General features: G+C 68.8%; 50 protein-coding genes (2 of these 50 cut by a window edge). 26 read left to right on the top strand and 24 right to left on the bottom strand.

Translation table 11 applies throughout. The features are described from left to right. The 5 genes from CJ010_RS18115 to amt all read left to right on the top strand — a co-directional run. Positions 1-713: the 3' portion of an ABC transporter ATP-binding protein gene (locus CJ010_RS18115; protein ID WP_141019349.1), read on the top strand. Its footprint begins 280 nt before the window's first position; 713 of the gene's 993 nt are visible here — the last part of the coding sequence; its start codon lies off the left edge, out of view; the stop codon is at positions 711-713. Between the two features lie 51 nt (positions 714-764). Then, positions 765-2,057, top strand: a complete 1,293-nt coding sequence (locus tag CJ010_RS18110) for a PotD/PotF family extracellular solute-binding protein (RefSeq protein WP_141019348.1) — start codon at positions 765-767, stop codon at positions 2,055-2,057. Between the two features lie 208 nt (positions 2,058-2,265). Continuing rightward, a complete protein-coding gene (locus tag CJ010_RS18105) occupies positions 2,266-3,201 on the top strand; it encodes an ABC transporter permease (protein WP_141019347.1) in 936 nt (311 codons plus the stop codon). A gap of 2 nt (positions 3,202-3,203) precedes the next feature. Continuing rightward, positions 3,204-4,091 carry an ABC transporter permease gene (locus tag CJ010_RS18100; RefSeq protein WP_141019346.1) on the top strand — a complete coding sequence of 296 codons (888 nt, stop codon included), beginning with the start codon at positions 3,204-3,206 and terminating at the stop codon, positions 4,089-4,091. A 176-nt stretch (positions 4,092-4,267) separates the two neighbouring features. Then, positions 4,268-7,657, top strand: coding sequence for an ammonium transporter (gene amt / locus CJ010_RS18095; protein ID WP_141019345.1), 3,390 nt, complete (start codon positions 4,268-4,270; stop codon positions 7,655-7,657). A 12-nt stretch (positions 7,658-7,669) separates the two neighbouring features. On the opposite strand, the gene CJ010_RS18090 is transcribed toward amt, so the two are convergent. The 10 genes from CJ010_RS18090 to CJ010_RS18045 all read right to left on the bottom strand — a co-directional run bounded on the left by CJ010_RS18090 (position 7,670) and on the right by CJ010_RS18045 (position 17,715). Then, complete coding sequence (locus CJ010_RS18090; RefSeq protein WP_141019344.1) at positions 7,670-8,152, bottom strand: glutaredoxin family protein; 483 nt, start codon at positions 8,150-8,152, stop codon at positions 7,670-7,672. Continuing rightward, complete coding sequence (locus CJ010_RS18085) at positions 8,149-10,215, bottom strand: M3 family metallopeptidase (protein ID WP_141019343.1); 2,067 nt, start codon at positions 10,213-10,215, stop codon at positions 8,149-8,151. The genes CJ010_RS18090 and CJ010_RS18085 overlap by 4 nt, the downstream gene beginning before the upstream one ends. Before the next feature lie 120 nt (positions 10,216-10,335). Next, complete coding sequence (locus CJ010_RS18080; protein WP_141019342.1) at positions 10,336-11,109, bottom strand: DUF2189 domain-containing protein; 774 nt, start codon at positions 11,107-11,109, stop codon at positions 10,336-10,338. Positions 11,110-11,252: 143 nt separating this feature from the next. Continuing rightward, a complete protein-coding gene (locus tag CJ010_RS18075) occupies positions 11,253-12,533 on the bottom strand; it encodes an MFS transporter (protein ID WP_141019341.1) in 1,281 nt (426 codons plus the stop codon). A 104-nt stretch (positions 12,534-12,637) separates the two neighbouring features. After that, positions 12,638-13,573, bottom strand: coding sequence for a phosphoribosylaminoimidazolesuccinocarboxamide synthase (locus CJ010_RS18070; RefSeq protein WP_141019340.1), 936 nt, complete (start codon positions 13,571-13,573; stop codon positions 12,638-12,640). 66 nt (positions 13,574-13,639) lie between these two features. Further along, the gene (locus CJ010_RS18065) at positions 13,640-14,935 is read right to left on the bottom strand and encodes a DUF3422 family protein (RefSeq protein ID WP_141019339.1); all 1,296 of its coding nucleotides are present in this window, start codon (positions 14,933-14,935) and stop codon (positions 13,640-13,642) included. A gap of 150 nt (positions 14,936-15,085) precedes the next feature. Then, positions 15,086-15,664, bottom strand: coding sequence for a YceI family protein (locus CJ010_RS18060; RefSeq protein WP_141019338.1), 579 nt, complete (start codon positions 15,662-15,664; stop codon positions 15,086-15,088). A gap of 55 nt (positions 15,665-15,719) precedes the next feature. Next, positions 15,720-16,292, bottom strand: a complete 573-nt coding sequence (locus CJ010_RS18055) for a YceI family protein (RefSeq protein WP_141019337.1) — start codon at positions 16,290-16,292, stop codon at positions 15,720-15,722. Between the two features lie 46 nt (positions 16,293-16,338). After that, a complete protein-coding gene (locus CJ010_RS18050) occupies positions 16,339-16,890 on the bottom strand; it encodes a cytochrome b (protein WP_141019336.1) in 552 nt (183 codons plus the stop codon). A gap of 18 nt (positions 16,891-16,908) precedes the next feature. Further along, positions 16,909-17,715, bottom strand: coding sequence for a class III extradiol ring-cleavage dioxygenase (locus CJ010_RS18045; protein ID WP_141019335.1), 807 nt, complete (start codon positions 17,713-17,715; stop codon positions 16,909-16,911). A 124-nt stretch (positions 17,716-17,839) separates the two neighbouring features. On the opposite strand from CJ010_RS18045, the gene CJ010_RS18040 reads away from it, so the two are divergent. After that, the gene (locus CJ010_RS18040; protein ID WP_141019334.1) at positions 17,840-18,784 is read left to right on the top strand and encodes a LysR family transcriptional regulator; all 945 of its coding nucleotides are present in this window, start codon (positions 17,840-17,842) and stop codon (positions 18,782-18,784) included. 17 nt (positions 18,785-18,801) lie between these two features. Here CJ010_RS18040 and CJ010_RS18035 read toward each other — a convergent pair whose 3' ends face one another. Both CJ010_RS18035 and CJ010_RS18030 read right to left on the bottom strand, forming a co-directional pair. After that, positions 18,802-19,836, bottom strand: a complete 1,035-nt coding sequence (locus tag CJ010_RS18035) for a diguanylate cyclase (RefSeq protein ID WP_141019333.1) — start codon at positions 19,834-19,836, stop codon at positions 18,802-18,804. Positions 19,837-19,930: 94 nt separating this feature from the next. Continuing rightward, positions 19,931-20,236 carry a monooxygenase gene (locus tag CJ010_RS18030; RefSeq protein WP_141019332.1) on the bottom strand — a complete coding sequence of 102 codons (306 nt, stop codon included), beginning with the start codon at positions 20,234-20,236 and terminating at the stop codon, positions 19,931-19,933. 126 nt (positions 20,237-20,362) lie between these two features. On the opposite strand from CJ010_RS18030, the gene CJ010_RS18025 reads away from it, so the two are divergent. Then, positions 20,363-21,277 (top strand): LysR family transcriptional regulator, encoded by a 915-nt coding sequence (locus tag CJ010_RS18025; protein WP_141019331.1) that lies wholly within the window; start codon positions 20,363-20,365, stop codon positions 21,275-21,277. 77 nt (positions 21,278-21,354) lie between these two features. On the opposite strand, the gene CJ010_RS18020 is transcribed toward CJ010_RS18025, so the two are convergent. Together CJ010_RS18020 and CJ010_RS18015 are read right to left on the bottom strand one after the other, a co-directional pair. Further along, entirely contained in the window at positions 21,355-22,710 is a 1,356-nt protein-coding gene (locus CJ010_RS18020) for a dicarboxylate/amino acid:cation symporter (RefSeq protein ID WP_141019330.1), read from the bottom strand. Positions 22,711-22,859: 149 nt separating this feature from the next. Beyond that, positions 22,860-23,897 (bottom strand): VWA domain-containing protein, encoded by a 1,038-nt coding sequence (locus CJ010_RS18015; RefSeq protein ID WP_141019329.1) that lies wholly within the window; start codon positions 23,895-23,897, stop codon positions 22,860-22,862. Positions 23,898-24,171: 274 nt separating this feature from the next. On the opposite strand from CJ010_RS18015, the gene CJ010_RS18010 reads away from it, so the two are divergent. The 4 genes from CJ010_RS18010 (at position 24,172) to CJ010_RS17995 (ending at position 28,207) form a co-directional block, all read left to right on the top strand. Continuing rightward, positions 24,172-25,209, top strand: a complete 1,038-nt coding sequence (locus CJ010_RS18010; RefSeq protein WP_240794401.1) for a S1C family serine protease — start codon at positions 24,172-24,174, stop codon at positions 25,207-25,209. Positions 25,210-25,291: 82 nt separating this feature from the next. Continuing rightward, positions 25,292-26,266, top strand: coding sequence for a MoxR family ATPase (locus CJ010_RS18005; protein WP_205754998.1), 975 nt, complete (start codon positions 25,292-25,294; stop codon positions 26,264-26,266). Continuing rightward, entirely contained in the window at positions 26,241-27,188 is a 948-nt protein-coding gene (locus CJ010_RS18000; protein ID WP_141019327.1) for a DUF58 domain-containing protein, read from the top strand. Before CJ010_RS18005 ends, CJ010_RS18000 begins: the two co-directional genes overlap by 26 nt. Continuing rightward, positions 27,185-28,207, top strand: a complete 1,023-nt coding sequence (locus CJ010_RS17995; RefSeq protein ID WP_141019326.1) for a VWA domain-containing protein — start codon at positions 27,185-27,187, stop codon at positions 28,205-28,207. The genes CJ010_RS18000 and CJ010_RS17995 overlap by 4 nt, the downstream gene beginning before the upstream one ends. A gap of 43 nt (positions 28,208-28,250) precedes the next feature. On the opposite strand, the gene CJ010_RS17990 is transcribed toward CJ010_RS17995, so the two are convergent. Further along, positions 28,251-28,943 carry an alpha/beta hydrolase gene (locus CJ010_RS17990; protein WP_141019325.1) on the bottom strand — a complete coding sequence of 231 codons (693 nt, stop codon included), beginning with the start codon at positions 28,941-28,943 and terminating at the stop codon, positions 28,251-28,253. Positions 28,944-29,393: 450 nt separating this feature from the next. On the opposite strand from CJ010_RS17990, the gene CJ010_RS17985 reads away from it, so the two are divergent. From CJ010_RS17985 to CJ010_RS17950, 8 genes are all read left to right on the top strand, one after another. Next, positions 29,394-30,653, top strand: a complete 1,260-nt coding sequence (locus tag CJ010_RS17985; protein ID WP_141019324.1) for an MFS transporter — start codon at positions 29,394-29,396, stop codon at positions 30,651-30,653. Between the two features lie 78 nt (positions 30,654-30,731). After that, positions 30,732-31,919 carry an isochorismate synthase DhbC gene (gene dhbC / locus CJ010_RS17980; RefSeq protein ID WP_141019323.1) on the top strand — a complete coding sequence of 396 codons (1,188 nt, stop codon included), beginning with the start codon at positions 30,732-30,734 and terminating at the stop codon, positions 31,917-31,919. Beyond that, positions 31,919-33,538: a (2,3-dihydroxybenzoyl)adenylate synthase gene (locus CJ010_RS17975; protein ID WP_141019322.1), complete on the top strand. Its 1,620-nt coding sequence runs from the start codon at positions 31,919-31,921 to the stop codon at positions 33,536-33,538. The genes dhbC and CJ010_RS17975 overlap by 1 nt, the downstream gene beginning before the upstream one ends. A 31-nt stretch (positions 33,539-33,569) precedes the next feature. Further along, entirely contained in the window at positions 33,570-34,445 is an 876-nt protein-coding gene (locus CJ010_RS17970; RefSeq protein ID WP_141019321.1) for an isochorismatase family protein, read from the top strand. Then, a complete protein-coding gene (locus CJ010_RS17965; RefSeq protein WP_205754813.1) occupies positions 34,436-35,479 on the top strand; it encodes an alpha/beta hydrolase in 1,044 nt (347 codons plus the stop codon). The genes CJ010_RS17970 and CJ010_RS17965 overlap by 10 nt, the downstream gene beginning before the upstream one ends. Positions 35,480-35,533: 54 nt before the next feature. Further along, a complete protein-coding gene (locus CJ010_RS17960; RefSeq protein WP_141019319.1) occupies positions 35,534-39,445 on the top strand; it encodes a non-ribosomal peptide synthetase in 3,912 nt (1,303 codons plus the stop codon). A 4-nt stretch (positions 39,446-39,449) separates the two neighbouring features. Next, positions 39,450-40,211, top strand: a complete 762-nt coding sequence (locus CJ010_RS17955; protein ID WP_141019318.1) for a 2,3-dihydro-2,3-dihydroxybenzoate dehydrogenase — start codon at positions 39,450-39,452, stop codon at positions 40,209-40,211. A gap of 15 nt (positions 40,212-40,226) precedes the next feature. Continuing rightward, the gene (locus CJ010_RS17950) at positions 40,227-40,949 is read left to right on the top strand and encodes a 4'-phosphopantetheinyl transferase superfamily protein (RefSeq protein ID WP_141019317.1); all 723 of its coding nucleotides are present in this window, start codon (positions 40,227-40,229) and stop codon (positions 40,947-40,949) included. On the opposite strand, the gene CJ010_RS17945 is transcribed toward CJ010_RS17950, so the two are convergent. After that, complete coding sequence (locus CJ010_RS17945; protein ID WP_168224980.1) at positions 40,890-41,921, bottom strand: AraC family transcriptional regulator; 1,032 nt, start codon at positions 41,919-41,921, stop codon at positions 40,890-40,892. The two genes, CJ010_RS17950 and CJ010_RS17945, sit on opposite strands and share 60 nt — an antisense overlap. Before the next feature lie 116 nt (positions 41,922-42,037). Between CJ010_RS17945 and CJ010_RS17940 the strand changes: the two genes are divergently transcribed. Genes CJ010_RS17940 through CJ010_RS17920 form a run of 5 tightly spaced genes read left to right on the top strand, consistent with a single transcriptional unit; the run spans position 42,038 to position 47,630 of the window. Further along, complete coding sequence (locus tag CJ010_RS17940; protein WP_141019315.1) at positions 42,038-44,275, top strand: TonB-dependent siderophore receptor; 2,238 nt, start codon at positions 42,038-42,040, stop codon at positions 44,273-44,275. 59 nt (positions 44,276-44,334) lie between these two features. Further along, a complete protein-coding gene (locus CJ010_RS17935; RefSeq protein WP_141019314.1) occupies positions 44,335-45,483 on the top strand; it encodes an ABC transporter substrate-binding protein in 1,149 nt (382 codons plus the stop codon). Further along, positions 45,480-46,541, top strand: a complete 1,062-nt coding sequence (locus tag CJ010_RS17930) for an iron ABC transporter permease (RefSeq protein WP_141019313.1) — start codon at positions 45,480-45,482, stop codon at positions 46,539-46,541. The genes CJ010_RS17935 and CJ010_RS17930 overlap by 4 nt, the downstream gene beginning before the upstream one ends. Next, complete coding sequence (locus tag CJ010_RS17925; protein ID WP_141019312.1) at positions 46,538-47,317, top strand: ABC transporter ATP-binding protein; 780 nt, start codon at positions 46,538-46,540, stop codon at positions 47,315-47,317. Before CJ010_RS17930 ends, CJ010_RS17925 begins: the two co-directional genes overlap by 4 nt. Before the next feature lie 19 nt (positions 47,318-47,336). Then, entirely contained in the window at positions 47,337-47,630 is a 294-nt protein-coding gene (locus CJ010_RS17920; protein WP_141019311.1) for a DUF2218 domain-containing protein, read from the top strand. Positions 47,631-47,658: 28 nt separating this feature from the next. Here the strand turns inward: CJ010_RS17920 and CJ010_RS17915 are convergent, their stop codons facing one another. From CJ010_RS17915 to dksA, 4 genes are all read right to left on the bottom strand, one after another. After that, positions 47,659-47,850 carry a zf-HC2 domain-containing protein gene (locus CJ010_RS17915; RefSeq protein WP_141019310.1) on the bottom strand — a complete coding sequence of 64 codons (192 nt, stop codon included), beginning with the start codon at positions 47,848-47,850 and terminating at the stop codon, positions 47,659-47,661. Then, complete coding sequence (locus CJ010_RS17910; protein WP_141019309.1) at positions 47,844-48,434, bottom strand: sigma-70 family RNA polymerase sigma factor; 591 nt, start codon at positions 48,432-48,434, stop codon at positions 47,844-47,846. Before CJ010_RS17910 ends, CJ010_RS17915 begins: the two co-directional genes overlap by 7 nt. Positions 48,435-48,626: 192 nt before the next feature. Then, positions 48,627-49,358 carry a serine protease gene (locus tag CJ010_RS17905; RefSeq protein WP_141019308.1) on the bottom strand — a complete coding sequence of 244 codons (732 nt, stop codon included), beginning with the start codon at positions 49,356-49,358 and terminating at the stop codon, positions 48,627-48,629. A 15-nt stretch (positions 49,359-49,373) separates the two neighbouring features. Beyond that, positions 49,374-49,808 (bottom strand): RNA polymerase-binding protein DksA, encoded by a 435-nt coding sequence (gene dksA, locus CJ010_RS17900; RefSeq protein ID WP_141019307.1) that lies wholly within the window; start codon positions 49,806-49,808, stop codon positions 49,374-49,376. 198 nt (positions 49,809-50,006) lie between these two features. Between dksA and CJ010_RS17895 the strand changes: the two genes are divergently transcribed. Next, complete coding sequence (locus CJ010_RS17895; RefSeq protein ID WP_141019306.1) at positions 50,007-51,440, top strand: aldehyde dehydrogenase family protein; 1,434 nt, start codon at positions 50,007-50,009, stop codon at positions 51,438-51,440. A 40-nt stretch (positions 51,441-51,480) separates the two neighbouring features. Here CJ010_RS17895 and CJ010_RS17890 read toward each other — a convergent pair whose 3' ends face one another. Beyond that, positions 51,481-52,764: a glycerophosphodiester phosphodiesterase family protein gene (locus tag CJ010_RS17890; protein WP_240794400.1), complete on the bottom strand. Its 1,284-nt coding sequence runs from the start codon at positions 52,762-52,764 to the stop codon at positions 51,481-51,483. A gap of 228 nt (positions 52,765-52,992) precedes the next feature. On the opposite strand from CJ010_RS17890, the gene CJ010_RS17885 reads away from it, so the two are divergent. Beyond that, positions 52,993-54,594, top strand: coding sequence for an MFS transporter (locus CJ010_RS17885; RefSeq protein WP_141019305.1), 1,602 nt, complete (start codon positions 52,993-52,995; stop codon positions 54,592-54,594). A gap of 22 nt (positions 54,595-54,616) precedes the next feature. Here the strand turns inward: CJ010_RS17885 and CJ010_RS17880 are convergent, their stop codons facing one another. The 3 genes from CJ010_RS17880 to fba all read right to left on the bottom strand — a co-directional run. Next, the gene (locus CJ010_RS17880) at positions 54,617-55,033 is read right to left on the bottom strand and encodes a gamma-glutamylcyclotransferase family protein (protein ID WP_141019304.1); all 417 of its coding nucleotides are present in this window, start codon (positions 55,031-55,033) and stop codon (positions 54,617-54,619) included. Positions 55,034-55,035: 2 nt separating this feature from the next. Then, entirely contained in the window at positions 55,036-55,710 is a 675-nt protein-coding gene (locus CJ010_RS17875) for a hypothetical protein (RefSeq protein WP_141019303.1), read from the bottom strand. Between the two features lie 129 nt (positions 55,711-55,839). Further along, positions 55,840-56,742, bottom strand: the 3' portion of a protein-coding gene (gene fba, locus CJ010_RS17870; protein WP_141019302.1) for a class II fructose-bisphosphate aldolase. The gene runs 162 nt beyond the window's last position; the window shows 903 of its 1,065 coding nt (coding positions 163-1,065); its start codon lies off the right edge, out of view; it ends in the stop codon at positions 55,840-55,842.

Raw genomic sequence — 56,742 nt, 5'->3', positions numbered from 1 at the left:
TCCCGCACCTGTCGGTGCTCGACAACGTCGCCTTCAGCCTCAAGATGAAGGGCGTGGACAAGGCCACCCGCCACCGCCGCGCCCACGAACTGCTCGAACTGGTGGCGATGGGCAGCTATGCCGCACGCCTGCCCAGCCAGCTCTCCGGCGGCCAGCAGCAGCGCGTCGCGCTGGCGCGCGCGCTGATCACCGAGCCCCGCGCGCTGCTGCTCGACGAGCCGCTGTCGGCGCTCGACCCCTTCCTGCGGGTGCGCATGCGCGCCGAACTCAAGCGCTGGCAGAAGGAGCTGGGCTTCACCTTCGTGCATGTCACCCATTCGCAGGAAGAGGCGATGGGTCTGGCCGACCTCGCGGTGGTGATGAACCACGGCCGCATCGAGCAGGCCGCCTCGCCGCGCGAGATCTTCGAGGCGCCGCGCACCGAGTTCGTCGCACGCTTCATCGGCAACCACAACGTCATCGCCACCCCGGCCGGCAAGATCGCGGTGCGCAGCGACCGCATCACGCTGGCCGCGGACGGCGACGGCGTACCCGTCACGGTGCAGGCCTGTGAATACCAGGGCACCTTCGTGCAGGTCGCGCTCGCCAACGCCGCCGGCGAGGAATGGGCCGCCACCGTGCCCGACCGCGACTTCTTCGCCGCCCCCATCGAACCCGGTGCCAGCCTGCGCGCCAGCTGGCCCGCCGCCGCCGCGCACGCGCTGCAGGCCTGAACCCCTTTCCTTCCGCTGTCTCCCTTCGCCCCGTCCTACAGGAGCCGCTCCATGTCCGACCGCAAGCCGACCGACGTTTCCGCCGCCACCGACACCCCCGCCGACCCCACCCGCCGCCTGCTGCTCAAGGGCGCCGCGGCCGGCGCCGGCGTGCTCGCCTTTCCCTTCGTGCATGCCTCGGAAAAGCCGGTGCTGCGCTACCTCGGCACCGCGGTGAACCAGAGCAAGGAGATCGCCGACCAGTTCTTCAAGGACACCGGCATCCGCATCGAATACATTCCGGTGACCACCGACGACGTCACCAAGCGCGCCGTCACCGCGCCGCACTCTTTCGACATCATCGACACCGAGTACTTCTCGCTGAAGAAGATCATCCCTACCGGCAACCTGATGGGCATCGACGCCCGCCGGGTGAAGAACGCCGACAAGATCACGCCGCTGTTCACCCGTGGCGAGATCGACGGCAAGGCGGTGGGCGACCAGGGCACCGCGCCGAAGAAGGTGATGTTCCTCGAAGGCGCCAATTCCAAGGTCTTCGCCAAGGCGCCGACCCAGTTCATGACGCTGATCCCCACGGTCTACAACGCCGACACCCTGGGCATCCGTCCCGACCTGATCGGCCGTCCGATCGAGTCCTGGGCCGAGCTGCTCAACCCGCAGTTCAAGGGCAAGGCCGCCATCCTCAACATTCCGTCGATCGGCATCATGGATGCGGCGATGGCGGTGGAAGCGGCCGGCATCTACAAGTACCCGGACAAGGGCAACATGAGCAAGGCCGAGATCGACCTCACCATCAAGGCGCTGATCGAAGCCAAGAAGCGCGGCCAGTTCCGCGCGTTGTGGAAGGACTTCAACGAGTCCGTCAGCCTGATGGCCTCGGGCGAGGTGGTGATCCAGTCGATGTGGTCGCCCGCGGTCACCAAGGTGCGCTCGATGGGCGTGCCCTGCACCTTCCAGCCGCTCAAGGAAGGCTATCGTGCCTGGGCCGCCGGCTTCGGCCTGCCGAAGACGCTCAGCGGCGCCAAGCTCGACGCCGCCTACGAGTTCATCAACTGGTTCCTCGACGGCTGGGCCGGCGCCTTCCTCAACCGCCAGGGCTATTACTCGGCGGTGCTGGAAACCGCCAAGGCCAAGATGGAGGCCTACGAATGGGCTTACTGGATGGAAGGCAAGCCGGCCGAGAAGGACATCAAGGGCCCGGACGGCACCGTGCTGGAGAAGGCCGGCAAGGTGCGCGACGGCGGCTCCTACGCCCAGCGCATGGGCGGCATCGCCTGCTGGAACTCGGTGATGGACGAGAACAATTACATGGTCCAGAAGTGGAACGAGTTCGTCGCCGCGTAAGGGTGGGCTCTTCGGTTGCTCCCTCCCCTTGAAGGGGAGGGGACGAAAATCGGAGGCCAAACACATGCCTCGCCGCTCCACGGGCCGCAAGCCGCCTGGCGAAACCCGCCTGCCGAAAACCCGCTGCACCACCCGCTGGATCGTGCGTGATGTGCGCTGAGGTCCCGACATCGAAGTCTTTTCTCTTTCTTCCATTGGAGCCACGCCGATGCCTTCCGTAGCCGCGACGCTTCCCGACACGCCAACGGCGGCCTCCGCCTCACCGGCCCGGCCCGCCGGCCGCAGCCTGCCGGCCTGGCTGCAGGCCATGCCGCTGTCGGCCGCCTTCGCCGTCTTCTTCATCGTCCCGCTGCTGCTGGTGCTGATGATCAGCTTCTGGGACTACAACGAATACGAGATCATCCCGGCCTTCACGCTGCGCAATTACATCGACATCTTCGCCGGCTGCGTCGGTGGCGAAGACCTGTGCGTGACGGCCAAGACCTATCTGTCCACCTTCAAGTTCAGCTTCCTGGTGTGGGCGATCACCCTGGTGCTCGGCTTCGCGGTGGCCTACTTCCTCGCCTTCCATGTGCGGGGCACCGGCACCCAGACCCTGCTCTTCATCCTGTGCACCGTGCCGTTCTGGACCTCCAACGTCATCCGCATGATTTCCTGGGTGCCGCTGCTCGGCCGCCACGGGCTGGTGAACCAGAGCCTGATGTCCGTCGGCCTGATCGACGAGCCGATCGAGTGGCTGCTGTTCTCCGACTTCTCGGTGGTGCTGGCCTTCGTGCACCTGTACACCCTGTTCATGATCGTGCCCATCTTCAACTCGATGATGCGCATCGACCGCAGCCTGCTCGAAGCCGCGTCGGACGCCGGCGCCTCGGCCTGGCAGACGCTGTGGAACGTGGTGGTGCCGCTGTCGCGCACCGGCATCATCATCGGCTCCATCTTCGTCATCACCATCGTGATGGGCGACTTCGTCACCGTGGGCGTGATGGGCGGCCAGCAGATCGCCTCCATCGGCAAGACCATCCAGGTGCAGACCTCCTACCTGCAGTTCCCCATCGCCGCTGCCAACGCGGTGATCCTGCTCGCCATCGTGCTGATGATCATCTGGTCGCTGACCCGGCTGGTCGACATCCGCAAGGAGCTGTGACCATGAATCGTGAACGCCGCACGCCCGGCTTCTACCTGCTCGGCGCCGTCTTCGTCGCTTTCGTGCTGTTCCTGTACGGGCCGATGTTCGGCATCTTCGTGCTCAGCTTCCAGGGCCCGGAAGGCGGGCTCACCTTCCCGCTGCGCGGCCTGTCGCTGCACTGGTTCGCCAAGCTCTTCGAAGGCATCGGCGTGATCGACATCGGCGCCGCCTTCCGCCGTTCGCTGGCGCTGGGCGCGGTGGTGATGGTGCTCACCATGCTGCTGTCGCTGCTTGCCGGGCTGGCTTTCCGCAAGCGCTTCAAGGGCAGCACGCTGGTGTTCTACGTCAGCATCGCCAGCCTCATCATGCCGTCCATCATCGTCTCGCTCGGCATCGGCCTGCAGTTCCGGCTGATCGATACCGGCATCAAGGCGTTGGCCGAATCGTTGGGCTGGACCAGCCTGCTGGAGAGCTACACCACCGCGATGGGGCTCTACAGCTCCGGCCTCGGCGCCCACCTCACCTGGACGCTGCCTTTTGGCCTGCTGATCATGTTCGCGGTGTTCAACCGCTTCAACCCGGCCTACGAGGAAGCCGCCGCCGACCTTGGCGCCACGCCCTGGCAGCGCTTCCGCCATGTGGTGCTGCCGATGATCGCGCCCAGCCTGGTCGGTGTCGGCATGTTCGGCTTCACGCTCAGCTGGGACGAGATTGCACGTTCGTCGCAGGCCATCGGCGACGTCAACACGCTGCCGCTGGAACTGCAGGGGCTGACGACCACCGTGACCACGCCGGTGATCTATGCGCTGGGCACCCTCACCACGTTGGTGTCCTTCCTGGTGATAGGTATCACGCTCGCCGCACTGGCCCTGCTGCGACGCCGTGCCGCGCGGCGGGCAAGCGCGTGAAGAATGACCCGCCCGGGCACTTGGGTCGGCCTGGGCTTTCTTCTTGCTTAAACGATCTGTTGTAAGCGTATGAAACCGAATCCGCGCCGGTAAGGCACGGTGTTGGTGCGCGTCCCGGCGTTTGCTTCTCCGCCTTGGGGCGGGCCACCCGTCTTGCCGCATCAACAGGTAAGCGTATGCACGCAAGCGATATCGACATCCTCTGGGTGGTGTTCTGTTCCGGTCTGGTCTTCCTCATGCAGGCCGGCTTCCTGTGCCTGGAGTCGGGGCTCACGCGCAGCAAGAACGCGGTGAACGTCGCGCTCAAGAATCTGGTCGATTTCGCGGTGGCCGTGGCCCTCTACTGGCTGTTCGGTTTCGGGCTGATGTTCGGTGCATCGGCCGCCGGGCTGATCGGCGGCGACCGCTTCATGGTGGCGGTGGGCCATGGCGCCGCTGCTTCGCTGGCGGCTTTCTTCTTTTTCCAGGCGATGTTCTGTTCCACCGCGGCGACCATCGTGTCCGGCGCGGTGGCGGAGCGCATGCGCTTTTCCGCCTATCTCGCGGTGGCGGCCATCATCGGCGGCGTGATCTACCCGGTGTTCGGCCACTGGGCCTGGGGTGGGGCGCTCGGCGGCGAACGTGGCTGGCTGGCGGAGCTCGGCTTCGTCGATTTCGCCGGTTCCACTGTGGTGCACAGCGTCGGCGGCTGGGTGTCGCTGGCGGCGGTGCTGCTGATCGGCCCGCGGCGCGGCCGCTTCGATGGCGGCGGCGTGCAGGCCATTTCCGGCGGCAACCTGCCGCTGTCCATGCTGGGCGTGATGTTGCTGCTGTTCGGCTGGTTCGGCTTCAACGGCGGCAGCACGCTGGCGCTGGACGCCCGGGTGCCGGGCATCCTGGTCAATACCGTGCTTGGTGCGGTTGCCGGCGTGCTGATGGCCCTGGGCGTTAGCTGGTGGATGCGCGGCTATGCCGATGTGGTGCAGACCCTGAACGGTGCCATCGCCGGGCTGGTGGCGGTGACTGCCGGCGCCCATGTGCTCGATGCCGGCAGCGCGCTGCTGGTCGGCGGCGTGGGCGCGTTGGCGATGATCGTCTGCCACGAATGCCTGCTGCAGCGGCGCATCGACGACGCGGTCGGCGCCATTCCGGCGCACCTGGCCGCCGGGGTCTGGGGCACGCTGGCAGTGGCGCTCTTCGGCGACCTCGCCGCGCTTGGCACCGGCCTGGGTCGGGGCGATCAGCTCTTCGTCCAGGCGCTGGGGATCGTGGTCTGCGGCGCGTGGGCCTTCGGTGCGGCCTGGCTGCTGCTGAAGGGCCTCAACCGGCTGATGCCGCTGCGGGTGTCGCCCGAGCACGAGCATGTCGGCCTCAACGTCTCCGAGCATGGGGCGCGCACCGAGCTGCTCGATCTGCTGCAGGCGATGGAGGTGCAGGAGCGCACGGGTCAGTTGGCGGTGCGGGTGCCGGTCGAGCCCTTCACCGAGGTCGGCCAGATCGCCGCCAGCTACAACCGGGTGATGGACGCCTTGGAGCGCGCGGTGGCGCAGACCCGTGCCGTCATCCGCGACGTGCGCGACGGCATCATCACCTTCAATCGCGACGGCCTGCTGCGCAGCCTCAACCCGGGTGCGGAAAAACTCTTCGGCATGCCGGCCGTGCAGGCCATCGGCATGCCGGTCGTGCGCCTTTTCGGCGACGGCCACTTGATGCCGGAGCACCAGCTGCGCCGCCTGATGGTGCCGGGCGACAAGACCGAGCTGCGCCTGCACCGGCGCGGCCTGCCACCGCGGGTGCTGGAGGTGTCGGTGAGCGAGAGCGCGCTCGAAGGAGAGCTCCTGTTCACCGGCCTGGTGCGCGACGTTACCGACCGCCGCTCGATGGAAGACCAGCTGCAGCGCGAGCGCGACCTTGCCCAGGTGACGCTGGCCTCGATCGGCGACGGCGTCATCACCACCGACGAAGCGGGGCTGATCCAGTACCTCAACCCGACCGCCGAGCAGCTCACCGGCTGGACCACGGCGGAGGCGCGCGGGCGCAACATCGCGACCGTCTACCGTCTGCAAGACGAGGCCAGCGGCGCGGCGCTGGAAAATCCGGTTAAGTCGGTGCTCGCCCACGGTCGCGATACCCGCAGCACCGAGCATGCGCTGCTGCGTAGACGCGACGGCGAGCTGATCCCGGTGCAGGACACTGCGGCCCCCATCCGCAGCCGGCTCGGTTACCTGATGGGCGTGGTGCTGGTGTTCCACGACGTCACCGTCACCCTCAACCTCACCCGCGAACTCACCCGCCAGGCCAGTCAGGATGCGCTTACCGGCATCCCCAACCGGCGCGAGTTCGAGCGCCGCCTGGCCGACCTGATCAACCGGCCGCCGGCGCGCGGCGCTACGCATGTGCTGTGCTACCTCGATCTCGACCAGTTCAAGGTGGTGAACGACACCTGCGGTCACGTGGCCGGCGACGAGCTGCTGCGTCAGGTCACCGCGCTGCTGCGCGGTCGCATGCGGGCGGCCGACCTGCTGGCGCGGCTCGGCGGCGACGAGTTCGGCGTCATCTTCTTCAACTGCCCGGTGGAGAAGGCGCTGGATATGGCGGAGGGCTTCCGCGAGGCGATCCGCGACTTCCGCTTCGCCTGGGAGGGCAAGGGTTTTTCCATCGGCGTCAGCATCGGCCTGGTGCCGGTGACCGAGGCCGACCAGCACATGGGGCGCCTGCTGTCGGCTGCCGATACCGCCTGCTATGCCGCCAAGGAAGGCGGCCGCAACCGGGTGCACGTCTATCGTCCGGACGACGACCAGCTGATGGAGCGCCACGGCCAGATGCAGTGGGTGGCGCGGCTGCACGACGCGCTCGATAGCGACCGCCTGCGCCTTTATGCCCAGCCCATCGTGCCGCTGGTGGCGGGGCGCGACATCCACTACGAGATCCTCGTCCGCCTCGAGGAGGACGGCCGCATGATCAGCCCCGGCAGCTTCATCCCGGCGGCCGAACGCTACAACCTGATGCCGCGCATCGACGAGTGGGTGTTCCGCAACGTGATGGCCTGGGTCGGCGATACCTACCGCCAGCGCGGGCGGGTGGAGGGCACCTGGTGCATCAACCTGTCGGGCACCACGCTCAACGATGACCGCCTGCTGGCCGAGATCTGCGCCCGGCTGGAACAGGCTGCCTTGCCGGCCGGTTCGATCTGCTTCGAAATCACCGAAAGCTCGGCTGTGGCCAACCTGTCGCGGGTGGTGAGCTTCATCGGCGAAGTGAAGCGGCTGGGCTGCGCCTTCGCGCTCGACGACTTCGGCAGCGGGCTATCGTCCTTCACCTACCTGAAGACGCTGCCGGTGGATTACCTGAAGATAGACGGCAGCTTCATCCGCGACATTGCGCGCGACCCGGCCGACCGGGCGATGGTGGAGGCGATCAACACCATCGGCCACACCATGGGGCTGGCGACGGTGGCCGAGTTCGTCGAGGACGAGGCCATCCTGCAGGCCCTGAGCGAGATCGGCATCGACTACGCCCAGGGCTATCACGTCGGCATGCCGCGCCCGCTCGCCGAGATGGGCCAGGTGCGGATGATGCCGCGCTAGGTGCGAGCTGCCTCAGCGCTTGGGCTGGGCCGTGGACGGATAGCCGGCGTTGTCCAGCGCCCGGTTCCAGGCGGCGGCCTGGAAGCCCTTGAGCGGCAGCGTGCCGACGGTGAGCGCCGGTACTTCGTCGGGCGTGCCGAGGCGCTCGCGGTAGACCGCCAGATCCGCCTCGGTGGCGATCGGCATCTCGGTGAAGGGCACGCCGCGGCGGTTCAGCAGGTCGCGCGCCAGGCCGCAGGCGTCGCCGCAATTGGCCGAGCTGTAGAGCACGACAGGGAAGGCGGCTGCGGCCTGCCGCACCGCGTAGGAATCGACGGTGTCGGCCGGATCGCTGCGAAAGCGCTTCTCTTCCACCCGCCTGACGCCGGGCGGCGGCGGCTGGTCCGAATACTGCACCCGGCCGTGCTCGTCCACCCAGCGGTAGGTCGTCTGCGCCTGCGCGCCCGCTGCCGCCAGGACGGCAGCGAGCAGCACCGGCAGCGCGGCGGTCTTCATGCGCTCACCATGCCGTTGTGGCGCAGCAGCGCGTCGACCCGCGGCTCGCGGCCACGGAAGGCCTTGAAGGATTCGAGCGCCGGGCGGCTGCCGCCGACGGCGAGGATCTCGCGCCAGAAGCGCGCGCCGGTTTCCGGATCGAGCAGGCTGCCCTTGCCGGCGCCGGCTTCCTCGAAGGCTTCGAAGGCGTCGGCCGACAGCACTTCCGCCCACTTGTAGCTGTAGTAGCCCGCCGCGTAGCCGCCGGCGAAGATGTGCGAGAAGCTGTTGGGGAAGCGGTGCCAGGCCGGCGGGATCAGCACCGCCACCTCGCGACGGACTTCGCCGAGCAGGTCGAGTACGCGCTCCATGCTTACCGGCTGGCCCTGGGCCTCGACCTCGCCGTGCAGGCGCAGGTCGAACATCGAAAATTCCAGCTGGCGCACCATCTGCATGCCACTCTGGAAGTTCTTGGCAGCGATCATCTTGTCGTAGAGCGCGCGCGGCAGCGCCTCGCCGGTTTCGGCGTGCGCGGTCATGCCCTGCAGCACGTCCCATTCCCAGCAGAAGTTCTCCATGAACTGGCTGGGTAGTTCGACCGCATCCCATTCGACGCCGTGGATGCCCGACACCGCGAGTTCGTCTACCCGGGTGAGCAGGTGGTGCAGTCCGTGGCCGGTTTCGTGGAACAGGGTGAGGACGTCGTCGTGGCTGAAGGTGGCGGGTTTGCCGTTCACCGGGCCGGGGAAGTTGCACACCAGGTAGGCGACCGGCGTTTCGGTGCCGCTGACGGTGACGTGGCGGCTGCGCGCGGAATCCATCCAGGCGCCGCCGCGCTTGGTCTCGCGCGCGTGCAGGTCGAGGTAGAAGTGGCCGACGACGTCGCCTTCCTTCTCGATGCGGAAGAAGCGCACGTCCGGGTCCCAGCGCGGGGCCTCGTCGGGCAGGATGTCCACGCCGTAGAGCCGGCGCACCACGCCGAACAGGCCGTCGAGCACTTTGGGTTCGGGGAAGTACTGCTTCACCTCCTGGTCGGAGTAGTCGTAGCGCGCCTGGCGCAGCTTCTCGGAGGCGTAGCCGACATCCCAGGGTTGCAGCTCGGCCAGCCCCAGCTCCTTGGCGGCGAAGGCCTTGAGTTCTTCCAGGTCGCGCTCGGCGAAGGGCTTGGCCTTGGCGGCGAGTTCGCGCAGGAAGCCGAGCACCTGGGCCGGGGTATCGGCCATCTTGGGCACCAGCGAGACTTCGGCGAAGTTGTTGTAGCCGAGCAGGCGCGATTCTTCCTCGCGCAGCGCCAGGATCTTGCCGATCAGCGGGCCGTTGTCCCACTCTGGCTTGCCCTGCTCGGAGGCACGGGTGGCGTAGGCGCGGTACATGCGTTCGCGCAGCCCGCGGTTGTCGGCGTACTGCAGCACCGGCAGGTAGGAGGGCATGTGCAGGGTGAATTTCCAGCCCGGCTTGCCTTCCTTGTCGGCGGCGGCGCGTGCGGCGGCGCGGGAATCTTCCGGCAGGCCGGCGAGATCGGCTTCGTCGGCGATCCACTCGGCGTGGGCGTTGGTGGAATCGAGCAGGTTTTCGGAGAACTTGGCGCCGAGTTGCGATAGTTCTTCCTGGATGGCCTGGAAGCGCGGCTTCACTTCGTCCGGCAGTTCCGCGCCGGACAGGCGGAAGTCGCGCACCTCGTTGTCGAGGATGCGGCGGCGCGCCGGCGACAGAGTGGCGTACTCGGCGCTGTCGCGCAGGGCCTTGTACTTGTGGAAGAGGGCGAGGTTCTGGCCGACCTCTGCGTAGAAGCGCGAGACTTCCGGCAGCATCGCGTTGTAGGCCTCGCGCCACTCGGGCACGTCCATCACGCTGTGCAGGTGGCCGACCACGCCCCAGGCGCGGCCCAGGCGTTCGCCGGTTTCGGTCATCGGCGCGACGAAGCCGTCCCAGGTGGGCGCCGCGGGGTCGGCGGTGAGACGGTCGATCAGGGCGCGGTATTCATCGAGCAGGCTGCGCACCGCAGGGGCGACGTGCTCGGGGCGGACGGTGTCGAAACGGGGCAGGCCGGAGAAGTCCAGCAAGGGGTTGGTGGCGGTGTTCATGATGTCGGTATCGGGCCGGAGAATGACGGGTGATGGCCTTATTGTGCCCAAAAAGTAAGAAGGGCGCCGCTATGGGCGCCCTCGGGCAAAAGCAATCGTCGTCCGCTGCGGACGCGCCGCTTACTCGATCAGATCCTTGTAGGCATGCCAGGTGGCATGGCCGAGCAGCGGCAGCAGGACCACCATGCCTATCATCATGGTGGCGAAGCCGATCGCGACCAGTACCACGATCAGGCCGGCCCACAGGGCCATTGCCGGCAGGTTGACGCCGACCGCCTTGGCGCTGGTCATCGCGGCGGTGATCGCGTCGGCGTCGCGGTCCATCAGCATCGGGATCGAGATCGCCGACAGCGCGTACACCGCCGTGGCAAGGGCGCCGCCGATGACCACGTAGGCAACCACGAAGTGGGTGTAATCGCCCGACAGGAAGACGTCCCGGAAGAAGTTGGACAGATCGGGGACGTTGCCCTGGTAGAACAGCGCGAACAGGATGGCCGAGATCCGTTCCCAGCCGATCAGCGAGATCGCCAGGAAGAGACCGAAGTACATCAGTGAGTCGCTGTGGCGGGTGAGGCCCATCAGCGATTCACGGAAGGTCGCCTTTTCGCCCATGTCGTGCCGGCGCGATATCTCGTACAGGCCGGCGGCCGCAATCGGTCCGACCAGGAAGAAGCCGGAAATCGCCGCGGTGAAGAGGTAGGGCATGTCGGCCGCATAGGACAGGATCAGATAGCCGATCACCGCGAAGAACACCCCGTAGCTCAGGCTTGCCGCGAGGTTGTCGCGCATGTCGCTCCAACCCATGCGCAACCACTGGAATGGTCGAGATGCGCCGACTTCGCGGATGTGGGGCAGGTGAAAGTGGTGGTCCAGTGTCGGGTAGGACTTGTTCATGGCAACCTCCTTCGCGTGGTGAAGCTGTCTGCCGCCCTCTGCGGAGCGGTGGCTTTACTTCTTAGATTAGGACAGCAAGAGCGAGTTCGCGAACGGGAATTACCCGTATGCGTGTCTGCCGCGCCGTCCTGTTCCGCCAGCGCTCAGGCTTGCATCCTCGCCGCGGCCGGCGCCTGCCAGATGTTGCGGCAGCCGGTTTCGCGCAGGAAAAGGCTAGCGACCAGGCCGAGGGCGCTGAACGACGCGAGCAGCGCGATGCCGTAGCGGAAATCGTCGACGGTGTAGCGCCGCACTCCGTCCACGATGCTGCCGTCCCAGCCGAGGTCCATGACCAGTCCGACCGCCGGTTGCAGCAGGGCGCCGGCGAGAAAGCCTCCCATGTTGGCAACGCTGGTGCTCATCCCCGACAGGTGAGGCGGATTGACCTCCTTGGCGCAGGCCCAGGTCAGCGAGAAGCTCGCAGTGCTCAAGCCCATCAGCAGAAACAGCGCGTACGACAGCGTTATCGGCATGCGCACCGCCGACAGCCACACCAGCCATAGCGCGCAATACAGCGCGGCACCGGCGATCAGCACCGGCTTGCGCCGGCCCAGGCGGTCGGACAGCGAACCGATGGCCAGGCAGCCCACCGCGAAGCCGGCGAAATACAGCGAAAGATGGTTGGCCGCCTGCACCCGCGCAAGGCCATGCACCTGCACCAGATAGGGCATTGCCCACAACCCGGCGAAGGCGAAGAAACTGCCGCAGATGCCGAAGTTGGCCCACACCGCCGGCCAGGTCGCGCGGTTGGCGACGACACCGGCCAGGCCGCGCCAGATTGCACGGCGGTCCAGGGGCGGCGCGCCGGCATTGCGGGCCGCGCCCTCGTGGATGAAGAACCACGCGGCGATGCCGAGCGCTGCCGACACCAGCGCCGCCACGGCGTAGATGTTGCGCCAGGAGGTGAGTTCCGCGACCGCTGCCAGCGGCGTGCCGGCCAGGACCGACCCGAGGTTGCCGAGCAGCATCGCCAAGCCCACCAGGGTGGCGAAGCGGCGTTCGTCGAACCATACCGCGATCAGCTTGAGCATGGCGATGAATACCACCGACACGCCCAGGCCCACCAGGGTGCGGCCGACGAGCGCGGCGTCGAGGTCAGGTGCGAAGCCGAACAGCGCGCTGCCGCCGGCCGCGACCAGCCCGCCCAGCGTCAGGATGCGGCGCGGCCCCAGCGTGTCGACCAGGATGCCGGTCGGAATCTGCATCACCGTGTAGACGTAGAAATAGGTGGCGGCGAGCACGCCGAGCGAGGCGGCGCTGGTCTGGAAGGCGGCGGCCAGATCCTGGGCGATGCCGGCCGGCGCGAAGCGGTGGAAGAAGGACAGGATGTAGGCGGCGATGACGACGGCCATCGCCAGCCCGCGGCCGCTGGCGGGTGGGTGCATGCGTCTCTCCTCGGTGCGGCGCCGTCGTGGGCGCTCGCTTTATTTCTTGTTCTTGTGCTGCCTGTGCCGCGCCGCAACCCGTGGGGCTGCGGCGCGTAGCCGGATCAGGCCAGCGTCAGCCCGGTCAGCCGTTCGTAGGCTTCGCGGTACTTGGCGGCGGTGCGTTCGATCACGTCGGCCGGCAGGTTCGGGCCCGGCGCCTTCTTGTTCCAGTCCAGCGTTTCCAGGTAGTCGCGCACGTACTGCTTGTCGTAGGACGGCGGGCTGATGCCTTCCTGGTAGCTGTCGGCCGGCCAGAAGCGGGACGAATCCGGGGTCAGCGCCTCGTCGATCAGGTGCAGGGTGCCGGCCGCATCGACGCCGAACTCGAACTTGGTGTCGGCGATGATGATGCCGCGGCCGGCGGCGTAGTCGGCGGCCTGGCTGTAGAGCGCGATCGCCGCCTGGCGGGCTTCTTCGGCCAGTCCGGCGCCGGTCTTGCCGGTGCCGGCCAGCGCTTCGGCGAGCACCGCGTCGCAGTGCGCCTGGGCCTGGGCGAAGGAGATGTTCTCGTCGTGGTCGCCGACTTCGGCCTTGGAGGCCGGGGTGAAGATCGGCGCCGGCAGCTTGGCCGCCTGCTTGAGGCCGGCGGGCAGGGCGATGCCGCAGATCGCGCCGGTGTCCTGGTAGTCCTTCCAGCCCGAGCCGATCACGTAGCCGCGCACCACCGCCTCGATCGGCAGCGGCTTGAGGCGCTTGACCACCAGCGCGCGGCCGCGTACCTGTTCGCGCTCGTCGGCGGCGACCACGGATTCCGGATCGATGCCGGTGAGCTGGTTGGGGACGATGTGGCCGAGCTTGGCGAACCAGAAGTTGGCCATCGCCGTCAGCACGCGGCCCTTGTCCGGAATCGGGTTGGGCAGGATCACGTCGAAGGCGGACAGGCGGTCGCTGGTGACGATCAGCAGCTTGTCGGTGTCGACCGCATAGATGTCGCGGACCTTGCCGCGACCGAGCAGCGGCAGACTCTTGATGGAGGATTCGAAAAGCGGGGTGGCCACGGAAAGGGTCTCTTTGAGCAAAACGCGATTATAGGCCAGCGCGCGGGCGGCCCGGCAGGGCGGCGATCAATGCGCGCCGCCGCGGTCTTCGGCAGTCAGGGCCTTGCGCATCCGGCGCAGGCCGAGCGCCACCAGGCCGGCGATGACCGGGATCGATACCGCGGTGACGATCTCCGGCGTGGCCGGTTCGATCAGGTGCTTGGCGCCCTTGGCCATGTAATTGACCAGCTGCGACGCGTAGTAGGTGATCGCCACCACCGACAGGCCTTCCACCGTTTCCTGCAGGTGCAGCTGGATCTTGGCGCGCCGGTTCATCTGAGCCAGCAGCTCCTGGTTCTGGCGTTCCAGCTCGATGTCGACGCGGGTGCGCAGCAGCTGCGAGTTGCGCGCGATCCGGCCGGACAGGTCTTCCTGGCGGCGGGCGATCGAGGCGCAGGTGTTGATCGCCGGGGTCAGCCGGCGCTCCATGAATTCGCTCACCGTCGGGAAGCCGGGCAGGCGTTCCTCGCGCAGTTCGTCGATGCGCTGGCGCACCAACTGGTAGTAGGCCGCCGCGGCGCCGAAGCGGAAGGTGGTGCGCGCCACCGAGCGCTCGACCTCGGCGGCCAGCCGGGTCAGCCGGCCGAGCACGACGCGGTCGTCTTCCGGGTTGCGCGCGTCGCCCATGCGGTCCATCAGGTCGGCCAGTTCATCCTCGGCGCGCGACAGCAGGCGGCCGACCTCCTTGGCCACCGGGAAGGCGAGCAGCGCCATCACGCGGTAGGTCTCGATCTCCAGCAGGCGTTGCACGGTACGGCCGGCCTGGCGCGGGGTGAGACCGTCGTCAACGATGAGGAAGCGCGAAAAATCCTCGTGCAGGTGGAAGTCGGTGAACACCCAGCCGGCACCGTCGGCGATGCGCGACCCCACCACCGTCTTGCCGCGCGGCGAGACCTGCACCATCACGGTGTCGGGTGGCACGTCGGCGACACCGCGCAGTTCGACGTGGGTGGCGGCGATCAACTGGCCGGGGATGTCCTTGCGCCAGGCCGCCGGCACCGCCAGCAGGGCGTGCTCGTCGGCAACGTCGCCGGCTTCGATGTGACGGAAGAAGGTGTAGCTGGAGAATTCGTTGTGGCGTTCCCACTTCAGCCGGAAATCGCCGAAATCGAGCGACAGGTGGCCGCTGTCGGTGGCCGGCGCCGGCAGCCCGAACTGCTCGGCCAGCGCGCGGATGTGGCTGCCTTCGCGTTCGGCACTGCCTTCGTGGTGCAGGAAGGCGAGGTAGCTGATGAATTCCGGGGTGTCGAGCGGCACCTGCGGCCGCGCGTGGACTTCGTCGCTGAGCGTCTGGCGCAGCGGATGCTGAGTGAAGAAGGGCATTGTTGTTATGCAGGACGCGCCGCGGGTTTGGCGCAACGCGGCATTCTTGCCCACTGCCTTTGCCCCTGACAAGGCGCGACGGTGAATTGCCCGTCGCGCCCGCGGGCTTCCTGCCGGCCCTGTCGCAGGACCGGCAGGGGGCGGGCAGGTTTAGCCCTTGATCGCCTCGAGCGCGATGTCCAGGGTCACTTCGTCGCCGACATTGGGCGCGTACTTGCCGGCGTTGAATTCGCTGCGCTTGATCACCGCGGTGGCGTTGGCGCCGATGGCGTCCTTGTTCAGCATCGGGTGGGTGGTGGCGACGAAGGAGGTCACCTGCAGCGTCACCGGGCGGGTGACGCCCTTGATGGTGAGTTCGCCGTCCACCGCGACCGGCTTGTCGCCCTCGAAGCGCACCTTGGACGACTTGAAGGTTGCGGTCGGGTGGGCGGCGGTGTCGAGGAAGTCGGCGCCCTGGATGTGGCCGTCGAACACGCTGAAGCCGGTGTCGACCGACTTCATGTCGATGACGACGTCGACCGCGCCGGTCTTGGCCGCCTTGTCCAGCACCACGGTGCCGGTGGTCTTGTTGAAGCGCGACAGCTGCTTGGACAGGCCGAAGTGGCTGTAGGAGAAGCGCGGGAAGGTGTGGGTGGTATCGATCACATAGGATTCAGGCGCGCCCAAGGCAGCGCTGGAGAAGGCGGTGGCGAGGGCGAGGCCGGCGAGGGTCTTGAGGCTGGTTTTCATGTTGACTCCGTTGGGATGGATGGGGCGGGGTTGGGGATTACGGAATTACGCGGGATTACTTGCGGGCGGCGGCCTGCACGTGGAATTTCACGACGATCTCGTTGGCGACGAGGCTGGGGTCGGCCCATTCGCCTTCGCCGATGCCGAAGTCGTTGCGCCTGATGACGAAGTTGCCGTCGAAGACGCCGTCGGCACCCTGCTGGGCGAAGCTGAAAGGCGCGACCACGTCGCGGCTGCGGCCCTTGATCGTCAGCGTGCCGGCGGCCTCGAAGCGGTTGCCGCCGAGCGCCTTCACGCTGGTCGAGCGGAACACCGCCTTGGGATGGCGGGCGGTGTCGAACCAGGCCTTGCCGGCGACTTCGGCATTGGCTTCGGCAGAGCCGGTGTTGATGCTGACGAGATCGATCTCGATGCTGGCGCGGCCGGCTTCCGGCCTGGCCGGATCGAAGGCGAGCTGGATGTCGGACTTGCCGAAGCGGCCGTCCATGCCGACGCCCATCTGCTTGTAGCTGAAGTCGATGCGGCTGGCTGTGGCGGCCACTTGGCTATATTCGATGGCATGGGCGGCGGGCGCCAGCGGCAGGGCGAGTGCGGCCAGCAGGGCGGCGGCGGAACGATGGATCTGCATGGGGACTCCGGGGAAGGACTGTGTTTCGTGCTCTGGTGTTGCCGGATCAGGCTTTGCCGGCGCCGGGCAGCATGCGGGTCAGCACGTCGTCGCGGTCGAGAAAGTGGTGCTTGAGCGCAGCGCCGGCATGGCCGGCGACGATGGCCGCCAGCAGCATGTTGAGGGCGAAGTGCAGGCCCTGCAGGGCGTCGCCGAGCGCGGCATCCTTGCCGACCAGGTCGGGCAGCGGCAGCACGCCGAACCACACCGTCTGGAAACCCTTGGCCGAACTCATCAGCCAGCCGCTCAGCGGAATCGAGAACATCAGCAGGTAGAGCAGGCCGTGGGCCGCGCCCGCGGCCAGGCGCAGCGGTGCCGGCATGGTGGCGGGCAGGGCCGGCGCCGGATGGGCGAGCCGCCAGCCGAGCCGGATCGCCACCAGCACGAATACGGTGACGCCGGCCCATTTGTGCCAGGAATAGAGCTTGAGCTTGGCGGGTGACAGCGGCAGTTCGTGCATGTAGAGGCCGAGGCCGAAGATGGCGGCGAGCGCCAGTGCGATCAGCCAGTGCAGGGCAATGGCGGTGCGGTTGTAGCGGGCCGTTGGGGTGGCGTTCATCGGGTTTTCCTTGTGTGTTCAGGCCGTGGCCGCGTCGCCGAAGGCGAAGCTGTCCATCGCCAGGATGCCGTTGGTGACGTCGCCGGGCAGCCGGGTTGCCTGCGCCCAGTCGCCGCCGGCTGCGCCTATCGCGAAGTAGAGCGGCAGCAGGTGTTCGTCGGTCGGATGGGCGCGTTCGGCGTGCGGCGCACGGGCGCGGTAGTCCAGCAGGGCGTCGAGGTCGCCGGCGGCGATCGCCTGCCAGATCCAGTCGGTGAATTCGCTGGCGTAGCGGTCGGCCGGGTCGTGCGGCGCGCGGAACTCGTACAGGTTGTGGGTGATGCTGCCCGAGCCGATCACGAGGATGCCCTGCTCGCGCAGCGGCGCCAGCGCGCGGCCGAGTTCGAGCAGCATCCGCGGCGAACGCGTCGCCGGCTGCGATAGCTGGATCACCGGAATGTCGGCCGCCGGGTAGAGATGCATCAACGGCACCCAGGCGCCGTGATCGCGCCCGGCGATCTCGTTGGCCTGCGCCGGGATGCCTGTGGCCGCCAGCAGGGCGATCACTTCGGCGGCGACGCCGGGGGCGCCCGGCGCAGGGTAGGACAGGGTGTAGAGTTCGCGCGGGAAACCGCCGAAGTCGTGCACCGTGTCCGGCTGGCGGCCGGCGAGTACTTCCGGGCTGCGCGTCATCCAGTGCGGCGATACCACCAGGATGGCGCGCGGGCGCGGCAGGCGGCTGCCGAGCCGCGCCAGTTGCGCGCCGGCCTCTCCCGGCTGGAGCGCGAACATCGGCGAACCGTGCGAGATGAAGAGCGTCGGCAGGTGGGGCGTAGTGGCGTTCATGAGGGTGTCCGTTGCAAGCATGGGCAGTCTGCCCAATGCTGATGTCGGCACTTTATTGGAGCATCGCTACGTGATAAACAGGCTGTCTATCAACAGACTGTTGTTGTAATGGGAACAATCCAGGATGGATCGCTTTCGTGAATTGAGCGCCTTCGTAGCGGTGGTCGATGCCGGCAGCTTCGTCGGTGCCGGCGAGGCGCTGCGCATCTCCAAGGCGGCGGTGTCGCGCTGCGTGCAGGATCTGGAGACGCGGCTCGGTGCCCGCCTGCTGCAGCGAACCACCCGCCGGCTGTCGCTGACCGAGGCCGGCCGCGCCTATTACGAGCGTGCGCGCCAGTTGCTGGCCGATCTCGATGAGGCCGATGGCGCGGTCGGGGCGGTTACCGGGCAGCCGCTCGGCACGCTGCGCATCAACGCCCCGCTGTCCTTCGGGGTGCTCTACCTGGCGCCGCTGTGGGGCGAATTCCTGGCGCGTTATCCCGGGCTGGAGTTGGACATCAGCCTGTCGGACCGGCTGGTGGACCTGGTCGACGAAGGCTACGACCTGGCGGTACGCATCACCCGGCTGCAGGACTCCTCGCTGGTGTCGCGCCAGCTCGCCAGCACCCGCATCGTGATGTGCGCCTCGCCCGATTACCTTGCGCGCCACGGCACGCCGACGCGGCTGGCCGATATTGCCGACCATGCGGTGATCGCCTATAGCTATGCGCATGGCGGTGACGTCTGGCGTTTTGCCGGGCCGGACGGGGTCGATGAGGAAGTGGTGACGCGTCCGCGCATCCGCGCCAACAACGGCGATACCTGCCGGGCGGCGGCGCTGGCGGGACAGGGCATCGTGATGCAGCCGACCTTTCTGGTCGGCGACGATCTGGCCGCTGGCCGTCTGCAACGGGTGTTGCCGGACTATGCCGGGGTCAGCGTCGGCATCCACGCGGTCTACCCCTCGCGCAAACACCTGTCGCTCAAGGTGAGGGTGCTGCTGGACTACCTGGCGGAGGCCTTCGCCACCGTGCCGTGGGCGGAGTGCGAGGGGGTGGAGCGGGAAAGGGCCCGCACGCCCGGCCCATAGGGCGGGCAGGCGGCGATTCAGGCGGCGGAGGCGGTCGCGTCCTCGCCGGCGATGACCACGCGCCCCTTGCCGGCGCGTTTGGCGGCATACATCGCGCGGTCGGCGGCGGTCAGCAGCGCACGCCGGTTGCGGCCGTGCTGGGGCCCGAGGGCGACGCCGATGCTGGCGCCCAGGCCGCATTCGCGGCCGTTGTCGTCCATCACGATGGGCTCTGCCACCGCCTGGATCAGGCGTTCGCCGATGGCGCGCGCCGTGCCGGCGTCGGCCTGCGGCAGCACCGCGACGAATTCGTCACCGCCCAGCCGCCCGACGAAGCACTCGGCCGGCAAGGTTTCGCGCAGGCGATGGGCGATGGCGATCAGGGTGAGATCGCCGGCGTCGTGGCCGTGGGTGTCGTTGATCGGCTTGAAGCCGTCCAGATCGATGAACAGCACCGCAAAGGCCTGGCCGGGCAGGGCCAGCACCTCGTCGAGCACATGCCGCAACTGGGTGCGGTTGGGCAGGCCGGTGAGCGGATCGTGCAGGGCAAGGTGCTCGATGTGGGCGCGGCTGGCTTCGAGCTTGGTGACGGCATCGGTCAGCTCGCGGTTGCTCGTGGCCAGTTCGGCGGTGCGTTCGGCCACCAGGTGCTCGAGGTTGGCGTTGAGCAGTTGCAGGCGGTGTTCGCTGTCGCGCAGCCGGTCTATGGTCTGGTAGAGCGCGCTGACATCGGCCAGCGCGGTGACGATGCGGAAATCGCCTTCCGGCGATACCAGGGTGCGGAAGCTGGAGCGTACCGTAAGCACCGCGCCGCTGCGCGCCAGCACCTGCCATTCATTCGGGGCCTGCTGGTCGTTGTCGAGCGCCATCTGCAGGATCAACGGCTCGAGGTGCCGGTCTTCCGGGCGCAGGATGAGGCGGAAGCTCTGCCCCAGCAGTTCGTCGCGGCGATAGCCGAACATCGCGCAGTAGGCCGGGTTCACGTCCACGTAGTGGCCGCGCTCGTCCGCGATCGCGATCGCAACCGGGCTCACTTCGAAGACCGCCGCGAAGAAGGCGTCCTGACTGGTCATGGCCTTCCGGATCGAGTCCGGCACCCGCTTTGTATGAAGGATGACGCAATTGTAGTGGCATCCCGCGGTGGCCGGTAAGCGCCGAGCGCAGCGCTCAGAGCGGGGCGCGGGTCAGCGCCGACAAGGCGGGATTCACCGCGAACACCTGGGCGGCGATGTCGGTCACGCCGAAGCCGGCGAGACGGGCGCGGTGCTTGTCGAGATAGCGCAGACAGGCGGCTTCGTCGTCGAACAGGTAGATGCCGCCGGCGCGGCCGGCTTCCTGGTTCTCGGTCCACAGCTTCCAGCGCAGACCGGGTTCGGCGGCGATGTCGCGGGCAAGACCGTCGCAGGCGGCGGCAAGGTCTGCGCCCCAGGGGCCGGCAAAGGGGAAGTCGATCTGCAACAGGGTGGCGCTCATCGGGCGTCTCCGGGCAAGGGATGAGGTGTCAGTCCGATGGCATGTTAGGCGCATCGTCCCTCGCTTAGAATCGGCCTGCGGGGAAATGCATTCCTCACTGTGAAGAAATAATGCGAGGTCGCGGCGATGGCGCTGGATACGCTGGAGAGCATGCGGGCGTTTGCCCGCGTGGTGGAACTGGGCAGCTTTGCAGCGGCGGCGCGCCGGCTGGCGATCTCGCCGGCGATGGTCACCCGTCATGTCGTCAGCCTGGAGGAGAGACTGGGCGCGCGTCTTTTGCAGCGCACCACCCGGATGGTGCGGCCGACCGAGGCCGGCCAGCTCTATTACGAGCGCTGCATCGAGCTGCTGCAGGGGCTGGAGGAGGCGGACGCGGCGGTAAGTGCCGTCACCGTGCGGCCGCGCGGCACGCTGCGGGTCACCGCGCCGGTGGAGTTCGGCAACAGGCATCTGGTCGGCCCGGTGGTGGGCTTCATGCAGCAGCATCCCGAACTGGCGGTGATGCTGGACCTCTCCAACCGCCTGGTCGATGTGGTGGACGAAGGCTACGACCTCGCCATCCGAGTGACCAACGCACCCGATCCGGCGCTGGTCGCCCGCCGCCTGGCGGTGTCGCGCATGCACGTGGTGGCGAGTCCGGGCTATCTCGCCGGGCAGGGGCATCCGGCGGAGCCGGCGGCGCTGGCGGAGCGCGATTGCCTTTGCTTTGCCGTGCCGGCGGCGCGCGACGACTGGTGCTTCCGGCGCGACGGCAGCATGACGACGGTGAAGGTGAAGAGCCGCCTGCTGTCGACCAGCTCGGAGGCGCTGCTCGGCGGTGCCCGCGCCGGCGCCGGTATCAGCTGGCTGCCCACCTTCGTGTGTGGCGACGACCTGCGCAGCGGCGCACTGGTGTCCTTGTTCCCCGATCACGACGTCGGCGGGCTCGGCGTCCATGTTGTGTATCCGCACCGCCGTTTCCTGCCGGTAAAGCTGCGGCTCTTCATCGACCATCTGGTGGCGCATTTCGGTGGCGACAGTGCTGCCGATCCCTGGGCCTAGCGCGCGGCGTCTGGAATGAAAAAGCCCCGGCGGGTTGCGCCGGGGCTCTCGGTCGGACTGCTGCCGCGCGGGCAGGCTCAGGCGGTGGCCTTGGCCGCGACCACGGTGGCCGGGCGCACGTCCATGTGGGCTTCCTGTGCATCGAGCACGGCTTCCGGCTCGTCGGCCTCTTCCGCGGTCTCGTTGTTGAGGTGGGCGTGCAGTTGCTTCTCGTCGAGGTCATTGCACCATTTCGCAACCACGACGGTCGCCACGCTGTTGCCGATCAGGTTGGTGAGCGCGCGCGCTTCCGACATGAAGCGGTCGATGCCGAGGATGAGCGCGAGGCCGGCGACCGGGATGCCGCCCACCGCCGACAGCGTCGCCGCCAGCACGATGAAGCCGCTGCCGGTGATGCCGGCCGCGCCCTTGGAGGTGAGCAGCAGCACCAGCAGCAGGGTGATCTGCTGGGTGATGTCCATCGGTGTGTTGGTGGCCTGGGCGATGAAGACCGCGGCCATCGTCAGGTAGATCGAGGTGCCGTCGAGGTTGAAGGAGTAGCCGGTGGGCACCACCAGGCCGACGGTGGATTTCTTCACGCCGAGGTTCTCGAGCTTGGCCATGATGCGCGGCAGCGCCGATTCCGACGACGAGGTGCCGAGCACGATCAGCAGCTCTTCCTTGATGTAGCGGATCAGCTTCCACACCGAGAAGCCGTGCGCCTTGGCGATGGTGCCGAGCACGCCGAAGATGAAGATGATGCAGGTGAGGTAGAAGGTGGCCATCAGCATGCCGAGCTGGGCGAGCGAGCCGACACCGTGCTTGCCGATGGTGAAGGCCATCGCGCCGAAGGCGCCGATCGGGGCGACCTTCATGATGTAGCCGACGATGCCGAACAGCACGTGCGAGAACTTCTCGATGAAGTCGAACACCAGCGTGCCGCGGCCGCCGAAGCGGTGCAGGGCGAAGCCGAACATCACCGAGAACAGCAGCACCTGCAGGATCTCGCCCTTGGCGAAGGCATCGACCACGGTGGTCGGGATCACGTGCAGCAGGAACTCGGTGGTGGTCTGCATCTTGCCGGGTTCGGCATAGGCGGCGATGGCCTTGGTGTCGAGCGTGCTCGGGTCGACGTTCATGCCGGCGCCGGGCTGGACAACGTTCACGATCACCAGCCCGACGATCAGCGCGATGCTGCTGACGATCTCGAAGTAGAGCAGGGCGTAGCCGCCGGTCTTGCCGACCTTCTTCATGTCCTCCATGCCGGCGATGCCGACCACCACGGTACAGAAGATGATCGGCGCGATGATCATCTTGATCAGCTTGATGAAGCCGTCGCCGAGCGGCTTCATCGCGGCGCCGGTCTCGGGGTAGAAGTGCCCGAGCAGCACGCCGATGACGATGGCGACGATGACCTGAAAGTACAGCGAACGGTAGATCGGTTTCTTGGACATGGCTCACTCCTCTCATGTTTTTCTGAGTGGCGCGATTTTTCCGCACGAGGCGAGCCTCCGGCAGTGTGAGCTTCCACACTGCGGATAACACTTATATAAGACAGGGATATAAGACTGGAAATGCCTGCGAGCCGCGCCCTACGGGCCTTTCAGGCGTAGCGGTTGCTGCGGAGCAAGGCCGCCAGCGCGGCGAATACGGCCAGCAGCGCGGCGGCGGCGGCGCACAGTGCGGTGAGTTCGGTCGCCTTGCGTTCGAGCACGAAGCGGGCATTGAGCTCGTGGTAGATCTGCTGCAGCTCCGCAGCGGTGCCGGCGTGGAAGTACTTGGCGTGGGTGAGGTCGGCAATCGCGCGCAGTGTGGCCTCGTCGAAGCGCATGAACACCGACCAGCCTTCGTTGTTCACGGTGGCGCCCTCGGCGGTACCGAAGCCGACCGTGAAGACGCGGATGCCGCGCTCGGCCGCCATTCTTGCCGCGTCGACCGGTTCGGGCCCGCTGGTGCGGCGGCCGTCGGTCAGCAGGATGATCGCAGCCGAGCTGTTGGAGCCGGGCGCGGCGCTGGATTCCGGCGGCGGTTGGTCCTTGCCCTGGCGCGCGGCGTCGGCGAGCGTGGCGCTGCTCAGCATGGTCGGGTCGGGATCGAAGCTTTCCTGCGGGAACAGCGCTGCCAACGCGACGATGATGCCGCTGCCGATTGCGGTGTGGCGGGCGAGCTGGAGGCGGTCGATGGCGCCGAGCAGATCCTCGCGGTTGGCGGTCGGCGCCTGCACCACCGCGGCCGTGCCGGCGAAGGAAACGACGCCGATGCGAACGTCCGCCGGCTGCGCACGGATGAAGTCGCGCGCGGCGGCCTGGGCAGCGGTGAGGCGATCCGGCGGTACATCGGGTGCGCTCATGCTGAGCGACACATCGATGGCGAGGATGATGGTGCGCTGTTCGGACGGCAGGGTGATGACCGCGCTCGGCCGGCTCACAGCCACGGCCGCGGCCATCATTGCCAGCAACAGCAACAGCGCCGGCAGATGGCGGCGCAGGCGGCGGCCGTCGTCGAGCGCGGGCTTCACCAGCACCAGGCTGGCAAAGCGTACCGGCGCGTGGCGCCGGCGCCGGAGCAGCAGCAGGTAGCCGGCAACCAGCGCCGGCGCGGCAAGCAGCAACCACAGCATGTCGGGCCACAACAGGCTCATCGGATTGGCTCCTCCGGGTTCTGCCGCGGCGCGGCGGGCGTTGTCCCGCTGCCGGTGCTTGCCTCGCGCCGCCGCGGGTCCGATGATTCACTCTAGCACCGCCATCATGCATCGGTGCTGCCGGATGCAGGGCCTGCATTCTTCTGCAGCGGAATCGGCCGGCATGGCCGACAATGGAATTTCTGCCAGGGCGTGCAGTCACATCGGCATTGCCCGTTACCCGCGCCGCGTCGCGGCATTCTGTGGCCGTCGCCCTCTCCGGACGGAGGTGCCCATGCGAAGAGTTTCGCTCTACAGCAGCAGTTCCGATCCGTCGCGGCGGCGTCCCGCGCGTGAGGCGGACGGACGCGAGGCCACGGCCACCGTCGCGGCTGCTGTGGAAGCCGGTGCGCCGCCGCTGCCATCTTCGCCGCCGGGCCCGGCGTCTGCCGCGACGCCCGCCGGCGCTCCGCCCGGTTCAGCGCCGCCGCCCAGCCCTGTGCCGACCGCCGGGTCGCGCCTGCGCCGTTCCTGGCGCAAGCATCCGCATGCGCTCACGCTGGCGGCCGGTTTGCTGACGCTGCTGCTCGCGCTCTTTGCCTACCACCGGTTGGTGCCGGCGCCGCGCGTCGTGGCCGACGAACACATCGAGAAGCTGGTGCTGCGCACGATAGAGCGCAAGGCGCTGGCGGCGCCCACGGCGCATGCCTTCCGCGTGATCGCGCCGTCGGTGGTGCGGGTGCGCGGCTACGGCGAAGCGCACAAGGGCAAGGGCAGGGGCAAGGCCGCCGACGAGGCGCTCAGCATCGGCTCGGGCGTGGTCATCGTCGATCGCGGTGTGATCCTCACCAGCCTGCACGTGGTGGCCGGCGCGCCGCGGCTCAAGGTCACCTTCGCCGACGGGCTGGAGTCCGATGCCGAACTGGTCGGCGCGCGGCCCGACCAGGATCTGGCCGTGATCCAGGCCGCCACCATTCCCGACGACCTCGTCGCCGCGACGATGCGATCGAGCAGCGATCTTGCGCTCGGCCAGCCGGTGGCGGCGGTCGGCTTCCCCTTCGACGTCGGCCTCACCGTGACCGAGGGCGTGGTGTCCGGGCTGGGCCGCGAGTTCCGCACGCCGGGCGGGCGCATGCCGCTGCGCGACCTGATCCAGTTCGATGCCGCGGTGAACCCCGGCAGTTCCGGCGGGCCGCTGATCACCATGGACGGCGAGGTGGTCGGCATCGTCACCGGCATTCTCAACCCGACCGACGAAGGCTTCTTCGTCGGCATCGGCTTCGCGGTTCCGATCGAGAGCGCGGCCGGCGCGGCGGGCCTGTCGCCGTTCTAGCGGCATCGTTGCAGACCATCGACAAGGGGGGCGTATGAGCATGAACAACCGGGACAGCGACCACAACGACGTGGCGGCGCTGATGGAGCGCGTGCTGTACGAGGTCAAGCGGGTCGTCGTCGGGCAGGACCACTTCCTCGAACGGGTACTGGTGGCGGTGCTGGCCCAAGGTCACCTGCTGGTCGAAGGCGTGCCGGGCCTGGCCAAGACGCTGACGGTGAAAACGCTGGCAGCGACCATACGCGGCAGCTTCCGCCGCATCCAGTTCACCCCCGATCTGGTGCCGGCCGATCTGGTCGGCACCCGCATCTACAACCAGAAGAGCGGCGAATTCACCACCTCGCTCGGCCCGGTGTTCACCAACCTGCTGCTGGCCGACGAGATCAACCGCGCACCGGCCAAGGTGCAGAGCGCACTGCTGGAGGTGATGCAGGAATACCAGGTGACCATCGCCGGCGAAACGCACCACGTGCCGCGTCCCTTCCTGGTGCTGGCGACGCAGAACCCGATCGAGACCGAGGGCACCTATCCGCTGCCCGAGGCGCAGGTCGACCGCTTCATGATGAAGGTGCTGGTCGGCTATCCGAGCGAGGAAGAGGAATGCGCCATCGTCGAGCGCGTCACCGGGCCGGCGGCGACGGTGCAGGCGATGGCGAGCACCGAGGAACTGGCCGTCCTGCAGCGCGAATGCCGCGGCGCCTACGTGGATCCGGCGTTGATCCAGTATGCGGTGCGGCTGGTGGCGGCGACGCGCGAGCCCGAGCGCTACGGCATCGACGACGTGGCGCGCTACCTGACCTGGGGCGCCAGCCCGCGTGCCTCCATCCACCTGATCGAGGGCGCCCGCGCGCTTGCCTTCCTGCGCGGACGCAACTACGTGCTGCCGGAGGACGTCGCCGACCTGGTGCCGGACATCCTGCGCCATCGTCTGGTGTTGAGCTACGAGGCGCTGGCCGACGGTCTGGCCGCCGACGCGCTGGTCGAACGCATCATGAGCCGCCTGCCCGCACCGGAAAAACCGCTGGAAAGCCATGTCCGCGCCGGCACACGATCCTGAGCGCCTGCTGCGCCGGCTCGAGTGGCGGGTGATCCGCCGCCTCGACGGCCTGCTGCAGGGCGACTACCGCACGTTGTTCCGCGGCTTCGGCCTGGATCTCGCCGATCTGCGCGAGTACCAGTACCACGACGACGTCCGCCACATCGACTGGAACGTCACTGCGCGGCTGCAGACGCCCTATCTGCGCGAGTACAACGAGGATCGCGAGGTCAGCGCCTGGTTCCTGCTCGATCTCAGCGCTTCGCTCGACTTCGGTTCCGGCGCCAAGAAGCAGGCGATCGCGATCGACTTCGTCACCGTGCTGGCGCGCCTGCTCACCCGCCACGGCAACCGCGTTGGCGCAATCTGCTACGGCGACCGGGTCGACAGCGTACTGGCGGCGCGCGGCGGCCGCCGTCACGTGCTGCATCTGCTGCACATGCTGTTGTCGCGGCCGGCCCCGGCGCGAGACGGCGCCGGCCGCCAGACCGACCTGGGCGAGCTGCTGCGCGCAGCCCGCCAGGCGGTGCCGCGGCGCTCGCTGGTGTTCGTGGTGTCGGATTTCATCAGCACGCCGGGCTGGGGGCCCGCGCTGGCGCAGCTTGCGCAGCGTCACGAACTGGTCGCGGTGCGGCTGCACGATCCGCTCGAGACCGACTTGCCCGACCTCGGCATGCTGGTGTTCGAAGATGCCGAGACCGGCGAGCAGCTGCTGGTCGATACCCACGATCGCGTTTTCCGCGAACGTTTCACCGCGCAGGCGGAACAGCGGGAGGCCGGGCTGCGCGCCGCCTTCGCCGACGCCGGGGTGGATGCGCTCGAGCTGTCCACCGGCGACGACCTGATCGATGCGCTGCTGCGCTTTGCCGAGCTGCGCCGCTGGCGCAGCCGGGTCGTCGGCGGTGGTAGCCTGCCGGGGCATCTGGCGGGAGGACGTCGATGAGCTTCGTGTGGCCGGCGCTGCTGTGGTCCCTGCTGCTGCTGCCCGTGCTGGTGGTGTTCTACCTCTGGTTGTGGCGGCGCCATCGGCGGCTGGTGTTGCGCTATGCCGGGCTGGACATGGTCAAGGCGGCACTCGGTGCGCGCCAGCCCCTGCGCCGCCATCTGCCGCCGCTGCTCTACCTTCTCGGCCTGGCCGCCATGCTGGTGGCGGTGGCGCGGCCCAGCGCGGTGATCACGCTGCCGGTGAGCGAGCAGACCATCATGCTGGCGATGGACATCTCGGGCAGCATGCGCGCGACCGACCTTGCGCCCAACCGGCTGGCCGCGGCGCAGGCGGCGGCGCGCAGCTTCGTCGAGGTGTTGCCGGCCGACACCCGTGTCGGCGTCGTCGCCTTTGCCGCCACTGCCGCGCTGGTGCAGGCGCCGACGCGCAGCCACGAGGATGTGCTTGCCGCCATCGAGCGCTTCCAGCTGCAGCGCGGCACGGCCGTCGGCAGCGGTCTGGTGCTGGCGCTGGCGACGCTGCTGCCGGAGGCCGGTATCGACCTGAGCCTGCTGGTCGAGGATGGCGAACCGGCACCCAAGGCGGCGGACGGACCGGCGCCCGCGCCGGTGCAGCCCGGCTCCTACAATTACGGCGCCATCGTGTTGCTGACCGACGGCGAGCGGACCACCGGGCCGACGGTGGATGCCGCGGCCAAGCTGGCGGCCGACCATGGCGTGCGGGTCTATACCGTGGGCGTCGGCACTGCAGACGGCGGCGTGGTGGGCTACGAGGGTTGGTCAATGCGGGTGCGGCTGGATGAGGCCAGCCTCAAGGCCATTGCCGACACCACTCGCGGCGATTATTTCCAGGCCGCGGACGCCGAACAGCTGCGCCGCATCTACCGCAAGCTGGGCAGCAGGCTGACGCTGCAGGAAAAGCATACCGAGGTGAGCGCGCTGTTCGCCGCTGGCGGGGCGGTGCTGATGCTGCTGGCGGCGCTGCTGTCGATGCTGTGGTTCCGCCGCATCCTGTGAGGGCGGGGAGGGCCGGCGCGCTGTGAGGTCAGGCCCGGTGGCATCAGTCCATGTCGCTGCTGCGGCCCAGCACACGCGCCAGCCAGGTTTCGATGTCCCGGATCTCCTCCAGGCAGACGGTGTGGTCGGCGAAATAGGGGTGCCATTCGAGCGCATAGCCGGTGGCCTGCAGCAACTCGCTGGAGCGTAGCGCGAAATCGTAGGGAATCACGGTGTCGCCGTGGCCGTGGGCCATGAAGATGGGCACGTCGTGGTTGGCCGCGTCGGCCTCGGCGATGAAACTGTCGGCCAGCGGCAGATAGGTCGACAGCGCCAGGATGCCGGCCAGCCGGCGCGGATGGCGCAGGCCGGTGTGCAGCGCGATCGCGCCGCCCTGCGAAAAGCCGGCCAGCACGATGTGGTCGTCGGCGATGCCGCGGGCATTCTCGCGCGCGATCAGGTTTTCCAGCAGGCGGGCGGATTCGCGCACGCCGCGCGGATCTTCGCGGCGCTGGGCGAAGTCGGACGACACGATGTCGTACCAGGCGCGCATCGGGTAGCCGCCGTTGATCGTCACCGGCCGGATCGGCGCATGCGGAAAGATGAAGCGTATGCCGGGCAGGCGGTCCGGATCGAGCTCGTCGACGATGGGCTCGAAGTCGTGGCCGTCGGCGCCCAGGCCGTGCAGCCAGATCACCGTATGGGTCGGCGGCGAGCGGGTTTCGATCTCGACCGCGGGCAGGATCTGGTTGGGCATGTCGTCATCCTCTGCATAGTCGATCGGAATTCGTTTCGAGCGTGTTTGCGCGAATGATTGTACGGGCGCGATCGCCCGCGTGGCGCGCGATTGCGACGAACGGATAAAAAATCCGCACCGGCACAGGCACGCGGGCACCGCTGGCCTTTCCCTGCACGCCCGTGTTGCCCGCGCATGCCACATGCAGCGCCCGCAGGCCGCTTGGCCCGCCCATGCCTGCCCCACCCGGTGGACTTCCGTCCGGCCTCGCCGGTTCTCTGGCTGCTGCAGCCGGCGCAAACATCTTTCTTCGGCCGGCAAACAAAAAGGTCGCCCGGCATCCCTACACTGCAAACGAATAAATGAGAATCGATATCAAATGAGTGCGACCGCCGGTCGTACTCCGGTGATGTCGGCAAGGGCAGCGCGGGGGCGGCCTCCAGCGCCCCGCATCGTGAGCATGAAGGGCACATGAACCAGACAGACATCGCCGCGAACACCCTGGCGGGACACGCCGCGGGAGCCGCCGGCAGGCCGGAGCGCCTGCTGGTCCTGACGCTGGCCGGCATCCAGTTCTCCCACATCCTCGACTTCATGGTGATGATGCCGCTGGGGCCGGCGCTGATCGAAGCGCTGGCGATCGACACGCGGCAGTTTGCGCTCCTCGTCTCCATCTACACGCTGGCGGCCGCGGCCAGCGGACTGGTGGCGGCCGCCTTTGTCGACCTGTTCGGGCGCAGGGGCCTGTTGCTGACGCTGTTCGCGCTTTTCATCCTCGCCACGTTGGGCTGCGCGCTGGCGCCGGACTACGCCACGCTGCTGCTGTCGCGGACGCTGGCGGGCGCCTTCGGCGGCGTGCTGGCAGCGCTGCTGCAGACCATCATCGGCGACGCGATTCCTTTCGAACGGCGCGCCAGGGCCAGCGGCGCAGTGATGTCGGCGACCTCGCTGGCGGCGGTGCTGGGCGTGCCGGGGGCGCTGACGCTGGCCGCCGCGTTCGGCTGGCAATGGCCATTCGCCGCCATCGCCACGGTGGCTGCGCTGTTCTGGGGGCTGGCCGCGCGCCATGTGCCTCGACTGCCGCCCCATCGCGCCGGGCCGGGTTCGCGGACGCAGGTGGTGGCCGGCATGTCGGCCGTGCTGCGCGACCGCAATCACCGGCTGGCGCTGCTGTTCATGGCGCTGGGCGCGTTCTCGACCTTCACCGTGATGCCTTATCTCACGCTCTACCTCACCCGCAATGTCGGGCTGGCGGCGGAGGACGTGCCCTTGGTCTATGTGCTCGGCGGCGTGGCGGGATTCCTCGTGGCGCGCTGGATCGGTGGTCTGGCCGACCGCTGGGGCAAGGTCCCTGTCTATCGCGCGGTGGCGTTGTTCTCGGTGGCGCCGATCCTGCTGCAGACGCACCTGCCGCCGCTGGCGCTGGGCTGGATCTTGCTGTGCTCCACGCTGTTCCTCACCCTCGGGCCGGGGCGGGCGGTGCCGGCGATGGCGATCACCATTTCGGCCGCACAACCGCCGCTGCGCGGCAGCTTTCTATCGCTGTGCTCGTCGAGCCAGCAACTGGCCTGCGGCATCGCCGCCTATGTGGGCGGGCGACTCATCGTGGAAGGACCCGACGGCGCGCTAGACGGCTACGGCGCCGCCGGCTGGCTGGCGGTTGCCCTGACCGGCGCGACGATGCTGCTCGCCGGGCGGATCCGGGCCCACGTGCGGCCGCCCGCCGCCTGACCGCGGTTTGCCTGCCCATGGGGCAGTGCGGATTTTGATGGGAATGATTGTCATTCAATTGCAGGAGGTAGAGAAGAAATGAATGATGTGTCCAGGGATTTGATCGATGCGCGGGCCGCGCGCCTGCTGGCGGCCTACCGCGGCGCCGATCCGTTCTTCTTCGCGACCGCCGAGCACACCCTGCTGGCGCAGGGCTGCTACGCCGAGGTGCCGCCGGCCGACAACCTGGCCGACCTGGGGCTGCGGGTCGACGAGCAGTTGCAGGCGGCGCGGCGCAAGGGGCACCCGAATCCCGTCGTGGTCGGCGCGATTCCCTTCGATTCGCGCAAGCCGGCCTGCCTCACGATTCCGCGCCAGGTGATCTCGGCCGGTCCGCTCGGCGGGCGTGGCGGAGAGGGCGCACGGCGGCCCGGCCGCTACCTCGTCCAGCCGGTGCCGCAGCCGCAGGACTACGCCGAGGCGGTGGGGGAGGCGGTCCGCCAGATCAAGGCCGGCAAGCTGTCCAAGGTGGTGCTGGCGCGCACGCTGGCGCTCGCCGGCGAGGAGCCGGTCGATGTGCAGGGCCTGCTCGGCCGGCTGGCGCGTCACAACGCGCACGGCTACACCTTCGCCGTCCGCCTGCCGGGCAGCCGGCCGGGTACGCTGCTCGGCGCCAGCCCGGAACTGCTGATCAGCCGGCGCGGCCTGCAGGTGCGCTCCAACCCGCTGGCCGGTTCCGCGGCGCGCACCGCGGATGGGGCTGAGGACGCGCGGCGCGGCCAGGCGCTGCTGGCTTCGAACAAGGACCTGCACGAGCACCAGATCGTCGCCGACGCGGTGGCGGCCGGGCTGCGCCCGCATTGCCGCACGCTCGCGGTGCCGGCGGGGCCGTCGCTGATCCACACCGCCACCATGTGGCATCTGTCGAGCGACATCCGCGGCGAACTCGCCGACGCCGGGATCGGCACGCTGCGGCTCGCCGCCGGCCTGCATCCCACGCCGGCGGTGTGCGGCCATCCGAGCGCGGCGGCCTTCGACCTGATCGGCCGGCTCGACGCCTTCGACCGCGGCTTCTACACCGGCCTGGTCGGCTGGTGCGATGCCGACGGCAATGGCGAATGGGTGGTGACGCTGCGCTGCGCCGAGGTCCAGGACAACCGCATGAGGCTCTTTGCCGGCGCCGGCATCGTCGCCGACTCCGACCCGCAGGGCGAGGTGGCGGAAACCGAGGCCAAGTTCAAGACCATGCTGAACGCGCTCGGCCATGCGCCGGAAGGAGTCTGCTGATGCTCGCCGATTGCACCCCCTGGCCGGCCGACCTTGCCGAGCGCTACCGCCGGCAGGGCTACTGGCGCGGCGAAACCTTCAGCGGCATGCTGGCCGAAAGGGTGGCGCGCCATAGCGACCGTCTCGCCGTGGTCAGCGACGGCCGGCGCTGGACCTACCGCGACCTTGCCGCCGAGGCGGATCGCCTGGCCCGCGGCTTTCACGCCCTGGGCATCGGCCGCAACGACCCGGTGGTGGTGCAACTGCCCAATTGCGTGGAGTTCCTCGCCGTGCTGTTCGCGCTCTTCCGGCTCGGCGCCTTGCCGATCTTCGCGCTGCCGCCGCACCGCCAGTTCGAGATCGGCCACTTCTGCCGCCATGCCGGCGCGGTGGCCTATGTCGTTGCCGACCGTCACGCCGGTTTCGATTACCGCATGCTGGCGCGCGACATCAAGGCAGCGGTGCCGCAGCTTCAGCATGTGCTGGTGCTCGGTGAGCCGGGAGAGTTCCGCGCGCTCGACGACCTGCCGGCATTGCGGGGCGAGCTGCCGCCTCCACCCGCCGCCGACGAGGTCGCCTTCTTCCAGCTCTCCGGCGGCAGCACCGGTACGCCCAAGCTGATTCCGCGCACCCACGACGATTATCTCTACAGCATCCGCGCCAGCGCGGAGATCTGCGGCCTCGATGGCGACAGCGTGTTCCTGTGCGTCATTCCCGCCGGGCACAACTTCGCCATGAGTTCGCCCGGCTCGCTCGGCACGCTCTATGCCGGCGGCACCGTCGTGATGTGCGCCCATCCCAGCCCGGACATGGCGCTCGGCTGGATCGAGCGCGAGCGCGTCACGCTCACTGCGCTGGTGCCGCCGCTGGTGCCGGTGTGGCTCGACGCCATTGCACGCGTCAAGCCCGACCTCGCCAGCCTGAAGCAGGTGCTGGTGGGCGGTGCCCGCTTCGACGCGGAGACGGCCAACCGGGTGGTGCGCGAGCTCGGCGTCCAGCTGCAGCAGGTGTTCGGCATGGCCGAAGGCCTGGTCAATTACACCCGGCTGGACGATCCGCCCGAGGTCGTGCTGCATACGCAGGGCAGGCCGATCTCGCCGGACGACGAGTTGCGCATCGTCGATGACGAGGACCGGCCGGTCGCCGAGGGCGAGACCGGCCACCTGCTGACGCGCGGGCCCTACACCATCCGCGGCTACTACAAGACGGCCGAGCACAACGCCCGCGCCTTCACCGCCGACGGCTTCTACCGCACCGGCGACATGGTGCGGCGCACGCCGGAGGGCAACCTGGTGGTCGAAGGCCGCGCCAAGGACCAGATCAACCGCGGCGGCGAGAAGATCGCCGCCGAGGAGGTCGAGCACCAGCTGCTGGCCCATGCCGGCGTGATGGACTGCGCCGTCGTCGCCATGCCGGACGCCTACCTCGGCGAGAAGAGCTGCGCCTTCGTGATCCGCCGCGACGACGAGCTGCGCGCGGTGGACCTGATCCGCTTCCTGCGCGGCTGCGGGCTGGCGACCTACAAGATCCCCGACCGCATCGAGTTCGTCGACCGCTTCCCCAAGACCGGCGTCGGCAAGATCAGCAAGAAGCAGCTGCGCCTCGACATCGAAGCGCGCCTGGCGGCAACCGCCGTCTGATCCGAAACGAACACAGGACTACTGAACCGACATGGCCATACCCAAGATCGCCAGCTACCCGATGCCCACCCGCGGCTGGGACAACCGGGTGCGTTGGCAGCCCGACGCCCGTCGCGCGGTGCTGCTGGTGCACGACATGCAGGACTACTTCCTCGACTTCTACGACCGCGGCAGCGCGCCGGTGCCGACGCTGATCGCCAACGTCCGCCGGCTGATCGACCTGGCGCACGCGCAGGGCATCCCGGTGGTGTACACCGCCCAGCTGCCGGTGCAGACGCCGACCGAGCGCGGCCTGCTGCAGGACATGTGGGGGCCGGGCCTGACGGCGCAGCCGCAGCGCAAGGACATCGTCGCCGAACTGGCGCCGCAGGCGCAGGACACAGTGCTCGATAAGTGGCGCTACAGCGCCTTCCAGAAGTCCCGCCTGCTCGAACTGATGCGCGGCCAGTCGCGCGACCAGCTGATCGTCTGCGGCGTCTATGCCCACATCGGTTGCATGGCGAGCGCCTGCGAAGCCTTCATGAACGACATCCAGCCCTTCTTCGTCGCCGATGCGCTGGCCGACTTCTCGGCGCAGGAGCACGAGCTGGCGCTGCGTTACGTTGCCCAGCGCTGCGGCACGACGCTGCTCACCGCGGAGCTGGCCGACCGGCTGCCGCCGCGGTTGCCGGCGTCGCCCGCGGCGCTGCGCGCTCTGGTCGCCGACAGCCTGCAGCTCGCCGCCGCCGAACTCGGCGAGGACGATAACCTGCTCGACTGGGGGCTGGATTCGATCCGCATCATGGCGTTGGTCGAGACCTGGCGGCGCGCCGGGCTGGCGCTCGACTTCATGACCCTGGCCGAACAGCCCACGCTGGCGGCATGGTGGGCCCTGCTCGAACGGCGCGAGGCGGTGGCATGCACATGACAGCCCTGTTTCATGGCGGACGCGGCAGGCACCTCCGCGATCGCGCCGCTTGCGCCGCGCCGCCGTTCGCACGGCTGTTGTCCCGGCTGTGCGGGGGCTTGCTGGCGGGGGCGCTGATGCTGCAGACGGTGCAGCCGGCGCAGGCGCAATCGATATCGGTGGCCGCGCCGCTGCCGGTGGAATGGGCGCCGGTGCAGCTGTCGCGCAGTCTCGGCTTCGATATCGAGTCGCGCCACACCGGCCAGCGCTACCGCATCGCCATCGGCCTGCCGCACAAGCCGGCGCCGACCGCGGGCTACCCGGTGCTGTGGGCGCTCGACGGCCTGGCGAGCTTCCCGCTGATGGAAACCGTGCGGCCGCGGCCGCCGGCGGCGGGCGAGAGCGCCGAGTGGCGCCGCAAGATCGGCGATGAGCCGGCCGGCCTGATCGTCGCCATCGGCTATGCCAGCGGCGAGCCGATCGACGTCAATGCGCGGGCGCTGGACTATACGCCGCCGGGCACCACCGCCCCGAGCGGCGACAGCTTTTCCGGCCGGCACGGCGGTGCCGACGCCTTCCTGCGCTTCCTGACTCAAGAGCTGCGCCCGCTGCTGGCACGCCACTTCCCCATGAATCCGCAGCAGCACACACTGTTCGGCTTCTCCTACGGCGGACTGTTCACGCTCCATACCCTGAGCACGCAGCCGCAGCACTTCCAGCGCTACTGGGCGGCCAGCCCCTCGCTCTGGTTCGGCGGCCACCATGTCCTCGAAACCCTGCCGCAGCGTCTGCCGGCGCTGGACTTCGTCGCTCACCCGGCGCGGGTGACGATCACGGTGGGCCTGGACGAGCAATACCCGGCCAGCTTCGCCACGCCCCAGCAGCAAGAGCGCCTGCAAAGCCGCCGCATGGTCGACAACGCCGAGCGCTTCGCCGGCCTGCTCACGCCCAGGCCGGGCGTGCAGTTGCAGCTCCTCAAGCTGGCGGCGCACGAGCACCCGGACATGCTGACGCACGGCGCCCGCCGCGTGGTGGATTTCGCCTTTGCGCCGTGAGCCCGGCCAAGCGGCCGCGTTCTCGTCCCTTGAACGGAGCGGAGTGATTCTTCCATGACAAAGACCTTTCAACGCCTGGCGGCGAGCTCGGCCCAGTATGGCATCTGGATGGGCCAGCAGATGGTGCCGGAGAGCCCGAGCTACCTCACCGCCGAGGCGGTCGAGCTGCGCGGCCCGCTCGATACGGCCGCGCTGTCCGCCAGCGTGGCCGAGGTGCTCGGAAACTGCCAGACCCTGCACATGCGCTTCGAGATGAACGAAGACGGCCTGTGGCAATGGCCGCAGGCGCCCGGCGATGAGTCGCCCGAACTGCACGACTTCCGCCAGGCGGCCGACCCCGACGCGGCGGCGCACCACTGGATGCGGCAGTCGCTCGCGCGCCTGTGCGACCTGACGCGCGACCGGCTCTACCGCAGCGCGCTGCTGCGCCTCGCCGAGCATCGCCACCTGTGGTACCTGCAGGTGCACCACATCGCGCTCGACGGCTACGGCTACGGCCTGGTGTGCCAGGCGGTGGCGGCCCGCTACAGCGCGCGGGTGCGCGGCGAAGCCTTGCCGGCCTTGCCCGACTGGCGGCTGGACAAGGTGGTGGAGGCCGAACGGCAGTACAAGGCCAACGGCGGTTTCGAGCGCGACAAGGCGTTCTGGATCGAACACCTGCGACAGGCGCCGGCGCCGGCCACGATCGCGCCGCCGCAGGAGTTCTCCGACGAGGTCGTGCGCCACGATGCCCGCCTGGGCCCGGCCGAGATCGAACCGCTGCAGCAGGCCGCCCGCCGTTGCGGCCAGGACTGGGGCAGCTGGATGCTGGCGGCGATCGGCCTGTGGCTGGCGCGCCATTCGGGCCAGCGCCGCCTGAGCTTCGGCCTGCCGGTGATGAACCGGCTCGGCACACCGACGCTCGGCGTGCCCTGCATGGCGATGAACATCGTGCCGATGAGCGTGCAGGTCGACCCCGCCGCGGACATGCGGGCAATGAGCCGGCAGATGGCCGACGGCATGCGTCTCATCCGCCCGCATCTCTACTACCGCTACGGCTGGATACGCGGCGACCTCGGCCTGCTGGAGATCCAGAAGCACCTCTTCAACCAGGCGGTCAACCTGATGCCCTTCGACCGGCACGCGCCGTTCGCGGGGCTGGAGAGCGTCGTTCATCCGATCGGCGCCGGGCCGGTGAAGGACCTCAACATCAGCCTGTCGGTGCTCAACGCCGAATGGCGCCTGCTGCTGGAGGCCAACCCGAATGCCTACGATGCCGGGCGCTTGGCCGAACTGCACCGGGACCTGGTGGACTGGCTGGCGAGGCTGGCGGCGCATCCGGCGGACGCCAGCCTCGCGCCGCTGCTGCACGACCTGCCGCCCTTGTCGGTGCTCGACGGCCCGGCGTTGACGCAGACGCCGGTGCCGGTGCTGGAGCGCCTGCTCGCCGTCGCCGCGCGCAGCCCCGGCAAGGCGGCGCTCGAATGGCAGGACGAGGTCGTCGACTACGCGCAACTGCTGCTGCAGGTCCGGCAGCTGGCCGCGCGCCTGGGCGAGGCCGGGCTGCATGCCGACGAGCGCGTGGTGATCCTGCTGCCGCGCAGTCCGCAGGCCATCGTCGCGCTGCTGGCGACGCTGTGGGCGGGCGCGTGCTACGTGCCGCTGGACCCGCTCGGCCCGGCCAGCCGGCTGGCCCAGGTGCTGGCCGATGCCGAGCCGCGGCTGGTCGTCAGCCTGCGCCGCTGGGCGGACAAGGCCGGCTCGCGCCCGCTGATCTGCCTCGACGACACGCCTGCCGGCCCGATGCCGTGCGATCCGACATCCGTTCCCCGCGAGGTGGATGCCGCCCGGCCGGCCTATCTGCTCTACACCTCGGGCTCGACCGGCAAGCCTAACGGCGTGGAGGTCGGCTACGGCGCGCTGGCGCACTTCGTCGCCAGTGCCGGCCAGCTGTACCGCATCGTCGCGGACGACCGCGTGCTGCAGTTCGCACCGTTGCACTTCGATGCCAGCATCGAAGAGATCTTCCTGAGCCTGTGCCACGGCGCCACCCTGGTGCTGCGCGACGACGCGGTGCTCGATGCCATCCCGGCTTTCACCTCCTTCGTCGAACGGGTGCGCATCAGCGTGCTCGACCTGCCGACCGCCTACTGGCACGAACTGGCGCATGCGCTCGATGCGGAGCGTGCGGGGCAGCTGCGGCGGGTGCGGCTGACCATCATCGGCGGCGAGGCGGCGCTGCCGGCACGGGCGCGGCGCTGGCGGGCCTTGCTGCCGGATAGCGTGTTGCTCAACAGCTACGGGCCGACCGAGGCCTCGGTCATCGCGACCACGGCCCTCCTCGGCGGCAGCGAGGCGGTGTGGGACGGTGGCGACGAGCTGCCGATCGGCCGTCCGCGCCCCGGGGTGAGCGCGCTGGTCGTGGACGCGCATCTCCACCCGGTGGCCGTGGGGCAGCCGGGTGAGCTGGTGCTGTGCGGCGAGGCGCTGGCGCTCGGCTATCGCCACAACGAGGCCTTGACCGCGCGCCGCTTCGTGACGCTGCCGCTGCCGTCGGGTGAGGGACGACGCGGCTACCGCAGCGGCGATCGCGTTTGCCTGCGCGACGGCCAGCTCTTCTTCCTCGGCCGGCTCGACCACGAGGTCAAGATCAGCGGCCTGCGCGTCGATCCGACCGAGATCGAGAACGCGCTGCTGGCACATCCGGCGGTACGTGAAGCCGCGGTGGTGGCGGTGCCGCGCGCCCACGGCGGCTACCGGCTGGCGGCCTTCCTGGTGGGGACGGATGCGCCGGGGCTGGCGTCCCTGCGTCGCCAGCTGGCGCTGGTGTTGCCGGCCGCGGCGCTGCCCGACCACTGGCATGGGCTGGAGAGCCTGCCGCGCAACCCGAACGGCAAGATCGACCGCAAGCAGCTGGCCGAACTCGCCGATCGCCAGTCGGCCGCGGCCTTGCCGCAGGCGACGCCGCTGGAGCAGCGGATCATGCAGGTGTGGCACGCGGTGCTGGGCGAGATGCCCGACGGCGTGGACGCAAACTTCTTCGATCTCGGCGGCAAGTCGCTGCAGGCCATCCAGGTCTCGAGCCAGCTGAGCCGGCTGCTCCAGCGCGACATTCCGGTGTCGGCCCTGTTCCGGCACGCCACCGTCCAGGCGCTGGCCAGGGCGCTGAGCGGACCGGTGGCGCATCGTCCGCCGACGGTCGGCAGCGACCAGGCCTTTGCCCCGGTGCTGACCATACAACCGGGACGCCATCCGGCGCTGTTCTGCCTGCCGCCGGCCGAGGGCCTGTCGTGGTGCTACCTCGGCTTGGCACGCCACCTGCCCGGCGTCGCCATCCACGGTCTGCAGGCCACCACGCTCGAAGCGGGCGAGCCCGACTGCTTCGACACGCTGGTCGCGCACTACACCGCACAGGTCCGCGCGCTGCAGGCGAACGGCCCGTACCGGCTGCTGGGCTGGTCGCTCGGCGGCGCGCTCGCCCAGGCGATCGCGGTCGAACTGGAGCGCCTGGGCGAAGCGGTGGAACTGGTCGCATTGATGGACAGCTACCCGGCGGAGGCCTTTGCCGGCTGGCGGGCGCCCACGCTGCAGGACGCCCTGATCGCGCTGTCGAGCGTGAATGGCGAGGTCGAAACCGATACGCCGGAGGCGATCTACCGGCGCCTGCTGCGCGCCGGCAGCCCGCTGGCGGCATTGGGCCAGGCGGCGCTCGAACGCCTGGGGCAGGCCGCGCTGCGCGGCATGCAGGTTTTCCGCGCCAGCCGGACCCGCCGCTACCGAGGCGATCTGCTGCTGTTCTGCGCGCGCCGGCGGGAAGCGATCGCGCCCGTGCCGTCGACGTGGCAGCCCTACCTGGACGGCCGGCTCGATTGCGTCGAGCTCGATTGCGACCACTTCGGCATGAGCGATCCGGGGCCGCTGCAGGCCATCGGCCGGGCGCTGGCAAACCGCCTGAACGTACAGGCGATCGATCTGATAGCGGAGTGAGACGATGAAGGACAGACTTGCGGTTGTTACCGGGGCGGCGCAAGGCATCGGCGCCGCCGTAGTCGATGCGTTGGTCCGGCGGGGCGCACGGGTGGCCGCACTCGACATCCAGGTCGGGCCCCTGCAGGAGATGGCGGCGCGGCACGGCGCGCGTGTCCGGCCCTACGCGGTCGATCTGCGCAACAGCCGGGAGGTCGGCGAGGTGGTTGACGCGATCGAGGCCGGCATGGGCGAGATCGACATGCTGGCCCAGGTGGCCGGCATCCTGCGCATGGGCAGCGTCACGGCGTTGAGCGACGAGGATTGGGAGGCCACTTTTGCGCTCAATACGCACGGCGTGTTCTACCTGGCGCGGGCGGTGGCGCAGCGCATGGTGCCGCGCCGGCGCGGTGCCATCGTCACCGTGGGCTCCAACGCCGCTGCCGTGCCGCGCATGCAGATGGCGGCCTACGCGGCGTCCAAGGCCGCGGCCTGCCACTTCACCAAGTGCCTTGGCCTGGAGCTGGCGGGATCCGGCATACGCTGCAACATCGTGTCGCCGGGTTCGACCGATACCGCGATGCAACGCCAGATGTGGCGCTCGGAACAGGACGCGGAGCGGGTGATCGCCGGCTCGCTGGGGGATTTCAAGACCGGCATCCCGCTGGGGCGCATCGCCCGGCCGGAAGCCATCGCCGATGCGGTCGTGTTCCTGCTCGGAGACGAGGCGCGCCACATCACCCTGCACGATCTGCGCGTCGACGGCGGTGCGACGCTCGGGGTCTAGGCGGCCTTGAGATCCTTGCGCGGCCTGGTGATCCAGCGGGAGGTGACGCCCGCCGGGGTGCCGGAGGGCGTCCGCGTGTGGCTGCTGTCGTTCGCGCTTGCCGGCGGGCGGCTGGACGCGCTGATGCCGCTGCTGTCCGCGCACGAGCGCGCCCGCTGCCTGCGCTTCCGGCGGCCACCCGACCGCGTCCGCTTCGCCGCCGCACGCGCGGCGCTGCGGATGCGGCTCGGCGCGCTCCTCGGCGTACCCGCCGCGGCGGTCGGCATCGACATCGACACGCGCGGCAAGCCGGTGCTGACCGGCGAACCGGCGCTGCATTTCAACCTGTCGCATGCGGGGACCTGCGGCCTGCTCGCATTGTCCGAAAGCGGTCCGGTCGGCGTGGACATCGAGGCGGCGGGCTGCCGTCCCGATGTAGCCACACTGGCCGCCTGCCTGTCGCCGGCGGAGCGGCGCCATTGCGATGGTGCGGCGAATGCACGCGACTTCTTCCGCGTCTGGTGCGGCAAGGAAGCGGTGCTCAAGGCCTGGGGCGTCGGCTTCGGGATGGACCCGCGTGCGCTGTCGGTCGTGCCGGCGTCCGCGCGCGAATATGCGGTGTCGCCGCCGCCGGGCTACACCGCCGCCCGGGCCTGGCCACTGCGCGCGCCGCGCGGGTACGCGGCGGCGCTGGCGCTGTCAGACCCGGTTGCGGCAGTGCTTGGGCGGCAGTCCGAAATGGCGGCGGAAGGCGGTTGAGAAGTTGGCCTGGCTGCTGTAGCCGGCGATTTCGGCGGCGCGGGCGACGCTGACGCCGTCGTGCTGCAGCGCGTGGGCGGCGCGCTGCAGCCGGCTGCGGCGCAGGTAGTCGAAGATGGACTGGCCGCAGACCTCGCGGAACTGCTGCTGCAGCGTGTTGGCATTGCAGCCGATGTGGAGTGCGATGGCGCGCAGGTCGAGCTGGTCGGCTTCGCCGCTGTCGAGAAACTGCTGCAGGCGGCGCACCCGCTGCTGGTCGCCCGCGAGCAGGGTGGCCGCGCTGCACGGCTTGGCGGCCATGGTCTGCGACAGGGCTTCCACGATCAGGTCGAGCGCCCGGCTTTCCTGGTGCAGGCGCTGCATCGGGCCTTCGAGTTCGAGCGGATGTATCAACTGCTCGGCAATCGCGATCGCACGCAGCGACGGCTTCCACGGGCGGACCGAGAGATGTTCGCGGAACAGCTCCGGCGAGATCCGGAGTGCGTCGAACCACGCCGGCCGCAGCGTCAGCACCACCATGCGCTGACGGCTGCCGGCGCGCGAGTGGCGCCGCAGCGTGTCGGGCGCGTTCAGGGTCACGACCGCGCCGCAGGGCACGGCGTTCGGCGCTTCGCCGGCGTCGAGCGGCAGCGGATGGCGGCCCACGATGACCTGCGCGTTTCCTTCCAGCTTGAGCATGACCTTGATGCTCTGTTCCTGGATGGCGTACTGCGTGCTCATGTCATGCAGGTGGACGATGTCGGTGCAGTGCAGGGACATGCCGTCGCGCAGCGGGGTGATGGAGAAGCTGCCTTGCATCAGCGGCGCCGCCTGGCCGGCGCTCGGGCAGAGCAGCTGGTGGCCGTGGCCCACCTGGGCGCACAGCCGGTCGACGTCGATCGGGCAGGCGGCGCCCGCCGGGAGTCTGCGTCGGGCCGCCGTCTTGCGGCCGCGGGCGGACGGGGCCGCCGGGGAGGGGACGCTCGCAAACATCTTTCTTGCTCCAGCAAACAAAAAACGTGCGGCTTGTTGAGATACTGATCGCATGATTGTAAATGCGAACAATTTGCATTAGCAAATTTAAACGGTATCAGGGAGAACAAGAAAACATGCAGTCCAGGACGGCAAGCGGCCAGCTCAAGGTGCTGGCAATCGCGCTGGCGGTAGCGTACGGGAACGCGCCCGCGCTGGCCCAGCAGGACGAGAAGATGCTGGAGGAAACGACGGTGCTTGGCACCGCCGCGGAGATGCTGAAGCAGGCGCCCGGCGTGTCCGTCATCGGCGCCGAGGACATCGGCAAGCGGCCGCCCGCCAACGACATCTCGGAAATCATCCGCACCATGCCCGGCGTGAACCTCACCGGCAATTCCACCAGCGGCCAGCGCGGCAACAACCGCCAGATCGACCTGCGCGGCATGGGGCCGGAGAACACCCTGATCCTGATCGACGGCAAGCCGGTCACCAGCCGCAACGCGGTGCGCTTCGGCTGGCGCGGCGAGCGCGACAGCCGCGGCGACAGCAACTGGGTGCCGGCCGAACAGATCGAACGCATCGAGGTCATCCGCGGCCCGGCTGCGGCGCGTTATGGCAATGGCGCGGCCGGCGGCGTGGTCAACATCGTCACCAAGAAGGCGGGCAAGGAACTGCACGGCCAGGTGAGCGTGTATGCCAACGCGCCGGAGCATTCGGACGAAGGCGCCACGCGACGGCTGAACTTCGGCTTCAGCGGCCCGCTGGGCGGGGATTTCTCGTTCCGCATCATGGGCAACTACAACCGGACGGAAGAAGACGACCGCTACATCAACGACGGCCACCAGGCGCCCGGTTTCACCGGTTCGCTGCCGGCCGGCCGCGAGGGCGTGACCAACCGCGACGTCGCCGCACAACTGAGCTGGCACGCTTCGCCCGACCACCGCCTGGATCTCGACCTGGGCTACAGCCGGCAGGGAAACCTCTACGCCGGCGACACCCAGAACGTGAACTCCAACCCGGTCGTGGTGCGCATGTTGGGCGACGAGACCAACATCGTCCGGCGCACCAACTACGCGCTGACCCATGCCGGCAAGTACGACTTCGGCAGTTCGACGAGCTACCTGCAATACACCGAGACCGACAACAAACGCATCCAGGAAGGCCTGGCCGGCGGCACCGAAGGCATTTTCCTCAGCGGCAATCCGCCCTTCATGACCAACGAGCTGCGCGACATTACCGTGCATAGCGAGTGGAACCTGCCATTGCGCGGTGCGCTCGACCAGGTGCTGACGATCGGTGCCGAATGGGTCCGGCAGGAACTGCGCGACCCGACCTCGAACACCCAGGCCACGACCTTCGGCACGATCCCCGGCGTCGGCAGCACCGGGCGCAGCGCGGAATCCTCGGCCGAGATCGCGTCGGTGTTCGCCGAGAGCAACATCGAGCTGCCCTACGACACGGTGCTGACGCCGGGCATCCGTTTCGATAAGCATTCGCGGTCCGGCGAGAACTGGAGCCCGTCGCTCAACCTGATGCACATGGTGAACGACAGGATCACGGTCAAAGGCGGCATTGCCCGCGCCTACAAGGCACCCAACCTGTACCAGAGCAATGGCGACTACCTGCTCTTCAGCTCCGGCAACGGTTGCCCGACGGTGGGCAACGGCACCACCGGCTGCTACCTGATCGGCAACCCGGACCTCGATGCCGAGACCAGCGTGAACAAGGAACTCGGCATCGAGTACAAGGTGGGCCGCTTCGCCGCCGGGGTGACCTGGTTCCGCAACGACTATCGCGACAAGATCCAGGCCGGCACGACGCCGGTCGGCGTCACCACGACCGGCAACCGCAGCATCTACCAATGGGTCAACGTGCCCGAAGCGGTGGTGCAAGGGCTGGAAGGCAGCCTCAAGGTGCCGCTTGCCGCGCGGCTGGAGTGGCTGACCAATTTCACCTACATGATCGAGTCGAAGAACAAGACCACCGGCGACTACCTCTCGATCATCCCGGAATACACGGTGAATACCTCGCTCGACTGGCGTGCCAGCGACGCCTTCGGCCTGCTGCTGGCGGTGACGTTCTACGGCGAACAGAAGCCGATGAAGCTCGACTACAAGGGCGACAAGGTGACCGGCACGTCGGCCGACGGGGTCGATCCGTACGCGGTGGTCAGCCTGAGCGGCGACTACGCCGTGTCGAAGCACCTCAAGCTGGTGGCGGGCATCAACAACCTCTTCGACCAGCGCAAGTTCCGCGCCGGCAACGCGGTGTCGGTGAGCTCGACGCCGGTGTACGGCACCAGCGGCGGCGCCGGGGCGGCCACCTACAACGAGCCTGGCCGGACCTTCTACGTGGCGGTGACGACCTCGTTCTGAGCTTGCGACACGCCGCCCGCCCGTGATGCAGCGGTGGGCGGCATGAGGACACGATACGCATGAACACAGTGTGGAAACGAATCGGCATTGGCCTGGTGCTCGCGTTCGGCCTGATCCTGAACCCGGGTCACGCGTCCGTCGCCGCTCCGACGGTGACCGACCTCGCCGGACGTAGCGTCGTCCTGCCGGCGCGCACCCAGCGCATCCTGCTCGGCGAATCCCGGCTGATCCCGGCGCTCGCGGTGGTAGAGCGCGAGGATCTCGGCCGGCGCATCGTCGGCATGCCGGCCGACTTCGAACTGCTCGATCCGGCGGGCTATGCGCAATACGCGCAGCGCTACCCGCAACTGCGCGAGGTGGCGCGCACCGGGCGGACGACGGCGGAGAGCTTCAGCGTCGAGAAGGCGATCTCGCTCCGGCCTGACCTGGCCATCTTCGGCCTGGAGGGGCACGGCCCGACGCCCGAGCATCGCGAAACCCTCGACCGGCTGGCGGCGGCCGGTATCGCCGTGGTGTTCGTCGATTTCCGCAAGGACCCGCTCCAGAACACCGCGCACAGCATCGAGCTGCTCGGCCGGGTGCTCGGGCGCGAGCGCGAGGCGGCCGATTTCGCCGCCGAGTACAAGGCGCAGCTGGCGCAGGTGACCGAACGCCTGGCCACACGCAGCGGGCCGGCGCCGACGGTGTTCATCGAGAACCGCGTCGGGCTCAACGAGGAATGCTGTGCCACCATGAGCGAGGGTCTGATGGGGCCGATGGTCGAGTTGGCCGGCGGGCGCAACATCGCCCGCGGCCGGGTGCCGGGGGCCTTCGGCGTGCTCAGCCTGGAATATCTGCTGAGTTCGCCGCCGGACGTCTATATCGGCACCGCGATCGGCGCGCCCGACACCGTGGCGCGCATGCCGTTGCGCATCGTGCTCGGCGCCGGCGTCGATGCGCAGACCGCGCGCGCGTCGCTGGCGCGCGCCGTGCAGCGCACCGGCATCGCCTCGCTGCCCGCGGTCCGCCGTGGCCGCGCGCACGCCATCTGGCACCACTTCTACATCTCGCCGTTCAACGTGGTCGCGGTGCAGGCCTTCGCCAAATGGCTGCACCCGGAGCTGTTCGCCGACCTGCAGCCGGCGCAGACGCTGGCGATGTTCTATCGCCGCTTCCAGCCGGTGCCGCTCGACGGCGAATACTGGACCTCGCTGGAGGCCGGGCGATGAGCGCGACTCTGGTGGCCGGCATGACGCTCGCCGAACACCACGCGTTGCGGGTGCGCCGCCGCGCGGCAGTGATGCTCGGCCTGCTGCTGGCGCTCGCCGTGGTGTTCGTCGCCGATCTCGCCACCGGGCCGTCCGGCCTGCCGTGGCGGACGGTGTGGCAGGGGCTGCTGGCGCCGGCGCAACTGGACGAGGGCACCCGGGTGATCCTGTGGGAGCTGCGCCTGCCGTTCGCGCTGATGGCGGTGCTCGTCGGCGCGGCGCTCGGCCTCGCCGGCGCGCAGATGCAGACCGTGCTCAACAACCCGCTGGCCAGCCCGTTCACGCTGGGGCTGTCGGCAGCATCGACGGTGGGCGCCTCGCTCGCCATCGTCACCGGCTTCACCGCCTGGGGCCTGGGGCCGGAGATCGCGCTGCCGCTATGCGCCTTCGGCGGCGCCGCTTTCGGCGCGCTGCTGATCCACCTGCTAGCGCTGCGTTGGGGCGCCTCGGTGAATGCGGTGGTGCTGTTCGGCATTGCGCTGATGTTCAGCTTCGAGGCCCTGCTGTGGCTGCTGCAATATTTGGCGGATAACGCCCTGCAGCAGATCGTGTTCTGGAGCATGGGCAGCCTGGGCCGCTCGACCTGGCCCAAGCTCGGCGTGCTGGCGGTGGTGCTGGTGGTGTGCGCGCTGTGGACCCAGGCGCAGGCCTGGGCGATGACCGCGCTGCGCAGCGGCGAGGATCACGCCCGCAGTTGCGGCGTGGCGGTGGAGCGGCTGCGCCTGGTCAGCCTGGTCCGTGTCTGCCTGCTCAGCGGCACCGCGCTCGCCTTCGTCGGCACCATCGGCTTCGTCGGGCTCGTCGGCCCGCATATCGCGCGGCTCGCGCTCGGCGAGGACCACCGCTTCTACCTGCCGGCGAGCGCGCTCGCCGGGGCGCTGATGCTGTCGTGCGCGTCCATCCTGAGCAAGCTGGTGGTGCCGGGGGTGATCCTGCCGATCAGCATCGTCACCGCGCTGGTCGGCGTGCCGGTGTTCATGCTGCTGGTGGTGCGCCACCAGGGAGGGATGCGGGCATGAGCCTTGTTCTGCAAGGTCTCGGCGTCGCCTACGGCGGCCGGCCGGTGGTGCGGGAGGTCGACATCGACGCGCTGCCGGCGGGTTGCATCGTCGCCCTGCTCGGCGCCAACGGTGCCGGCAAGTCCAGCACGCTGCGGGCGCTGGCGGGGCTCAATCCGATGTCCGGGCGGGCTCTGCTCGACGGCGAGGATCTGGCCCGCCTGACGCCGGCCGCGCGTGCCCGCCGCGTCGCCTACATGCCGCAGAGCCTGCCGCAGGCGACCTCGCTGACGGTCTACGAATCGGTGCTGAGCGCGGTGCGCACCGCCTGCCCGCAACTGGCGGCAGCCGTGGTGCAGCAGCGCATCGAGGACGTGCTCGGCGATCTCGGCCTGCGCGGCCTGGCGATGCGGACGATGGAATCGCTGTCGGGCGGCCAGCGGCAGATGGCGGGGCTGGCTCAGCTTCTGGTGCGCGAGCCGCGCCTGCTGCTGCTCGACGAGCCCACCAGCGCGCTCGACCTGCGCTGGCAGCTGTGCCTGATGGCGTCGCTGCGCCGCCATGTCGAGCAGCGCCAGGTGCTGTGCCTGATGGCCGTGCACGACCTGAACCTGGCGGCGCGCTTCTGTGGCGAGATGCTGGTGATGGGGCAGGGCAGGCTGATCGCGCGCGGAGTGCCCGCCGAGGTGCTGACGCCGGCGCTGCTGCAGCAGGCCTACGGTATCGAGGCGCGCGTCGAATCCTGCTCGCTCGGCACGCCGCTGGTGGTGGCTGAACGGGCGCTGCAGCCCGACTGAAAAAACGAGGAGACATCGAGTGCATCACCTGAAAGGCCGCATGCCGACCGACGACCCCAGCCGCTACCTCACCCGGCTGTGCCACCACTTCCGCAAGAAGATCGAAGTGGAATACGACGAGTGCCAGGGGCTGGCACGCTTTCCGTGGGGGGATTGCCGCCTCACGGCCCGGGACGGGGCGCTCGATTTCGAGTGTTCCAGCGCTTCGGCGGAGCAACTTGGTCGGGTGCGCTTCGTGATCGATGAGCATGTGGCGATGTTCTCGCGCCGCTCGCCGATGGCAGTGCAGTGGCAGGCGCCACGCCCCGGCTGAGTCCGTGGGGCGGATCGAAGCCGTGCTGCTAGGGTTCGTCTTCGTCCCGGCGGGTCAGAAAGCGTCGGCTCGCGCTGCGCAGGAAGTCCAGCTGGCGCCGGAAGGCCTGGCAGCCGCTGCAGAAGGCGAGATGGGTGCGCAGCCGCAGCCGCTCGGGCCAGGACAAGGGGCGGTCGAGCGCCTCGGAGATGAGGTGGGTCGCTTCCTTGCAGGTCAGCATGCGGGAGAGCCCTCTGTATTGAACCAGCCGCGTTCCAGGCATAGCCGCAGACCGGCGCGGGCGCGGTGCAGGATGACGTGGCAGTTGCTGGTGGAAATGTCGAGGTTGCGGCAGATCTCGGGCGTCTCGAAGCCGAGAAACTCTCGCATCATGAATACGCGTGCGGTGTTGGCGGGCAGCAGCTCCAGGCAGGTCTCGAACACCTGCCAGAACTGGCGCTGTTCGAGGGCTTCCTCCGGGTTGCCCCAGGCGCGCGGGCGCGACAGCGGATGCCAGTGCGCGCTGGCGGTGAAGAGGGCGTCGAAGGCCTCGTCGAGATCGGCTTCATCCTTCTCCAGGCTGGAAATGTGCACCGTGCGGCCGCGCTCGCGCAGCGCATCGACAATCTTGTGCCGCAGGATGGCGAAGATCCAGGTCTTGAGCGCCGAGCGTCCGTTGAAGCGGCTGGCGCCTTCGAGCGCCGCGCTGATGGCGTCGTGCACCACGTCCTCGGCCGCGGCGCCGTCCTGCAATTGCAGCCGGGCGAATTTCAGCATCTGCGGCCGGAATTCGGCCAGCAACTGGTCGTGCGCCTGCTCGCTCATTCCCGCCCCGTGGTCGAAAGTTGGTTCATTCTAGGTCCTGGCCGTTGCCGCGCGGCGGCAAAAGTGGCGGATGGCCGCATGTGGGCGCAGTCGGCCGGCCCATGGTCTGAGGCTGGAGATTGGTCGAGGAGCCGCAGGATTTCTTACAACATGGCGCGGACGCGGGGCAGGCGTGGCCGTCAGCGCCGGTGGTCAGTGCTCGGTCAGCGTCAACAGAATGTCGGAATACCAGGCGCAGTTGAGACCGAGCGCTTCGTCCAGCTTGAGATCGCGGGTGCCGACGTCGAGCCGCGCCGAATGCACGCCGAGCAACAGCCAGGGCAGGTCGCCGTAGGCCGAGGCGTGGTCGGGCAGGCGCATGACCACCGGTGCGCCGCTGCCGCCGCGATGGGTGCGGGCGTCGGTGAGGAAATAGCCTTCGCCTTGGAAACGCAGGCCGAAGGACGAGGCGATGCCGGCCTGCCGTACCACCGGCAGGTGGTGCAGGGTGTCGTGAAAGCCGAGCGGGAAGCCCACCACGAGTACCGAGGAGCCGACTTCGACCTGGCGGTTGGGGTCGTGCAGGTGTGCGGGGGTGAAGGCGCGGTAGACCGCGGTCGGCGGCAGCGCGCTGCGTTCGAGTTCGATCACGGCGACATCGATCTCGCCGGCCGAGTCCTGGCCCTGGCGCCACAGGCTCTTGCCGTTGCGATAGAGCGGGATGGAGAAGCCGGTGGATTTCGCGATGTTGGCCGAGTCGATGTGCAGCTCTATCTCGAGGCGGTCGGGGAAATGCCGGCTCGGCCGGTCGAACATCACATGCCGGCTGGTGACGAGGAACAGACGGCTGCCGCGCTCGAAAAAGAAGCCGCTGGCATTGGTGAGCTGGCGCTGCTGCTCGAAGGTGAAGACGCGGGCGGCCGTGAGCAGGATGGATTCGATCATCGAAATACCATACTGCTAGCCACCCTTCATCTTGCGCCGGATCTCATGCCGCTGCTGGGCTTCGATGGTGTAGCTGGCGGTGGGGCGGGCGATCAGGCGGGCGACGCCTATCGGTTCGCCGCTGTCCTCGCACCAACCGTAGCTGCCGTTGTCGATACGGGCAAAGGCTTCGTCTATCTTGTGCAGCAGCTTGCGCTCGCGGTCGCGCACGCGCAGTTCGAGCGTGTGGTCTTCCTCGAGCGAGGCGCGGTCGGAGGGGTCGGGCGTGGCCTCGAAGACCTGCAGATGCTGGGTGGTTGCCAGTGCCGAGCTGAGCAGGGCGTCGCGTTCCTGCTCCAGGCGCTGGCGGAAGAAGGCGAGCTGCCGGGCCGACATGTAGTCTTCGGCCGGCGCTGCCAGCATTTCCTCGACCGTGGGGATGTCGGGGCGGGCGGTGATGGTTTGGGTCATGTTCATCCTTCCTGGAGTGGGAACCGGCAGTATCGCCAATCCCGACTGTCCGGCCGGGCGATTTCCGGCGCACGCCTTCACCATACACCCCTATCGGACTTTCGCGGCGTCTATCTTGCAGTGGGCGCCGGCGCGGTGTGTCGGCGCGGTTGCGGATATTACAATCGGATGTTTTCCAGTTTGCGTGGAGGTGACACCATGACGCTCGTACGGGATCGTTTGTTCATCGGGGGGCGCTGGGTCGCGCCGGCGGGAAAGGGCTACATAGAGGTGATGGACCCGAGTACCGGCACGGTCCATGCCCGTATTCCCGAGGGCACGCCGGCCGATGCCGAGGCGGCCATTGCCGCGGCACGCGCCGCCTTCGACGCCTGGTCGCGCACGCCGGTGGCCGAACGTGTGGGGTATATCGAACGTATTGCCGCCGGCATGACGGCACGCAGCGACGAATTCGCGCAGGCGATCGCCTGCGAGGTGGGCATGCCGATCAGGCTGGCGGCGCGGGTGCAGGTGGGCGGGCCGCTGTGGCACTGGCACCATCATGCGGAACTCGCCCGCGAGTTCGAGTGGGAGCGGCGCATCGGCAATTCGCTGGTGGTGCGCGAAGCGATCGGCGTGGTCGCAGCGATCACGCCGTGGAACTTCCCGCTCAACCAGATCACGCTCAAGGTCGCCCCGGCGCTGCTGGCCGGCTGCACGGTGGTGCTGAAGCCCTCCGAGGTGGCGCCGATCAACGCCTTCATCCTGGCCGAGATCATCGAGGCGGCGGAGCTGCCGGCGGGCGTGTTCAACCTCGTCACCGGCTACGGCCCGGTGGTGGGCGAGGTGCTGGCCTCCGATCCGCGGGTCGACATGGTGTCCTTCACCGGTTCGACGCGTGCCGGCCGCCGGGTGGCGGAACTGGCTGCGCCCACGGTCAAGAAGGTGGCGCTGGAACTGGGCGGCAAGTCGGCCGCGGTGGTGCTGGACGATGCCGATCTCGCCGCCGCGGTGAAGGGGACGGTGTCCAGCTGCCTGCTCAACTCCGGCCAGACCTGCTCGGCGCATACCCGTCTGCTGGTGCCGCGCGCCCGCCTGGACGAAGCTGCGCAGCTGGCCGCTGCAGCGGTGTCGGCGATGAAGCTGGGGCCGGCGCTGGCCGAGGACAGCCGGCTGGGCCCGCTGGTGTCGGCGGCGCAGCGCGAGCGCGTGCGCGACTACATCCGCCGCGGTGTGGCCGAGGGCGCGCGGCTCGCGTGCGGCGGCGCGGAGCCGCCGGCCGGGCTGGGCGACGGCTATTTCGTGCAGCCGACCGTGCTGGTGTGCGAAGACAGCGGCGCCACCGTGGCGCAGGAGGAAATCTTCGGTCCGGTGCTGGTGGTGCTGCCGCACGATGGCGACGAGGACGCCATCCGCATCGCCAACGACAGCCTCTACGGGCTGGGCGGCGGCGTGTGGTCGGGCAGCGAGGAGCGTGCGCTGGCGGTGGCGCGCCGCATCCGTACCGGCCAGGTGGACATCAACGGTGCGGCGTGGAATCCGCGCGCGCCCTTCGGCGGCTACAAGCAGTCCGGTCTGGGGCGCGAGAACGGCACATACGGGCTGGATGAGTTCCTCGAATACAAGTCGATCCAGCTCCGCCAGGTGGGCTGAATCGCCTTGCGGCCGGGCGCGGGCCCGGCCCTTTCGGTACTCAGCGCAGGCGCATGCAGTTGGCGTAGTAGGTGGTGGTGGCCGGCCAGTCGGAGAAGATCGCCTTGACGCCGACTTCGCGCGCCATCACGTCCACCGCCTTGTAGATGTCGCCTTCCTGCTTGATGGCGGCGTCGAAGGTCTGCAGGTAGAAGCCGTTGTTGCCGTCGGCGAGGATGCCGGAGCGTTCCAGCGACCAGGCGATCATCTCCAGGCCGGCGGCCTTGGCGTCGCGGGCGTACTGCGAGGGCACGATCTCGCCGGCGGCATCGAGCGCCAGCAGCGCGAAGATCGGCGGCGCGACGATGTTGATGCCCTGCGCCTTGTAGGCGGCGAGTTCGGCGGCCTTCGGCAGGTCGGCGACGGTGTTGGCGTCGTCGAGGTACACCGCCTGCTTGCCGAATTCCGGTTCGTGCTGGATCCAGTACAGCACGTCGGCCTTGTCGAAGGACTGCGGGAAGACCTTGCGCGGCGCCACGCCGGCCGCCTTGTATTCGTCGATCAGCTTTTGTGCATAGGCCTGCTGGGTGAAGCCGTCGAAGGGCATCGCCACGCTCGGGCTCTTGAGTTCCGGCGTCATCTTCACGCCAAGCTGCTTGAAGAGCTCGATGCTCTCCTTGTGCGTCATCAGCGTGCCGCTGCCCGGGCCGGCGTAGAGGTCGGTACGGAAGCTCGCAGTGCCGCCGAGGTATTCGGCCACGGTGGTGGCGCGCGGATTGGAGGCGTCCATCTTGCCCTTGAGCGTCTTGAACTCGGCCAGCGTGATGTCGCTGGTGCGGCATTCGGCGCTGGCGGCGGTCAGCAGCTTGCCGGCAGCGTCGAAGGTGGCGGGCTTGAACGGCACCGTGCATTTGGCCGCGAGCGCCGGCACCGCCAGGATGTTGGTGGTGGTGTGCAGGTCGTTCTGGGCGTGGCGGCAGACCAGTTCCTTGTCCTTGGTGAAGGCGACGTCGCATTCGACGATGCCGGCACCCATGCGCGCGGCGGCGATGTAGGACTCGCGGGTGTGCTCGGGGAACTGCAGCGGCGCGCCACGGTGGCCGATGGAGAAGTCGCTGCGCTGGAAGGGGCCTTCGCTGCAGCTTTCGAGTTCGGCCTTGAGCGGGCCGTCCTGCATGTGGTCGACGAGGAAGAAGGGGCGCGGGCCGAGTTGCACGCTGTCGCCGTGGCCCTGGTTGTAGTGCCGGCCGGATTGGGCGCCCGGACCGCCGGCATGCGCGATGTTGGGGATGGCGACGGCGAGCGCGGTCAGCGCCGTCAGGCTGGCAAGGGTGGTGGGATTCACATGAGGCTCCGGGTCTGGGGTATTCGGGCTGAGGGGCAAGTCATTGTTCGGAATCGTCTTTGACGACTCCCCGCGCACGCTACCCGGCCACTGTTGCGGCGCCATGAAGCTGGCATTAGTCCGCCGCCGGTGTCCGATATCGATACGCCCGCGCGCGGCGGATTCCGCGATAATGCCTGCCCCGTTTTCGAGCTGGCGATAGAGCCGGCCCCTGCGAGCGATTGCCCGATGTCCGCACCGATTTCCCTTCCCGACGATGCCGCCGCCGACGCTGCCGACCAGGCGCACGGCGTTCAGCGCAAGGTGGCGGTAGCCGCCTGCTTCGGCACCTTTCTCGAGTGGTACGACTTTCTCACCTTCGCCTCGCTGGCAACCTATTTCAGCACGCTCTTCTTCCCGCCCGAAGATCCGGTGACGGCGCTGCTGGCGAGCCTGGGGACGTTCGGCGTCGGCATGGTGGTGCGGCCGCTGGGGGCAGCACTGTTCGGCTCGCTCGGCGACCGCTACGGCCGGCGCGCGGTCTTCCTGGCCACCATCGTGCTGATGGGCTTGTCCACCTTCTGTGTCGGGCTGCTGCCGACCTATGCCCAGATCGGCCTGGCCGCGCCGCTGCTGCTGCTGGTGCTGCGCATGCTGCAAGGCTTGTCGGTGGGCGGCGAGATCGGCGGTGCCGCGGTCTACCTCACCGAGCACGCGCCGGCGCAGAATCGCGGCGCCTACACCAGCGTGCTGCAGCTGATGGGACCGCTCGGCATGCTCGCCTCCACCCTGCAGATCGTCGCGCTGCAGGCTTTCCTGAGCGATGCGGAGTTTCGCGAATGGGGCTGGCGCGTGCCTTTCCTGATCTCCATCGGCTTGCTGGCGATTTCGATCAAGAGCCGGCTCAATCTGCACGAATCGCCGGTGTTCCGCCAGTTGCGCGCGCAGAACGCGATCGCCAAGGCGCCGCTGCGCGAGTGCTTCCGCGACCGTCATACGCTGGGGCGCATGGGGCTGTTGTTCTTCTGTATCTCGTCGGGGGGTTCGCTGCTGTTCTTCTCGTCCCAGGTCTACACCACGGTATTCCTGAAAAACGTCATCAAGCTCGACGCGCAGACCGCCAGCGGGCTGGTGATGGTAGCGACCATCGTGCTGTTTCCGCTCACCATCCTCTGCGGTTGGCTGTCGGACCGCATTGGCCGCCGGCCGGTGTTGCTGGCCGGTCTGGTGCTCGGCGCGCTGGCGGTGCTGCCGGTGTTCCACGGCCTGCTCGCCTACGGCAATCCGGCGCTGGAACGCTTCAACCGCGAGGTGCCGGTGGTGTTGAGCGGGCAGGAGTGCCGTTACGACCCCTTCGGCGGCAGCCGCAACGACTGCGAACGCTACCAGGAACTGTTCGCCCGCCTCGGCGTGCTGCATCAGCGCACCGAGGGTGGGTTGGCGGTGCGGGTGGGCGGACAGGTGATCGAGGGTTACCAGCCCGAGGCGGTCAAGCTGGCGCTGGCCGCGGCGGGGCGTCCCGAGCAGGCCGATCCCGCAACGGTCGACCGGCCGATGCTGGTGGCGCTGCTGCTGGTACTGGTGGTGGCACTGGCCTGCATCACCGGGCCGCAGACGGCGACGCTGGCGGAGCTGTTTCCGGCGCGGACCCGCTATTCGGCGGTGGCGCTGCCGCACAACCTGGCTGCGGGCTGGATAGGCGGGCTGTCGCCCTTCATGGTGACCTGGCTGAGCGTGCGTTCCGGCGATGCGTTGGGCGGGTTGTGGTATCCGGCGGGGCTGCTGTTGCTGGCGACAGTGGTCGGCCTGCTGTTCCTGCCGGAAGTGCGCAACCGGCCGCTGGCCGACTGAACGGGCCGGTGAGGCCGCCTGCTCAGAGGCGGTCGTAGCCGACGTACTGCCGTTCGAAGCGCGGCTTGCCTTCGCGCAGGAAGCGCTCGAAATCCCAGTCGCCCGGCAGCAGTTCGCTGGCGAATTCGGGGCGGAACACGTAGGTGTCGGCGGCCAGCGTACCGCCGTCGGGCAGCTGTACCGTGACGCAGCGACGTTCGTACTGCGGGCCTTCGAAGGCGTCGAGCCGTGCGATCGCCTCGGGCGGCACGTTCCGGTAGAGGACGCCCGCCACCGCGTGGCCGGGCATCGGCACCATGCCGGGATAGGCTTCGTGGCGCACAGGGTGGCGGCGGTAGCCGTCCAGGCTTGCCGGCTCGCCGGCGAGTTCGAGTCCGCAGACCGCGGCCATGATGTCGGCGCACATCAGCGAGCCATAGGTGAAGCAGTGTCGGCTCATGTTCAGGCGCCGGCCCTTTGCCAGTCCCTCATCAGGGCATCGCGGTGGCGGGCGAGTTCGCCTACCGCCACCTCGATCACCGGCCCGCTCAGGGTATGGCCGGCGCAGCTGGCCGACATCGCCGCCGTGCCATCGGCCGCCAGTACGGCAATGGCCCCCTGGTTGGCCTGCAGGCGGCTCTGACGGTCGCGCTCGACAAGCATCACGCTGCCGTTGGTGAGATTGAGCTTGCCCTCCAGGCGGGCGGGGGCGCCGGAGATGAGCTTGGCCTCCACCACGCAGGACACCATGCGGTACTCGTTGATCATCGCCAGCGCCTGACGGCGCAGGTAGCGCAGGAGGTCGTCGCCGCCGGCCGGGGCCTTGGCCGCCGCGCGGCGGGCGAGCTGATCGAGTTCGTCGTCGGTGAGATGGGGCGCCGCGGCCACCAGCGCCTCGCGGGCGATGCCTGGTGCGCTCAGGTTGGCGGCGTCCAGATGGGCGTGGTGGGCGAGCATGCTGGCGCCGAGCTTGGTGAGCTGCTTGGCGGTGACCGTGGGCATGCCCTGAAACACCATGGCGCCGAGCGCGTCGTGCAGTTGCCGGCAGAGCGCGTCGTGATCGGATTCCAGCAATGCGGGCGGAGCGGTGAGCTCGAAGTCGAAGGTGACGCGCAACTTGAGATTGGCCTTGGACATCGTGGGGGATTCCTCCTGGGTCCGCGGATTATGCGATACCGCAGGCGCGTTGGGTGTGAGGATATGCCCCGGGAAAGAAAAAGCGCGCCCTGGGGCGCGCTTTTGCATACCGCACGGGAAGGGCGGGTGTCAGCGCACAACCTGGGTCAGCTCGCCAGCCTTGTAGCGGGCGGCGATCTTTTCCAGCGACAGCGGCTTGATCTTCGAGGCCTGGCCGGCGCTGCCGAAGGCCTCGAAGCGGGCCTTGCACACCAGCTTGGCGGCTTCGCGCGCCGGCTTGTTGAACTCGCGCGGGTCGAACTTGGACGGGTTCTCGAACATGAACTTGCGGATCGCGCCGGTCATTGCCAAGCGGATGTCGGTGTCGATGTTGATCTTGCGCACGCCGTACTTGATGCCCTCGACGATTTCCTCGACCGGCACGCCGTAGGTTTCCTTCATGTCGCCGCCGTACTGGCGGATGATTTCCAGCAGCTCCTGCGGCACCGAGCTGGAGCCGTGCATGACGAGGTGGGTGTTGGGGATGCGGGCGTGGATGGCCTTGATGCGGTCGATGGCGAGGATGTCGCCGGTGGGCTTGCGGGTGAACTTGTAGGCGCCGTGGCTGGTGCCGATGGCGATGGCGAGCGCGTCGCAGTCGGTCTGCTTGACGAAGTCGGCGGCCTGGTCGGGATCGGTGAGCAGCGCGCTGTGGTCGAGCTTGCCTTCGGCGCCGATGCCGTCTTCCTCGCCGGCCATGCCGGTTTCGAGCGAGCCGAGGCAACCGAGTTCGGCTTCCACGGTGACGCCGATGGCGTGCGAGAACTTCACCACTTCGCGGGTGACGGCGACGTTGTATTCGTAGGAGGAGGGCGTCTTGCCGTCTTCCATCAGCGAGCCGTCCATCATCACGCTGGAGAAGCCGGAGCGGATCGCGCCCATGCAGATGGCGGGGCTCTGGCCGTGGTCCTGGTGCATCACCACCGGGATCTGCGGATAGGCTTCGATGGCGGCGTCGATCAGGTGGCGCAGGAAGGCTTCGCCGGCGTATTT

The organism is Azoarcus sp. DD4 (assembly GCF_006496635.1).
In the GTDB taxonomy this organism is placed as follows: domain Bacteria; phylum Pseudomonadota; class Gammaproteobacteria; order Burkholderiales; family Rhodocyclaceae; genus Azoarcus.
This window is presented reverse-complemented; position numbering and strand designations above follow the sequence as displayed.

Coding starts and splice junctions, on each gene's coding strand:
- CJ010_RS18055 (WP_141019337.1), bottom strand. CDS start 16,292: ATGCAGATCCATCGTTCCGCCGCCGCCCTGCTGGCCGCACTCGCCCTG.
- CJ010_RS18000 (WP_141019327.1), top strand. CDS start 26,241: ATGTCCGCGCCGGCACACGATCCTGAGCGCCTGCTGCGCCGGCTCGAG.
- CJ010_RS17880 (WP_141019304.1), bottom strand. CDS start 55,033: ATGAGCCGACACTGCTTCACCTATGGCTCGCTGATGTGCGCCGACATC.
- CJ010_RS18090 (WP_141019344.1), bottom strand. CDS start 8,152: ATGAAGACCGCCGCGCTGCCGGTGCTGCTCGCTGCCGTCCTGGCGGCA.
- CJ010_RS17945 (WP_168224980.1), bottom strand. CDS start 41,921: ATGTTTGCGAGCGTCCCCTCCCCGGCGGCCCCGTCCGCCCGCGGCCGC.
- CJ010_RS18040 (WP_141019334.1), top strand. CDS start 17,840: ATGGATCGCTTTCGTGAATTGAGCGCCTTCGTAGCGGTGGTCGATGCC.
- CJ010_RS18110 (WP_141019348.1), top strand. CDS start 765: ATGTCCGACCGCAAGCCGACCGACGTTTCCGCCGCCACCGACACCCCC.
- CJ010_RS18085 (WP_141019343.1), bottom strand. CDS start 10,215: ATGAACACCGCCACCAACCCCTTGCTGGACTTCTCCGGCCTGCCCCGT.
- CJ010_RS17875 (WP_141019303.1), bottom strand. CDS start 55,710: ATGTCCAAGGCCAATCTCAAGTTGCGCGTCACCTTCGACTTCGAGCTC.
- CJ010_RS17935 (WP_141019314.1), top strand. CDS start 44,335: ATGAACACAGTGTGGAAACGAATCGGCATTGGCCTGGTGCTCGCGTTC.
- dhbC (WP_141019323.1), top strand. CDS start 30,732: ATGAATGATGTGTCCAGGGATTTGATCGATGCGCGGGCCGCGCGCCTG.
- CJ010_RS17995 (WP_141019326.1), top strand. CDS start 27,185: ATGAGCTTCGTGTGGCCGGCGCTGCTGTGGTCCCTGCTGCTGCTGCCC.
- CJ010_RS17975 (WP_141019322.1), top strand. CDS start 31,919: ATGCTCGCCGATTGCACCCCCTGGCCGGCCGACCTTGCCGAGCGCTAC.
- CJ010_RS17955 (WP_141019318.1), top strand. CDS start 39,450: ATGAAGGACAGACTTGCGGTTGTTACCGGGGCGGCGCAAGGCATCGGC.
- CJ010_RS18005 (WP_205754998.1), top strand. CDS start 25,292: ATGGAGCGCGTGCTGTACGAGGTCAAGCGGGTCGTCGTCGGGCAGGAC.
- CJ010_RS17970 (WP_141019321.1), top strand. CDS start 33,570: ATGGCCATACCCAAGATCGCCAGCTACCCGATGCCCACCCGCGGCTGG.
- CJ010_RS17965 (WP_205754813.1), top strand. CDS start 34,436: ATGCACATGACAGCCCTGTTTCATGGCGGACGCGGCAGGCACCTCCGC.
- CJ010_RS18080 (WP_141019342.1), bottom strand. CDS start 11,109: ATGAACAAGTCCTACCCGACACTGGACCACCACTTTCACCTGCCCCAC.
- CJ010_RS17990 (WP_141019325.1), bottom strand. CDS start 28,943: ATGCCCAACCAGATCCTGCCCGCGGTCGAGATCGAAACCCGCTCGCCG.
- dksA (WP_141019307.1), bottom strand. CDS start 49,808: ATGACCCAAACCATCACCGCCCGCCCCGACATCCCCACGGTCGAGGAA.
- CJ010_RS18060 (WP_141019338.1), bottom strand. CDS start 15,664: ATGAAAACCAGCCTCAAGACCCTCGCCGGCCTCGCCCTCGCCACCGCC.
- CJ010_RS17960 (WP_141019319.1), top strand. CDS start 35,534: ATGACAAAGACCTTTCAACGCCTGGCGGCGAGCTCGGCCCAGTATGGC.
- CJ010_RS17925 (WP_141019312.1), top strand. CDS start 46,538: ATGAGCCTTGTTCTGCAAGGTCTCGGCGTCGCCTACGGCGGCCGGCCG.
- CJ010_RS17915 (WP_141019310.1), bottom strand. CDS start 47,850: ATGCTGACCTGCAAGGAAGCGACCCACCTCATCTCCGAGGCGCTCGAC.
- CJ010_RS18035 (WP_141019333.1), bottom strand. CDS start 19,836: ATGACCAGTCAGGACGCCTTCTTCGCGGCGGTCTTCGAAGTGAGCCCG.
- CJ010_RS18015 (WP_141019329.1), bottom strand. CDS start 23,897: ATGAGCCTGTTGTGGCCCGACATGCTGTGGTTGCTGCTTGCCGCGCCG.
- CJ010_RS18050 (WP_141019336.1), bottom strand. CDS start 16,890: ATGAACGCCACCCCAACGGCCCGCTACAACCGCACCGCCATTGCCCTG.
- amt (WP_141019345.1), top strand. CDS start 4,268: ATGCACGCAAGCGATATCGACATCCTCTGGGTGGTGTTCTGTTCCGGT.
- CJ010_RS18075 (WP_141019341.1), bottom strand. CDS start 12,533: ATGCACCCACCCGCCAGCGGCCGCGGGCTGGCGATGGCCGTCGTCATC.
- CJ010_RS17885 (WP_141019305.1), top strand. CDS start 52,993: ATGTCCGCACCGATTTCCCTTCCCGACGATGCCGCCGCCGACGCTGCC.
- CJ010_RS18105 (WP_141019347.1), top strand. CDS start 2,266: ATGCCTTCCGTAGCCGCGACGCTTCCCGACACGCCAACGGCGGCCTCC.
- CJ010_RS17895 (WP_141019306.1), top strand. CDS start 50,007: ATGACGCTCGTACGGGATCGTTTGTTCATCGGGGGGCGCTGGGTCGCG.
- CJ010_RS18025 (WP_141019331.1), top strand. CDS start 20,363: ATGGCGCTGGATACGCTGGAGAGCATGCGGGCGTTTGCCCGCGTGGTG.
- CJ010_RS17905 (WP_141019308.1), bottom strand. CDS start 49,358: ATGATCGAATCCATCCTGCTCACGGCCGCCCGCGTCTTCACCTTCGAG.
- CJ010_RS17940 (WP_141019315.1), top strand. CDS start 42,038: ATGCAGTCCAGGACGGCAAGCGGCCAGCTCAAGGTGCTGGCAATCGCG.
- CJ010_RS18045 (WP_141019335.1), bottom strand. CDS start 17,715: ATGAACGCCACTACGCCCCACCTGCCGACGCTCTTCATCTCGCACGGT.
- CJ010_RS17910 (WP_141019309.1), bottom strand. CDS start 48,434: ATGAGCGAGCAGGCGCACGACCAGTTGCTGGCCGAATTCCGGCCGCAG.
- CJ010_RS18020 (WP_141019330.1), bottom strand. CDS start 22,710: ATGTCCAAGAAACCGATCTACCGTTCGCTGTACTTTCAGGTCATCGTC.
- CJ010_RS18030 (WP_141019332.1), bottom strand. CDS start 20,236: ATGAGCGCCACCCTGTTGCAGATCGACTTCCCCTTTGCCGGCCCCTGG.
- CJ010_RS18100 (WP_141019346.1), top strand. CDS start 3,204: ATGAATCGTGAACGCCGCACGCCCGGCTTCTACCTGCTCGGCGCCGTC.
- CJ010_RS18010 (WP_240794401.1), top strand. CDS start 24,172: ATGCGAAGAGTTTCGCTCTACAGCAGCAGTTCCGATCCGTCGCGGCGG.
- CJ010_RS17930 (WP_141019313.1), top strand. CDS start 45,480: ATGAGCGCGACTCTGGTGGCCGGCATGACGCTCGCCGAACACCACGCG.
- CJ010_RS17985 (WP_141019324.1), top strand. CDS start 29,394: ATGAACCAGACAGACATCGCCGCGAACACCCTGGCGGGACACGCCGCG.
- CJ010_RS18065 (WP_141019339.1), bottom strand. CDS start 14,935: ATGCCCTTCTTCACTCAGCATCCGCTGCGCCAGACGCTCAGCGACGAA.